Raw genomic sequence first — 57,671 nt, forward strand, 5'->3', positions numbered from 1 at the left:
AGCGAGCCCACTGCATCCATACGCGCAACAATAGCACCATGGTATACAGTTCAATTACCGTTGAGAGCAGGAAGGTCAACGTCTTCATGGCGTTCCTCAGTTTTCCTTAATTTTTTGTGTAATCACGCGCACCAAAAATAGCGGTGCCGATGCGCACCATCGTGCTACCTGCCGCAATTGCGGCGTCCATATCATCCGACATACCCAGAGAAAGGGTATCAACGCCAGGATAGCGCGTTTTCAGCCCGGCAAATGCTACAGCCATTTGGCGTGCAACTTCAAACTGCCTTACATAATCTGACTCAGGGGCGGGGATCGCCATCAGTCCGCGCAGCCTGATACCGGGAAGCTCAACCACGCTTGCCGCCAGAGCGTCCAGTTCCGTAAGCGGAATCCCGGACTTGCTGTTCTCATCGCTGATATTAATTTGAATCAGCACGTTCAGCGGCGGCAGACCTGCCGGGCGCTGTTCGCTCAGACGGGCGGCGATACGCAGACGATCGATCGTATGGCACCAGTCAAAATGCTCTGCCACCAGACGACTTTTGTTGGACTGCAAGGGGCCAATAAAGTGCCATTGCAGCCCTTCGACGCCGCTTTCTTTGAAGTGGCGAATTTTCTCTACCCCTTCCTGAACATAGTTTTCGCCAAACGCCCGTTGCCCGACCGCGATGGCTTCTGCGATGGCGCTCGCAGGCTTGGTTTTACTCACTGCAAGCAGCGTAACTTCTTCTGAAGACCGCCCGCAATGCGTCGCGGCGGCTGAGATTTTGTCCCGGACATGTGCCAGGTTATGCGCGATATCGTTCATTTTCCGAGGATGTTCGTATGGATATGGAAGAAATAGTGGCCCTTAGTGTAAAGCATAACGTCTCGGATCTACACCTGTGCAACGCATGGCCTGCACGCTGGCGTAAACGGGGAAAAGTGGAAATAGCCCCGTTTAGCAGCCCGAATGTCGAGGTTTTGTTGTCACAATGGCTTAACGACGCGCAGCGCCGGGCGTGGCAGACGGATGGTCAGCTCGACTTTGCGGTGTCGCTGCCGGGCGAACTGCGGTTACGCGCCAGCGCTTTTCATCACGAGCAGGGCGCATCGCTGGCGCTGCGGTTGCTGCCCACTACGTGCCCGCAACTGGACGCGCTCCAGACGCCTACCGCGCTACCCGCGCTCCTTGGCGGAGAGCACGGACTGATTCTGGTGACCGGAGCGACGGGAAGCGGGAAATCCACCACGCTGGCGGCAATGGTGGAATACCTTAACCAGCATCTCGATGGTCATATTCTGACGCTGGAAGATCCTATTGAGTACCGCCATACCAGCCAGCGCTGCCTGATTCAGCAGCGGGAGGTTGGCGTACACTGCCGCTCCTTTGCCGCCGGGTTACGCGCTGCGCTGCGTGAAGACCCGGATGTGATTTTATTAGGCGAACTGCGCGACAGTGAGACCATTCGCCTGGCGCTGACGGCGGCGGAAACGGGGCATCTGGTACTGGCGACGCTACATACGCGCGGCGCGGCACAGGCGGTAGAGCGGCTGGTCGACTCCTTTCCGGCGCAGGAGAAAGATCCGGTACGCAGTCAACTTGCGGGCAGCCTGCGCGCCGTGTTGTCGCAGAAGCTGGAAACCGACAGGCAGGACGGACGCGTGGCGTTATTCGAACTGCTCATCAACACGCCAGCGGTTGGCAATCTTATTCGGGAGGGGAAGATTCACCAGTTGCCCGGCGTTATTCAGACCAGCCAACAGGCGGGGATGCAGACGTTTGCCCAGAGTCAGCAACAGCGGCAGGCGCAGGGCAGGCTTTAGCGAACGGTTGTGCCGGATGGCGGCCGATGGCCTTATCCGGCCTACAAGCGTGCCCGTAGTTTGTAGGCCTGATAAGCGAAGCGCCATCAGGCGTTGATATGGAAGCTAATTTGTCAGCCTTAACGCTGCTCGCCATCAGGCAATTTGCTTCAGTAACCCTGCTCGAAATAGCTTTCGAGGATGATGACGGCCGAGGCAGAATCCACCTTGCCTTTGTTGAGTGCGCGATAACCGCCCTGTTCAAACAGGCCAGAGCGCGCTTCTACGGTGCTGAGGCGTTCGTCATGCAGCGTAACCGGCACGCCAAAACGGCCATGAATGCGGTTGGCGAACTTGCGGGCGCGAGCGGTGAGGGGCTGCTCTGTGCCATCCATATTGAGCGGTAGCCCGACAATAATTTCATCCGGCTGCCACTCTTTCAGCAAACGCTCGATAATGCTCCAGTCTGGCGTTCCGTCCTGCGCTTTTATCGCTGGTAGCGCGCGGGCGGTGCCGGTGATGCGCTGTCCTATCGCTACGCCGATACTTTTGGTGCCGAAATCAAATGCGAGTAAGGTTTCGCTCATCAGGCATGCCCCGCCACGCCAGGCATGGTCAGAATATCAATTCCGATTAATTTGGCCGCGTCGCGCCAGCGGTCGGCAATCGGCGTTTTGAACAGAATATTGAGATCGGCAGGGGCCGTGAGCCAGGCATTATCCATCAGCTCTTGCTCCAGTTGACCTTTATCCCATGATGAATAACCCAGCGCCACTAGTACCTCAGAGGGTTGCTCCGGTGTGCCTAACGTCTCCAGCACGTCGCGGGACGTGGTGATCACCGTATTGTCAGAAATACGAATACTGGACGAAAAGCGGGAGGGCGGAGTATGTAAAATAAATCCCCGATCTTCCGCCAGCGGCCCGCCGAGCATTACGGCTTTATCCAGACGAATCGCCGGATCGCGCGGTTCAGGCGTAATCTTCAGTTTTTCCAGAATCCCTTCAATCTGTAGATTTTCCAGAGGCTTATTAATGATAATCCCCATTGCGCCATCTTCATTGTGTTCGCAAATGTACACCACGGAGCGGCGGAAAATTGGGTCCTGGAGAGCAGGCATGGCAATAAGAAAGTGATGCTGTAAATTCATTGTCAGAGGTTCTGTATCCGGGTTCAAAAAAGCAACAGCGTCCAGTATGTGGGGAAAGCGCGAAGATGTCACCCTCTGAAAATAGCTTTGCCGGATGACAGTTTCGTCTTATCCGGCTTGTGGGGTGAAATTCCAGGCCGGATAAGACGCGAAGGCGTCGTCATCCGGCAACTAATTTACTTCTGCAAACGCGCCTCAATGGCATCCATCAGCATTCCGGTAATCGAAACCGGGAACTCCGCTTCAATTTCACGAATACAGGTTGGGCTGGTGACGTTAATTTCCGTCAGACGATCGCCGATGATATCCAGACCCACAAAAATCAGCCCCTTCGCTTTCAGGATTGGGCCAATGCGGCGGGCGATTTCCCAGTCGCTGTCGGTAAGCGGGCGCGGTTCGCCGCGACCACCGGCCGCCAGGTTGCCACGGGTCTCGCCGCCCTGCGGAATCCGCGCCAGGCAGTACGGAACGGGTTCGCCGTCAACAACCAGCACGCGTTTGTCGCCGTCTTTAATGGCAGGCAGGTAGTTCTGCGCCATGCAATAGCGGGTGCCATGCTCGGTCAGCGTTTCGGCGATCACGCCGAGGTTGGGGTCGCCTTCCTTCACGCGGAAGATAGACGCGCCGCCCATGCCGTCCAGCGGCTTGAGAATGATGTCGCTGTGCTTCTGCCAGAAGGCTTTCAGCTGCGCTTTGTTGCGCGTGACCAGCGTTTCCGGCGTCAGGTCGGAGAACCAGGCGGTGAACAGTTTTTCGTTGCAGTCGCGCAGGCTCTGAGGCTTATTGACGATCAGCGCGCCTTTCTCTTCCGCGCGCTCCAGAATATAAGTGGCGTAGATAAATTCGGTATCGAACGGCGGATCTTTACGCATCAGGATGACGTCCAGATCGGCCAGCGGCAGATCCTGCTCGTCGTTGAACGTATACCAGTTGTCATAGTTCTGCTCTACGCTCAGGGTACGCGTGCGGGCGCGAGCCTCACCGTTGATCAAATACAGATCGGCCATCTCCATGTAATGAAGTTCGTAGCCACGACGTTGTGCTTCCAGCAGCATAGCGAAGCTGGAATCTTTCTTGATGTTGATGCTTGCGATGGGATCCATCACGATGCCGAGCTTGATCATTGTTCTTCTCCGTTAGCCCAGATCGCCAAAACGCACCTGTAGCGCGGTAATGGCGGTGAGCGCAGTTGTCTCAGTACGCAGAACGCGAGGTCCTAACAGGATATCAGTAAACTGGTAGCGGGCGGTCATGGCGATTTCATCTGCCGACAAACCGCCTTCCGGGCCAATCAACAGGCGCACGCGCTCCACGGGGAGCGGCAGGGTGTTGATACTGGCGCTGGCGCGCGGGTGAAGGTTCAGTTTCAGCCCCTCGTCCTGTTCGGCGCACCAGGCTTCCAGATCCATTGCCGGGCGAATTTCCGGCACCCGGTTACGACCGCACTGTTCGCAGGCGGCGATAGCGATTTTTTGCCACTGCTGGCGCTTCTTGTTCAGACGTTCGCTGTCCAGTTTAACGCCGCAGCGCTCAGAAAAAAGTGGCGTAATGAGGCTTACACCCAGTTCGATCGATTTCTGGATAGTGAATTCCATTTTTTCGCCGCGCGACATCACCTGGCCGAGGTGAATATGCAGCGGGGATTCACGATCGTCGAGGGTGCCGCTGAGCACTTTTACATCGACGCTTTTTTTGCTGGCGTTGGTTATCTCGGCGTCAAACACCTGATTGCTGCCGTCAAACAGCTGGAGCGCCTGGCCAGGCCCCATACGCAGCACGCGTCCGATATGGTTGGCGGCGTCTTCACACAGGGAGAACTGGCTGCCGGATGTGATGGGTTCAGGGTGATAAATGCGGGGAATGCGCATAATAGAAAAATCCGCGTCATCTCCCCACGCCATCTGATCGCGTGGGGCAGGGTTAAAAATATTCCCGCTAGTGTAGGTTAGCTCTTTTGCGCCTGGCAAGCGCGTTGCACGTATGGATTGTGGTTCCCTTGTACCCTGGCGATGCGTTCGTCGCGCTCGCACTCCCAGTCCGTGACCGGATACAGCTTGTTCCAGGCGTTGAAAAGCTGCGTTTGCTGACGGGAGAGCGTCAGATTGTACTGGTCGCGCATATAAAAGTAGGTACGGGCGATCGCACCACGGGCGCGAGCAGGCGGTTCGGCGATTTTTTCCTTGAAATTGACCTTCATGGCGCACTGGCCGTACTGACCTTCGCCGCCATTCCACTGGCTGTACATGAAGTTGCCGCGATCGCCATTCACCTCGCCGACGGCGGGTTGCAGATTGTGCATGTCGCTCTCCATCTTGCGGTAGACAGGATCTTTCGCACAGTTTTTTCGCCCGCCGTCCTGCCAGCACTGACGCTGGTGGCCGAACTGCCAGGCGGGTACGACGTGTTCCCATTCAATGCGGCTGGCGCGGTTTTCATTTTTTCGGACTTTATAGCCGCAGGAGGCGAGATCCACGACGCCTTTTTTACCCTGCCAGTTAATTTTACACCCGCAGTAGAAATCACCGGGAACATCGGCATTGACTTTTACCCCGGCGGTTTTGGCCTGAGAAAAACTGTTGATGCCTGTAGCCAGCACCTGCCCTGAGAGCATCATCGCCAATAACGCTGTGGCAAAAGAGAAATTACGGTACATCACGAACTCCGTGTCAAAACGAGCCCGCAACGTAGCGAAAGTTGTTCTTGTATGCAATCAGGCAGATCAGAAAAGTTCCTGATTATTCTGGCGATTATTCAGCAATAAGCGGTTCGCCGCAGTGAACGCAGCGGTAGGTGGCTTCACCGCGCACGATGCGATTATGGCGGCGCACGGTGAGCTGATGCTGCTGGCATTTACAGCGGTAGGTAAAGGTATTGCGGCGAACGGATTGCAGTTCAAACTGATGCGTGCGTCTGGCAGGGACGCCCAGTACGCTTTCCATCATCCATTTCCACTCTTTGCCGTGCGGCGCAACCCGGCCAAAATGTTTCCAGACCAGCAAATGCGCCAGTTCATGGGGCACCACTTCATTAACGAACGCGTCGACGTTTTCCATCAATAGCACAGGATTGAGACGGATTTCGTAGGTTTGTAGCCATGCTGTTCCCGCGGCAGTTCCACGTTGTTGATAAACCAGCCTGGGTTCCGGGTAATGACGTTCCAGTTTGAGATTGGCTTGGGCGAGTTTTTCCCGCAGGCTGCGCATAACGGCTTGCTGGACAGCGATAGGGAGACGGGAGGTTTTCATAACGACAGAGGATAATGGGAGGTGATGGAGACTGCAAGAGGGACGCTTCACCCCGCTAAGTTTTGCCGGATGGCGGCCGACAAACCGCGCTGCGTTCAACTGAGGGCAGTAGGCCCGATAAGCTTGCGCCATCGGGCACTTACCGCTAATTATCAGCGTTAGTCGTGAGCGCCGATTTCGCGCAGCTTACGGCCTTTCATCAGGTTACGTTCAATGTGTTCCAGAGAGACGTGTTTGGTTTCAGGAACCAGCCAGATGGTCAGGATGATGAAGAACAGGTTCAGACCGGCATAGACCCAGAAGGTGTTTGCGTTGCCCAGCGTGTTGAGCATGGTCAGGAACGTTGCGCCGACGATCATATTGGCGATCCAGTTGGTGGCGGTAGAGCAGGTGATACCGAAATCGCGGCCTTTCAGCGGCTGAATTTCAGAGCACAGTACCCAAATCAGCGGGCCGGCGCTCATCGCGAACCCGATGATAAACATCAGCAGCATGGTGATGGCGAAGTATTGCGCTGACGGCGAGTGAATGCCGATATGCATCATGGTGCCGAGAGTGCCCATGCCGATAGCCATGACCAGGAAGCCCAGCGTCAGCGTTGGTTTGCGCCCCCAGCGGTCTACCAGGCCGATAGCGATAAAGGTGGCCAGCACGTTCGTCAGGCCAACGATAACGGTGCCCCACATCTGCTCGGTGGTATTGGTATAACCTGCCAGTTCAAAGATTTTCGGCGCGTAGTACATGATGACGTTCATCCCGGTGAACTGTTGCATCACCTGCAAAAGCACGCCGAGGAACACCGCGCGACGGAAGTTGCTGTTCTCTTTAAACAGCGCCCAGCCGCTCTGTTTTACTTGCAGACTTTCACGGATCTCATCCAGCTCGCGTTTGGCTTCTGCGCTGGTATCACGCAGGCGCAGCAGTACGCGTTCGGCATCAATAAAGCGACGTTTCGCCGCGAACCAGCGCGGGCTGTCCGGCAGGAAGAACACGCCGATCAGCAGCAGAATGGCCGGAATGATGATCACGCCCAGCATCCAGCGCCATGCGCCGCTGTAGCTGAACGCGGTGTCAGACAGATAGGCGCCAAGAATACCGATGGTGATCATCAACTGGTACATGGAGATCATACTGCCGCGAATTTTCTCCGGCGCGATCTCAGACAGGTACAGCGGGGCGGTGTAGGACGCGACGCCAACGGCCAGGCCTAACAGCACGCGGGAAACGATCAGCACCTCAACGTTAGGCGCGGCGGCGGAAAACAGCGAACCGGCCACAAACAGGATCGCGCCGATCATCAGGCTTTTCTTACGACCTAATTTGAAGGAGAGCCAGCCGCTGCCGACGGCACCGACGGCGGCGCCGAACATCATCGAACTGACCACCCACTCCTGAGTGTGCGCGGTAATCTGGAATTCGTCAGTGATGAAGGGTAAAGCACCGGCGATAACGCCGATATCCAGGCCAAAAAGTAATCCTGCCAGGGCTGCAAGAAAGCAGACAAAAAATGTCATGGCCTTGTTTGAACGCCCCTGTTTTTTATTGTCAGGCATGATGCCTCCGGTTGGGTTGCCAGTTTTGTTGATGCTAAGGGTAGGTGAGTAGCCCGTAAAAATATGTGATTCGAATCACGTTAGTGTAATCGTTTACACTAACATTTGATCGTTAAAGTAATTAATACTTTGAAAACATAGAGGTAAGTGAGGTGGTTTGTATCGCGAATGCGCACATTTAAGACTTAACTGAAAAAAAATGTAACGTCAGAAGAAAAACGATCATGCAAAAGGATTATTTTCAACGCGTGGCTTATAGAATGGAGGGTAAGCGGTTTCATTTATCGCCGGGTGACGGCTACGCCAAAACGACAGAACCTGTAGGCCCGTGCAAGCGAAGCGCCGCCGGGCAAAAGATGCGCGCACAAATACAAAAGGCCAGCACGAGGCTGGCCTTAAAAAAAGCAACGTCAGTAAATTACTTCAGACCTGCGGCATCACGCAGCAGCTGCGCCTTGTCGGTTTTTTCCCACGGGAAATGTTCGCGGCCAAAGTGACCGTATGCAGCGGTTTCTTTGTAGATCGGGTGCAGCAGATCCAGCATCTGAATCAGGCCGTACGGACGCAGGTCGAAGAACTCGCGTACCAGCAGGGTCAGCTGTTCAGAAGGCACTTTTTCAGTACCGAAGGTTTCAACCATGATAGAGGTCGGTTCAGCCACGCCGATAGCGTAAGAAACCTGAATTTCACAACGGTCAGCCAGACCTGCGGCAACGATGTTTTTCGCAACATAACGCGCGGCGTAGGCTGCGGAACGGTCAACCTTAGACGGATCCTTACCGGAGAATGCGCCGCCGCCGTGACGTGCCATACCGCCGTAGGTATCCACGATAATCTTACGACCGGTCAGACCGCAGTCGCCCATCGGGCCGCCGATAACAAAACGACCGGTTGGGTTGATGAAGAATTTCGTCGACGCGTTCAGCCATTCTGACGGCAGGATCGGCTTGATGATCTCTTCCATCACCGCTTCCTGAAGCGATTTCTGGTCAATTTCTTCAGCGTGCTGAGTAGACAGCACGACCGCGTCGATGCCGACAATTTTGCCGTCGTCATACTGGAAAGTGACCTGGCTTTTCGCATCCGGGCGCAGCCACGGCAGCGTGCCGTTTTTACGCACTTCAGCCTGACGCTGTACCAGACGGTGCGCGTAGGTGATCGGCGCTGGCATCAGCACGTCAGTTTCATTGGTCGCGTAACCGAACATCAGGCCCTGGTCGCCCGCGCCCTGTTCCAGCGGATCGGCACGGTCAACGCCCTGGTTGATATCCGGGGACTGTTTGCCGATAGCGCTCAGCACGGCGCAAGAGTTGGCGTCAAAGCCCATGTCGGAATGCACATAGCCAATCTCACGGACCGTGTTACGGGTGATCTCTTCGATATCAACCCATGCGCTGGTCGTGATCTCACCGCCAACTAAAACCATACCGGTTTTAACGTAGGTTTCGCATGCGACGCGCGCTTTCGGATCCTGTTCCAGGATCGCATCCAGCACGGCATCAGAGATTTGGTCAGCAATTTTGTCAGGATGCCCTTCTGATACGGACTCGGACGTAAAAAGGTGTTTTGCCATGTTTTATTTCACCTAAGGAGAATTTGGTTAGCTCAAACTGTTGTGTGGAATAGCCAAAGCAGAGGATTCTACCAAGGCTTGCAGGTTGATGACACTGGCAGTCTGAGTGTTAATCAGTATGGATGGATTAACATCTGGATGGCTATTTTAGGTCACTTCTTCACCCGATTTCCAGTTTTTTTTGAATCAACTCCCGTTGCGTTGAAAACACGACTGGAAATTTTTCAGGACACTGCTGGCAATGTGCGCATTTATGCTTTGCATTTTTCCCCTCTTGTCGGTATAAAACGCGGCGCGCGGCTCATACTAAAAAGCACACGACGGATTCCTCGTGTCGCCACTTCCAGCCGGGCTAAAACGTTGCTTTGGCTTAAAGGCTTGTCTTACGGGGCGGCCGTGGAGGTGATACGAGATAATGAACCGTTGTATTCTGCTGAATCTGTCGCACCGTTCTGGTGTGCGCATGTCCCCCGCAATCTGCATCTCTGCTTTGCATACCTGCCGATGTTATACCCATCTCGGCGCTTCTCAGGACTCCAGAGCCGGTCGGTAACGGAAGACTGAACAAGGGCGCTCTTGTTGAAACAAGAGTTTTCTCGTGGTTTCGCCGAACCGTCATACTTAAGTTCGGTTACGTGTTTTACAATGATATGAAAAAGAAACCGGTCGCGCAGGCGGAGCGTCAGCACTATCTGCTGGAAAATACGTCTGTTTATGGGTTGTTATCGCGTCTACGGATTGCGATAGTAGTCAACTGTTTTACACTTGTTAATAAAATTTGAGGTTCGCTATGTCTGACGACATGTCTATGGGTTCGCCTTCGTCAGCAGGCGAACAGGGTGTACTACGCTCCATGCAGGAGGTTGCAATGAGCTCCCAGGAAGCCAGCAAGATGCTGCGTACTTACAATATTGCCTGGTGGGGCAATAACTACTACGACGTCAACGAACTGGGACACATCAGCGTGTGCCCGGACCCTGACGTCCCTCAGGCGCGCGTCGATCTCGCCAAACTGGTGAAAGCTCGCGAAGCGCAAGGCCAGCGTCTGCCTGCGTTGTTCTGCTTCCCGCAGATCCTGCAACACCGTCTGCGCTCCATTAACGCGGCGTTTAAACGCGCGCGTGAATCCTACGGTTATAACGGCGACTACTTCCTCGTTTATCCGATCAAGGTCAACCAGCACCGTCGGGTGATTGAATCGCTGATTCACTCCGGCGAACCGCTGGGGCTGGAAGCCGGTTCGAAGGCGGAGCTGATGGCGGTTCTGGCGCATGCCGGAATGACCCGCAGCGTGATCGTCTGTAACGGCTACAAAGACCGTGAATACATCCGTCTGGCGCTGATTGGCGAAAAGATGGGCCACAAGGTCTACCTGGTCATCGAGAAGATGTCAGAAATCGCGATCGTGCTGGATGAAGCCGAGCGTCTGAACGTGATCCCGCGCCTGGGCGTGCGTGCGCGTCTGGCCTCGCAGGGTTCCGGTAAATGGCAGTCTTCCGGCGGCGAAAAATCCAAATTCGGCCTGGCGGCGACGCAGGTGCTGCAACTGGTTGAAACCCTGCGTGAAGCCGGGCGACTGGACAGCCTGCAACTGCTGCATTTCCACCTCGGTTCGCAGATGGCGAATATCCGCGACATTGCCACCGGTGTGCGCGAATCCGCCCGTTTCTACGTTGAATTGCATAAGCTGGGCGTCAACATTCAGTGTTTTGACGTCGGCGGCGGTCTGGGCGTGGATTACGAAGGAACCCGCTCGCAGTCTGATTGCTCCGTGAACTACGGGCTGAACGAATACGCTAACAACATCATCTGGGCGATTGGCGACGCGTGTGAAGAACACGGTCTGCCGCACCCAACGGTGATCACCGAGTCTGGCCGTGCGGTAACTGCGCACCATACCGTGCTGGTATCGAACATCATCGGCGTGGAGCGTAACGAATATACGGTGCCCACCGCGCCTGCCGACGACGCGCCGCGCGCGTTGCAGAGCATGTGGGAAACCTGGCAGGAGATGCACGAGCCGGGCACCCGTCGCTCGCTGCGTGAATGGCTGCACGACAGCCAGATGGACCTGCACGACATTCACATTGGCTACTCTTCCGGGACGTTCAGTTTGCAGGAACGCGCCTGGGCGGAACAGCTTTACCTGAGCATGTGCCACGAAGTACAGAAACAGCTGGACCCGCAGAACCGTGCGCATCGTCCGATCATTGATGAGTTGCAGGAGCGTATGGCGGACAAAATGTACGTCAACTTCTCGCTGTTCCAGTCAATGCCGGATGCGTGGGGTATCGATCAACTGTTCCCTGTGCTGCCACTGGAAGGGCTGGATCAGGTGCCTGAGCGCCGCGCGGTGCTGCTGGACATCACCTGTGATTCCGATGGCGCGATCGATCACTACATCGACGGTGACGGCATCGCCACCACCATGCCGATGCCTGAGTACGATCCAGAGAACCCGCCGATGCTCGGTTTCTTTATGGTCGGCGCCTATCAGGAGATCCTTGGCAACATGCACAACCTGTTCGGCGACACCGAAGCGGTTGACGTGTTTGTCTTCCCGGATGGCAGCGTGGAAGTTGAGCTGTCTGACGAAGGGGACACCGTGGCGGATATGCTGCAATACGTACAGCTCGATCCGAACACGTTGCTGACCCACTTCCGCGATCAGGTGAAACAGACCGGTCTGGACGATGCGCTGCAACAGCAGTTCCTCGAAGAGTTTGAGACGGGACTGTACGGGTACACTTACCTGGAAGACGAGTAGCCGCTGATGCCCGGTGGCGCTGCGCTTACCGGGCCTACGAATGTAGGCCGGATACGGCGAAGCCGCCATCCGGCAGAATGCTATACTCACTTGAACCCGTATGAATTAACGGCGATAATTCGCCCCAATAAGCGATTTACGAATCAATCCCTTCCTCGTCGGGTTTAACGACGCGGAGGGGATTTTTTTTCATCTGTTTTTAATGTATCGACTTTATTTAAAAGAGGTCAGGACATGAGCACTTTAGGTCATCAGTACGATAACTCCCTGGTTTCCAACGCCTTTGGCTTTCTGCGTCTGCCGCTGAATTTCCAGCCTTATGACAGTGACGCCGACTGGGTTATCACCGGCGTACCGTTTGATATGGCGACTTCCGGTCGTGCGGGCGGCCGCCACGGCCCGGCGGCAATCCGTCAGGTTTCCACTAACCTGGCCTGGGAGCACAACCGCTTCCCGTGGAACTTCGACATGCGCGAGCGCCTGAACGTTGTGGACTGCGGTGACCTGGTCTATGCGTTTGGCGACGCGCGCGAGATGAGTGAAAAATTGCAGGCGCATGCGGAGAAACTGCTGTCAGCCGGTAAACGTATGCTCTCCTTCGGCGGCGACCACTTCGTGACCCTGCCGCTGCTGCGCGCTCATGCAAAGCACTTTGGCAAAATGGCGCTGGTGCATTTTGACGCGCATACCGACACCTACGCGAACGGCTGCGAGTTTGATCACGGCACCATGTTCTACACTGCGCCGAAAGAGGGGTTGATTGACCCGAACCACTCCGTGCAGATTGGTATTCGTACTGAATTTGATAAAGACAACGGTTTCACCGTGCTGGATGCCTGCCAGGTGAACGATCGCGGCGTGGATGACATCATCGCGCAGGTTAATCAGATCGTTGGCGATATGCCGGTCTACCTGACCTTTGATATCGACTGTCTGGACCCGGCGTTCGCACCGGGCACAGGGACGCCGGTGATCGGCGGCCTGACTTCCGATCGCGCCATTAAACTGGTGCGCGGTCTGAAAGATCTGAACATCGTCGGGATGGATGTGGTGGAAGTGGCTCCGGCTTATGACCAGTCCGAAATCACCGCGCTGGCTGCGGCGACCCTGGCGCTGGAAATGCTCTACATTCAGGCGGCGAAAAAAGGCGAATAAGTGCTTCCCCCTCTCCGTCATCAGGAGAGGGGTTTTAACTTAAAAGATGTTAAACGGATATTCCACGTAAGCGCGAATCTCGTTGCCGCTAACGTTATAGTCGCTGGCGTTGCTGGACACGCGTAATACGGAATAGCGCAGCTTCAGTTTCAGGTCTTTTGCCATGCCGTCCTGAACCTGGTATTGCACCTGGTTGAACCACTCGTGCTCTTTGCCGTTGCTGGTTGCCGATGTTTTGATGTTATCGCCGCGAACATAAGCGGTTGTCCAGCTCAGCCCCGGTAAACCGAGACCGGCAAAATCCAGTCCATATGACGCCTGCCAGGAACGTTCGTCTTCACCGTTAAAATCAGACCAGTAAGAGTTCGCCAGCCAGATGGTGTTGCCGCCATCGCCGACGCCGCCCTGATCGCGATAGCTGCCGTAGTGATAACCGGTGCTGCCGCTGCTTTGCTGATACGCCACTTTAAAGGTATGAATATCCCAGATATAACTTGCCGCCAGGCTCCAGATGCTGTTGCTGCGGCCAGTATTCAGGCTATCGGCGTAACCGGAATCCAGACGTGAGTTGTAGCCGTTGAAGTCCAGCACCAGCTGCTGTCCGGTGCTGAAAGGCTGTTTGAAGTTCAGCCCCAGATACTGTTTGTTCAGCACATCTTCGACGTGCGAGGCATACAGGGCGCCGCTGAACTGATCGTTAAACTGGTAGCTCGCGCCGCCGAAAGAGAGGCTTTTCAGGCCGCTGTTGTGGCGGTCGTCGCTTTTGCGCTGCTCGTCGGTGAAATAACCGGCATTAATCTCCAGACCGTCGATCTCTCTGGAGGTCAACATGGTGCCGGTGAAGCTTTCAAACAGCAGACGGGAATCGTCGGCGTAGACGATCGGGAGTTGCGGACGCTGGTTGCCGTAGCTCAGGACGGTGTTGGAGATGCGCATTTTGGCGGTTGCGCCAAATTTTGCCAGATCGGATTTCGCGCGGCCGTCGCTGTCTTGTTTGAAGAAGTCGATACCGCCTGCGCCACTGCGGCCACGGCCGCCGTCCAGACGCACGCCATACTGCGCAATACCGTCAACGCCAAAGCCGATCAGACCTTCGGTATAGCCAGATTCAAAGGTGGCGACAATGCCCTGGCCCCATTCGGCTTTGTCCTGTACGCCGCCCTGATAGTCGCGGTTAATCCAGGCGTTGCGTAAAAAGAGATTTAAATGGCTGTCATTAACAAAACCCTGGCTGTCGGATTGTTGGCTGGCAATGGCAGGCAATGCGGCGAATAAACTTAATGCGATTAACGATATTTCTTTTTTCACTGAGGGAACTTCTCTTTATGGATAATATCAAATTGAATTGCTGCGTTACGGATAGTTACCTGAATAATTATTGATTGCAAACATTTTGTGACAAAGGCTTACAGCCGTTGGCGTGCCGGTCATATCGGGACTGGACTATTTTATATTTTGTCTGTGGCGTTAAAAGAAGTGATAAAACATGCCGGGGAATATAAATACTAAAATAATCCTCTATCAGAGAATAAAACGTCGAATATATCGCTACTGTTTATATTTTGATATTTAACGTTCTGTGCGCTTAAGTTATCAATTTATGCGTTATAAGAATGGGGTAATTACCATTTGAGCGCTATTCTGTCTGCCGGGAGAATATTTAGGCAGGAAGATTGTTTCCGTTCACCTGATGTTCAACATTCCTCTGAAAACTTAGTACCCGTGAACGTGCAAGGGAGGCTCGTCGCCGCCTCCCTTGCAACCCAGGCTCTCCGGCAAGGAAAATCGCCGCTGCGCGGTTCATTCGCCTTATTCCGTCTGCCTTTCGGGTCGGGGCCGAGCCTGCGTCCCGGCAGGCCGCCCCCTCCGCCCGCGTCCCTGCGGGCGGACCCGGTCAGCCGTCAACGTCTCATCGATTTTCAGCCGGAACAGGGGCATTGCTGCAATGCTCTGATTTTCAGTTGCACCGGTTTTGCTGTTAAAAAAACAAACCGTGGAAATGGTCAGGTGTGGGCGGGTCCGGCTGAAAATTGCCGACGTGTTTCCGTAAGGCCGGAGGAACCCGCATGGATGCGGGTTCAGGGCGCGTTTTGCAGGGACGCTACCTCGCGCCCGCCCCGGTAGCCTGGAGGAATAAGCGGAGGGTATTGCGAAGCAACAATTTTCCCGCCGGGAGCCAGGATTGTTAAGGAGGCGGCGACGAGCCTCCTTAACACGTTCGCAAATGCTATGGTTTCAGACAGGTAACGAACATAAGGCGAACGGAACAGCTAACAAGAGCTACATGTTGCTCTCGTTTTTATTTAATACCGTCTGCCGCCATTCGGTCGCGAATATGCTGGGCGCGTTCGGCGGAGGCCGGGTGATCGTCAAACATGGAGCTTTGACGTCCCGCTTCCAGCTTCGCCAGTTTCTCAAAGCTGGTTGCCAGACCGGCCGGACTGATGCCGCGTTTGCGCAACAAGTCATAGGAGTAATCATCCGCCTCGGACTCCTGGCGCTGGGAGAACTGTGAGTTCACCAGTTTCTCGCCAAGATCGCCCAACTGCGACTGCGACAGACTGCCGACAATACCGCCAGCGGAAGCGGCTGCGGCGCGAACCGCGTTAGTCCCCAGCGCAACCTGCATCCCTTTCTTCACATGGCCGAGCGCAACGTGTCCCATTTCGTGGCCGATGACCGCCTCCACTTCGTTATCGGTCATGATGTCCATCAGGCCGCTATAGACGCGGATACAGCCGTTCGCCATTGCAAACGCGTTAACGTCTTTCGCCACATAGACTTTGTAATTCACCGGCTGGCCGTTGATATTGTCGCCGAGCGCAGAGGCGATTTTGCTCAGTCGCTTCGCGTATTCGCTGCTGGCCGGGGCGATCGTCGCCTTGCTGTCCATTTCCGTACATGCCTGGTCGCTGAGCGCTTTTACTTGCTCATCACTAAGGCTGTAAGCCTGAAAAGCGCCTGCACCTGAAGCGAGCAGTCCATTGGAGTCCATATTCTGGCAACCGGTCAGAACCGTCGCCATGCTCATAGCAAGCAGTAAAGCGCGAATTTTCATGTTTTCTCTTCCGCACGAAATCAGGATTGTTCTAAAAGTGCGCCTTGTGTCGATGAACCAGCGCCACGCTAAGTATAAAGAAAAGAACGACAAGGGGGTGAGCAGATTGCGCAACATGCGAACACGATCCGGAGATTTCTGAAGCGGCGAAAGGATGCTCCATGTACATGGCTCGCGGCTTGGGTTACATTGTTGGCACTTTTTTCCGGCGTAGCCCAAAACGCGCTGTCGTCAAGTCGTTAAGGGCATGGCCTTCATCATCCGATCTGGAGTCAAAATGTCCTCACGTAAAGAGCTTGCCAATGCTATTCGTGCGCTGAGCATGGACGCAGTACAGAAAGCCAAATCCGGTCACCCGGGTGCCCCTATGGGTATGGCTGACATTGCCGAAGTCCTGTGGCGTGATTTCCTGAACCACAACCCGCAGAACCCTTCCTGGGCTGACCGTGACCGCTTCGTGCTGTCTAACGGCCACGGCTCCATGCTGATCTACAGCCTGCTGCACCTCACCGGCTATGACCTGCCGATGTCTGAGCTGCAAAACTTCCGTCAGCTGCACTCCAAAACGCCGGGCCACCCGGAAGTGGGTTACACCGCAGGTGTTGAAACCACCACCGGCCCGCTGGGCCAGGGGATTGCGAACGCGGTCGGTATGGCGATTGCGGAAAAAACACTGGCGGCGCAGTTCAACCGTCCAGGCCACGATATCGTGGATCACTTCACCTATGCCTTCATGGGCGATGGCTGCATGATGGAAGGTATTTCCCATGAAGTCTGCTCTCTGGCAGGAACGCTGAAGCTGGGCAAACTGATCGCGTTCTACGATGACAACGGTATCTCTATCGATGGCCACGTTGAAGGCTGGTTCACTGATGACACCGCTAAACGTTTCGAAGCCTACGGCTGGCACGTTGTGCGCGGTATCGACGGTCACGATGCTGAAGCGATTAAACGCGCGGTTGAAGAAGCGCGCGCCGTTACTGACAAACCGTCCCTGCTGATGTGCAAAACCATCATCGGTTTCGGTTCCCCGAACAAAGCGGGTACGCACGACTCTCACGGCGCGCCGCTGGGCGATGCTGAAATCGCACTGACCCGCGAACAGCTGGGCTGGAAATACGCGCCGTTCGAAATCCCGTCTGAAATCTACGCGCAGTGGGATGCGAAAGAAGCCGGTCAGGCAAAAGAAGCGGCCTGGAATGAGAAATTCGCCGCCTATGCAAAAGCCTTCCCGCAGGAAGCCGCTGAATTTACCCGTCGTATGAAAGGCGAAATGCCGTCTGACTTCGACGCGAAAGCGAATGAATTTATCGCTAAGTTGCAGGCTAACCCGGCGAAAATTGCCAGCCGTAAAGCGTCTCAGAATGCGATTGAAGCGTTTGGGCCGCTGCTGCCTGAGTTCCTCGGCGGTTCCGCTGACCTGGCGCCAAGCAACCTGACCCTGTGGTCGGGTTCTAAAGCCATCAACGAAGATGCTGCGGGTAACTACATCCATTACGGCGTGCGCGAGTTCGGTATGACCGCCATCGCTAACGGCATCTCCCTGCACGGTGGTTTCCTGCCGTACACCTCTACCTTCCTGATGTTCGTGGAATATGCCCGTAACGCGGTGCGTATGGCTGCGCTGATGAAACAGCGCCAGGTGATGGTCTACACCCACGACTCCATCGGTCTGGGCGAAGATGGCCCGACTCACCAGCCGGTAGAGCAGGTGGCTTCTCTGCGCGTAACGCCGAACATGAGCACCTGGCGTCCGTGTGACCAGGTTGAATCCGCAGTGGCGTGGAAATACGGCGTTGAGCGTCAGGACGGCCCGACCGCGCTGATCCTCTCCCGTCAGAATCTGGCGCAGCAGGAACGTACCGAAGAGCAGCTGGCGAACATTGCGCGCGGTGGTTATGTGTTGAAAGATTGCGCCGGTCAGCCGGAACTGATCTTCATCGCAACCGGTTCTGAAGTTGAGCTGGCCGTTGCCGCATGGGACAAACTGTCTGCCGAAGGCGTGAAAGCGCGCGTGGTCTCCATGCCGTCTACCGACGCGTTCGACAAGCAGGATGCCGCTTACCGTGAAGCCGTACTGCCGAAAGCGGTTTCCGCTCGCGTGGCAGTGGAAGCGGGTATCGCTGACTACTGGTTCAAATACGTGGGCCTGAATGGCGCTATCGTCGGCATGACCACCTTCGGTGAGTCTGCGCCTGCTGAGCTGCTGTTCGAAGAGTTCGGCTTTACCGTTGATAACGTTGTCGCGAAAGCAAAAGAACTGCTGTAATCACGATACAACACCGAACGGGTCGCTCAGGCGGCCCGTTTTTTATAAAGGGATTATAAGTAATTTTGTTCAGGCAAGTGGCTATATATGATCTAATTCACATATTTGATATTTAGTGATTTAATGTAATTGTGATGAACGGCACATAAATACAGTTGCTTTTTATTTTTATGCTTTTAACTGTCTGTTTTTATTGAGTTCTAAAAAAACACTTTCTCCTTCTTCGCATTTTTCCCCTCGATTGATTTCGCTTTGCCGCGCGAGTATTTTGTTTTTAACGATAAGCAGTACCCTATATAAATAAGGATAATTTATGCGGCTGATTGATTATTTCCCTGAATCGTCAATAGCAATAAAAAATGCAGCGACTGACTGGCGCGAAGCAATTGATTTTTCCATGTCCTCTCTGCTTTCTCATGATTATGTTAACTCACGGTATATTCAGGCCATTAAAGAGTCCACATTAACCAATGGGCCTTATTATATTCTGGCGCCAGGCGTCGCAATGCCGCATGCGCGTCCTGAATGTGGTGCTTTAAAAACGGGGATGTCGTTAACACTCCTCCGGCAAGAAGTGAAGTTTACAGAAGATGATCCGATCAAACTATTAATCGGTTTATCCGCCGCAGATGCGGACTCTCACATTGGCGCTATTCAGGCGTTAAGTGAATTATTATGTGAAGATGAAATTCTTACTGAATTGTTAACAGCAACATCTGAAAAACAGCTAGCGGATATTATTGCTCGCGCATAATTAATTTCTCCTCTACAGGATATTATTATGGAACACAAGTCTGCTCGTGCAAAGGTCCAGGCTTTTGGGGGCTTTTTGACTGCAATGGTCATTCCCAATATCGGCGCATTTATTGCCTGGGGGTTTATTACTGCCTTATTTATTCCAACCGGTTGGCTACCGAATGAACATTTCGCCAAAATAGTTGGCCCTATGATCACCTATTTGCTGCCAGTAATGATCGGTTCTACTGGCGGCCATCTGGTGGGCGGGAAACGAGGCGCGGTGATGGGGGGAATTGGTACGATTGGCGTCATTATCGGCGCGGATATTCCTATGTTCCTCGGCTCAATGATCATGGGGCCACTTGGTGGGCTGGTGATTAAACATATCGACCGACTGCTGGACAAGCGTATTCCCGCTGGCTTTGAGATGGTGATTAATAACTTCTCTCTGGGTATTGCCGGGATGCTCCTGTGCCTGCTGGGGTTTGAGGTGATTGGCCCGGCAGTGCTCATCGCGAATAATTTTGTGAAAGAGTGTATTGAATCGCTGGTGCATGCCGGTTATCTGCCGCTGCTGTCGCTTATTAACGAACCCGCGAAAATTCTCTTTCTGAATAACGCGATTGATCAGGGCGTCTATTACCCGTTGGGGATGCAACAGGCGTCGGAGACGGGGAAATCGATTTTCTTCATGGTGGCCTCTAACCCTGGCCCGGGATTAGGGCTGCTGCTGGGCTTTACCTTCTTTGGCCGTGGTATGAGCAAAAAATCCGCGCCGGGAGCGATGATCATCCACTTCCTGGGGGGGATTCACGAGCTGTACTTCCCGTATGTATTGATGAAACCGTTAACGCTGATTGCGATGATCGCTGGCGGGATGACGGGAACCTGGGTATTTAATCTGTTAGGCGGCGGACTGGTTGCAGGCCCAAGTCCGGGTTCGATTTTCGCGTACCTTGCGCTGACGCCGAAAGGATCTTTCCTGGCTACGATCGCGGGTGTAACGGCGGGAACGCTGGTGACCTTCATCGTGACTTCGATCATCCTGAAAATGGAAAAGAGCGTTGAAACGGAGAATGAAGAAGACCATTTCGCAGAGTCTGCGAAAGCCGTGAAAGCAATGAAACAGGAAGGCGCATTTTCTTATAAGAATATTAAACGTATCGCTTTTGTCTGCGATGCCGGAATGGGTTCCAGCGCGATGGGGGCAACGACATTCCGTAAGCGTCTGGAGAAAGCCGGTCTGGTGATTGCGGTGGCTCATCATGCTATCGAAAATGTTCCTGATGACGCCGATATTATCGTGACGCATGCCAGCCTTGAGGGCCGCGTTAAGCGTGTGAGTAATAAGCCCACGGTGTTAATTAAAAATTACATCGGTGACCCACTGCTGGATGAATTATTTAAAAAACTCATCGCGGATTAGCATCATCAATTTTTCGGAGTAACTATGAAGACCAAAGTCGCTGCTATTTATGGTAAGCAGGATGTTCGCATCCGCGAGTTTGAATTGCCTGAAATTACAGATAATGAACTGTTAGTGAGTGTAATATCAGACAGCGTGTGTTTATCGACATGGAAAGCCGCCACGTTAGGTAGCGAGCATAAACGTGTGCCTGATGACTTAGAGAATCACCCGGTTATTACTGGTCATGAGTGCGCAGGTATTATTGTTGAGGTGGGGAAAAACCTGACCGATAAATATAAAAAGGGACAACGTTTTGTGTTGCAACCGGCGATGGGGTTGCCCAGCGGATATTCAGCGGGATATAGCTATGAATATTTTGGCGGCAATGCGACGTATATGATTATTCCTGAGCTGGCGATTAACCTCGGCTGTGTTTTACCGTATCACGGCTCTTATTTCGCGGCGGCGTCACTGGCAGAACCCATGTGCTGTATTATCGGCGCATACAATGCGAACTACCACACGACGCCTTATGTTTATGAGCACCGTATGGGGGTGAAACCCGGCGGTAATATTGCGCTTCTGGCGTGTGCCGGGCCGATGGGGATCGGCGCCATTGATTATGCCATCAACGGTGGTATCCAGCCTTCGCGAGTGGTGGTGGTCGATATTGATGAAGCCCGTCTGTCACAAGCGAAAAAACTGCTGCCGGTCGAGCTGGCGGCGGCGAAGGGGATTGAGCTTGTTTATGTGAATACCTGCGGCATGGAAAACCCGACGGCAAAACTGCGTGCGCTAACGGAAGATGCGGGTTTCGATGACGTTTTCGTTTACGCCGCCGTCCCGGCGGTGGTGGAAATGGCCGATACACTGCTGGCTGAAGACGGTTGTCTGAACTTTTTCGCGGGCCCAACGGATAAAGATTTTAAGGTTCCGTTTAACTTCTACAACGTGCATTACAACAGTACCCATGTTGTGGGAACGTCCGGCGGTTCGACCGATGACATGAAAGAGGCCATTGCGTTGAGCGCCACAGGGCAACTACAGCCTTCATTTATGGTAACGCACATTGGCGGGCTGGATGCCGTCCCGGAAACGGTGCTTAACCTGCCCAATATTCCGGGCGGGAAAAAACTCATTTATAACGGCGTGACCATGCCGCTGACCGCTATCGCCGATTTTGCCGAAAAAGGAAAAACCGACCCGTTATTCAAAGCGCTGGCGCGTCTGGTTGAAGAGACGCACGGCATCTGGAATGAAAACGCGGAGAGATATTTGCTGGCGCAGTTTGGCGTAGATATTGGGGAGGCGGCGGCATGATGTCTCTGGCGTGGCCGCTTTTTCGGATTACGGAACAGGCAGCGCTTGCTGCCTGGCCGCAAACCGGATGCGGCGATAAAAACAAAATCGATGGACTGGCGGTGACAGCCATGCGTCAGTCACTAAATGAAGTCGCCATGCGGGGCAAAATTGTTATCGGCGAAGGCGAAATCGACCATGCGCCGATGTTGTATATCGGTGAAGAGGTCGGAACCGGGACAGGGCCGAGCGTGGATATCGCCGTCGATCCGATTGAGGGAACGCGTATGGTGGCGATGGGGCAGAATAATGCGTTGTCCGTGATGGCGCTGGCGCCGCAGGGGAGCCTGCTGCATGCGCCTGACATGTATATGCGCAAACTGGTGGTTAACCGTCAGGCGAAAGGGGCGATTAACCTCGCGTTATCACTGGAAGAGAACCTGCGTAATATTGCCGCTGCGCTGAATAAGCCGCTCACGTCGTTGCGTATGGCGACGCTGGATAAACCGCGCCATCAGGCGGTTATTCAGCAGGCCGCGCAGCTTGGCGTCAAGGTGTTTGCCTTGCCGGATGGCGATGTCGCCGCCAGCGTATTAACCTGCCAGCAACATCATCCGTTCGATGTGATGTACGCTATTGGCGGCGCGCCGGAAGGGGTGATATCAGCCTGCGCCGTGAAGGCGCTTGATGGTGATATGCAGGCTGAGTTGATTGACTTTTGTCAGGCTAAAGGTGAAACGGCGGAACACCGATTGATCGCGAACGATGAGTTACGTCGCTGTAAGCAAATGGGTGTCGCGGTGAACCGGGTTTATACGCTGGATGAACTCGTGGGAAGCCAGGATATTCTGTTTTCAGCAACGGGCGTAACGGGAGGCGATCTGTTACATGGCGTGCAGAAAACGGAAAATGGCGTCAGTACGCAAACATTACTGATCGGTGGCATCGATCGAACGTGTAATATAATAGACTCTCTGCATTGCTGGTGATTTATCGAGAAACGCATGACGACGTTGACAGAAGATGATGTACTTGAGCAACTGGACGCTCAGGATAATTTACTTTCGTTTATGGCAACCGCAAATGACATCCTGTTGCAGGCCATCAAAAATTTTCTGCCGTCATTATTCGTCAATAACGATGAAGAAATCGTCGAATATGCAGTGAAGCCGTTACTGGCTCAAAGCGGCCCGCTTGATGACATTGATGTGGCAATACGTTTGATTTATGCGTTGGGAAAAATGGATAAATGGCTGTATGCCGATGTGATTCACTTTTCTCAGTTTTATCAGTATTTACGTGAACAGCGTGAAATCCCCCGTTTTTCTGATGATATCACCTGGGATTTTATGAGTAACGTCAATAGCATAACGACGAATGCTACACTCTACAATTCGTTGAAATCAATGAAGTTTGCAGATTTCGCCATCTATTCAGAAATACGTTTTGTCACCATGATCAAAACCGGGCTGGCTTTAGCGGTAACGACGATATTAAGGGAATTAACACCGTGAAAATATCGCTCCAGATTAATGGGCTGATGACCGACGCCTGGTATGATGACGATGAAGTAGAAAATGTCCATAAACCGCTGTTACGGCATCTGGCAACATTAAACGCGAAAATACCTGAGCGCTGCACCGTTATTTTTCTGAGCGCCCCGCCAGGAACAGGAAAGTCAACGCTCACCACCTTCTGGGAATATCTGTCGCGTAACGATCCAGAATTACCGACGATCCAGACGCTGCCGATGGATGGCTTCCATCATTATAATCGCTGGCTGGATGAGCATGAACTGCGCGCCGCTAAAGGTGCGCCTGAAACCTTTAACGTTGAAAAACTGGCGAGTAATTTACGTCAGCTCCATGAGCAGAATGCAACCTGGCCTCAATATGATCGCCAGCTGCATGACCCTGTCGAAAATGCCATTCAGGTGACGGCGCCTGTCGTTATTATTGAAGGAAACTGGCTGTTGTATAACGCGCCGTCCTGGCGCGAGCTACGGCAGTATTGCGATTATTCACTGTTTATCCGCGCGCCTGCCGATGTGCTGCGCGGACGTTTAATCGCACGTAAACAGGCAGGAGGACTGAGCGAAGAGCAGGCGCAGATATTTTTTGACCGTACCGACGGGCCTAACGTTTGTCGGGTGCTGGAAAACAGCTTACCTGCGAGTCTTACGTTAGAGATGACGGCAAAGGGCGAGTATCGTCTTGCATAGACGCTGGCTCACGTACTTCCTGATATAAATCAGGATTTGTGACGCGGCAGCGAAAAGATATTGCTACGCTTATTCGCCATTCTGGAATATGGAATAAATCGGGCGCTGAAGGGGACGAAAGTGTGATGCAGGTCAGATAACTGGCTTCTTTGACTGGACAATCATTCCTTTTATTCCTCGTTTCGCTTATTCTAGCTGAAGCGTTTCAGTCGATTAAATGTTCGACAAATAATCAATCAGTCGCAGTTTGCGACAGGTAAGGTTTTCCTCGATGATTTGCTGGATTACTCTGTCAGCCTCATCTGAATCGGGATAGCCTTGCAGGAGACCTATGACCGTACGCGTAGCGATTAATGGCTTTGGTCGCATCGGGCGTAACGTGATTCGTGCTTTGTATGAATCAGGACGCCGGGCGGAAATCAGCGTGGTGGCAATCAACGAACTTGCGGATGCTGCGGGCATGGCGCATTTGTTGAAATATGACACCAGCCATGGACGTTTTGCATGGGATGTTCGCCAGGAGCGCGAGCAGCTCATCGTCGGCGACGACACGATTCGCATTTTGCACGAGCGAACGCTGGATGCGCTCCCCTGGCGCGAACTGAGTATTGATGTCGTGCTGGATTGCACGGGCGTGTACGGTAATCGTGAGCACGGCGAGGCGCATCTTGCCGCTGGCGCGAAAAAAGTGCTCTTTTCACATCCCGGCAGCCACGATCTTGACGCCACCGTCGTGTTTGGCGTGAACCAGGAGCAATTGCGTGCGGAACACCGCATCGTATCGAATGCGTCCTGTACCACGAATTGCATCATCCCCGTCATTAAATTGTTAGATGATGCATACGGCATTGAGTCGGGAACCGTCACGACGATCCACTCCGCCATGCACGATCAACAGGTGATCGACGCGTACCATTCCGATCTGCGACGCACCCGCGCCGCCAGCCAGTCGATTATTCCGGTTGATACCAAACTGGCGGCGGGCATTACGCGAATTTTCCCGCAGTTCAACGACCGTTTTGAGGCGATTGCGGTACGCGTACCGACCATAAATGTGACGGCGATCGACTTAAGCGTGACGGTGAAAAAGCCGGTAAAAGCCAATGAAGTCAACCAGTTGCTGCAAAAAGCAGCACATGGGGCATTTCATGGTATAGTTGACTATACGGAATTGCCGTTGGTCTCGATAGATTTCAACCACGACCCGCATAGCGCCATCGTTGATGGCACCCAGACACGGGTCAGTGGCGCCCACCTGATCAAGACATTGGTCTGGTGCGATAATGAATGGGGCTTTGCTAACCGAATGCTCGACACGACGTTAGCGATGGCCGCAGTTGGTTTCAAGTAGGACATTCCATGCGCAAAATCCTTCAAAAGGATGAAGCGCATGACGTCTGCAAAACTTTATGAATCAATGAGAGGATTCACCATGTCTGTAATTAAGATGACCGATCTGGATCTTGCTGGTAAACGTGTTTTTATCCGTGCGGATCTGAACGTTCCAGTTAAAGAAGGGAAAGTAACCAGCGACGCGCGTATTCGCGCTTCCCTGCCGACCATCGAATTGGCCCTGAAACAGGGTGCGAAAGTGATGGTTACTTCCCACCTGGGTCGTCCTACCGAAGGCGAGTACAACGAAGAATTCTCTCTGCTGCCGGTTGTTAACTACCTGAAAGACAAACTGTCCAATCCGGTTCGCCTGGTAAAAGATTACCTGGACGGCGTTGAAGTGGCTGCTGGTGAACTGGTGGTTCTGGAAAACGTTCGCTTTAACAAAGGCGAGAAGAAAGACGACGAAGCCCTGTCTAAGAAATACGCTGCGCTGTGCGACGTATTCGTGATGGACGCTTTCGGTACTGCGCACCGCGCTCAGGCTTCTACCCACGGTATCGGTAAATTCGCCGACGTCGCTTGCGCAGGTCCGCTGCTGGCGGCAGAACTGGATGCGCTGGGTAAAGCGCTGAAAGAACCGGCTCGCCCGATGGTGGCTATCGTTGGCGGTTCTAAAGTGTCTACCAAACTGACCGTTCTGGACTCCCTGTCCAAAATCGCTGACCAGCTGATTGTTGGCGGCGGCATCGCAAACACCTTCGTTGCCGCTCAGGGCCACAATGTGGGCAAATCCCTGTACGAAGCTGACCTGGTTGACGAAGCGAAACGCCTGCTGACCACCTGCGATATCCCGGTTCCAACTGACGTACGCGTAGCAACCGAGTTCTCCGAAACCGCTACCGCGACCCTGAAATCTGTTAACGACATCAAAGACGACGAGCAGATTCTGGACTTGGGCGATACTTCCGCTGAGAAACTGGCTGACATCCTGAAGAATGCGAAAACCATTCTGTGGAACGGCCCGGTTGGCGTGTTCGAATTCCCGAACTTCCGTAAAGGCACCGAAATTGTTGCCAACGCGATCGCAGACAGCGAAGCGTTCTCCATCGCAGGCGGCGGCGACACTCTGGCGGCAATCGACCTGTTCGGCATTGCTGACAAAATCTCCTACATCTCCACTGGCGGCGGCGCATTCCTCGAATTCGTGGAAGGCAAAGTGCTGCCAGCAGTAGCAATGCTCGAAGAGCGCGCTAAGAAGTAATCGTTACGGGCAGGGATTCCTGCCCGTTGATTTATTGCCGTGCTGACATTCAGGGCGGCCCGTGTTTTTTCTAAGGCCCGACGATACAGGACAACGAAACATGTCTAAAATTTTTGATTTCGTAAAACCAGGCGTAATTACTGGTGATGACGTACAGAAAGTGTTCCAGGTAGCAAAAGAAAACAACTTTGCTCTGCCAGCAGTTAACTGCGTGGGCACCGATTCCATCAACGCCGTTCTGGAAACCGCTGCGAAAGTTAAAGCGCCGGTCATCGTCCAGTTCTCCAACGGTGGCGCTTCCTTTATCGCGGGTAAAGGCGTGAAAACCGACGTTCCTCAGGGCTCGGCAATCCTGGGCGCTATCTCTGGCGCGCATCACGTTCACCAGATGGCTGAACACTACGGTGTTCCGGTAATTCTGCACACCGACCACTGCGCGAAGAAACTGCTGCCGTGGATCGACGGTCTGCTGGACGCGGGTGAAAAACACTTCGCTGCGACCGGTAAGCCGCTGTTCTCTTCTCACATGATCGACCTGTCTGAAGAGTCTCTGGAAGAGAACATCGAAATCTGCTCCAAATACCTGGCGCGCATGGCCAAAATGGGCATGACTCTGGAAATCGAACTGGGTTGCACCGGTGGTGAAGAAGACGGCGTGGACAACAGCCACATGGACGCTTCTGCACTGTACACCCAGCCGGAAGACGTTGATTACGCGTACACTGAGCTGAGCAAAATCAGCCCGCGTTTCACCATCGCGGCTTCCTTCGGTAACGTACACGGTGTTTACAAACCGGGTAACGTGGTTCTGACCCCGACCATCCTGCGCGACTCTCAGGAATATGTTTCTAAGAAACACAACCTGCCGCACAACAGCCTGAACTTCGTATTCCACGGTGGTTCCGGTTCTACCGCTCAGGAAATCAAAGACTCCGTAAGCTACGGCGTAATCAAAATGAACATCGATACCGATACCCAATGGGCGACCTGGGAAGGTGTTCTGAAGTATTACAAAGATAACGAAGCGTATCTTCAGGGTCAGCTGGGCAACCCGAAAGGCGAAGATCAGCCGAACAAGAAATACTACGATCCGCGCGTATGGCTGCGTGCCGGCCAGACTTCCATGATCGCGCGTCTGGAACAGGCTTTCAAAGAACTGAACGCGATTGACGTTCTGTAATTCAGCCTGCTGATTGTAAAAATGGCTTCCTTCGGGAAGCCATTTTTTTTGCTGGATGGCGACTACGATTGGCAACCGTGCTTCCCGTAGGCCGGATAAGACGCTTTCGCGTCGCCATCCGGCAAAAAAAGTTTACCGCGTCACACAGGTGCCTTTTTCCCCCGCCAGAATCTGTGGCGCATCTTTTAGCGCGCCGATAAACGCAGTGTTCCCGGTCTGTTTAACAAACTGCATCACCGCTGCGGCTTTGGGGCCCATTGCACCATCGGGGGCGGCAAACGGCGCCAGTTCTTCTACCGTTGCATGGCGCAGCGCGCGCGCCTGTGGCGTTCCCCAGTTCTCATACACAGCGTCCGCATCTGTCAGGATCAACAGATGATCGGCGTGGAGAGACTGCGCCAGCACCGAGGCCGTTAAATCTTTATCAATGACCGCTTCGACTCCCTGGTATCCCTCGTCTTGTGCGATAACCGGAATGCCGCCGCCACCGCAGCAAATTACCGTATGTCCGGCATCTATCAACGTTTGTATTGCGTCACTGTCGAGAATTTTTAATGGTGTCGGAGAGGGAACAACCCGACGAATATAGTTGCCATCGGCTTTCATCTGCCAGCCGTAGCGCGCTTCCAGCTCCGCCTGCTGCGCCGGTTGATATACCGGGCCGATATACTTGCCGGGCGTTGCAAAGGCGTCATCTCGCAGATCGACCGCCACACGGGTCATCAGCGTTGTGACAGGCGCGCCGCCGGTGCATGACGCCAGTTCCTGAGCGATAGCAAAACCGATCATTCCCTGGCTTTCGGCGACCAGAATATCCAGTGGCCAGGCGGGGGAGTCTGTACAGGCCGCATTCTGTAACGCCAGCAGACCCACCTGCGGGCCGTTGCCGTGAACAATCACCAGTTGATAATCCCGGGCCAGTACGGATGCCATTCTGGCGAATACCTGAATGCTACGCTGCTGATTTTCCGCGCTAAGAATTTCTCCGCGCTGTAATAACGCATTGCCGCCAAGGGCAATGACGATTTTCTTTTTCATGATGACCTCATTGTGCGAAATATCTCGCGGTAAAAATATCGTCTTGTTATTTTCATAATGTGATGTAACCGACAGCTCATTTACCCACAAAAATATCTCGCTAATCCTTAGCGTTTTTATCTCTTTTATTTAAATTGTTTTAAAAATGATTATTAGACTTTTTTTAATAATGCAGCGGTCAGTTCCCAGGAATTTATAACAATGGATTTTGTGTGATTTTGTTCAAATGAAATGGATTTTTCCCCCGATAAGGTAGCCTCAGTTAAAACATCAAACCTCACGTATCATGTCAGATAGCATGAGGTGTTCAGCGGTAAATATTACCGGGAGATTGCTTATGTCTGGATCATATGAAGTGACTGAGGTCACGAATAAAAGAGGAATACCGGCCTGGTGGGTCACCGTTTTCCTGTTCTGGTTAGGGTGGATTTTTATGTACGCTGACCGCACGATACTCAATCCGGTAATGGGAGAGCTGGAAAAAGAATTTGGCTTAAGTGGTACGCAATTAGGTATTCTTAATTCAGTTTTCTATTTTTCTTATGCTTTGCTTCAGGTTCCGGCAGGCATTCTGGGCGATAAGATTGGCAAAAAGAAAGTGCTGGTGCCGGGGTTTATTCTTTTTGGCGTATTCACCGCCGTCACCGGTTGGGCGAAAAGCTGGTATACGCTGCTGTTTGCCCGCGTGGTAACGGGAGCGGGAGAAGGGACTTACTATGGCCCGCAGTATGGCTTGTCTTCCGAGCAGATCCCCAAAAAATACCGTTCGCTGGGCAGCGCAATCATCAATAGCGGGATGGCCTTCGGTATTGCGCTGGGCCTGATGACCTCCAGTTGGCTGGTGTACGACCAGGGGTATTCATGGCGTATGCCATTTTACGCGATGGCGATCCCCTCCGTGCTGGTTGGGATTGCGATCTGGTTGTTTGTGAAAGAGAAGAAGCGCACGGCTGAAGCTGATGGCAAACCGGTAAAAAAAGGGAATTTCAGCGACCTTCTGAAAAACCGTAATTTAATTATCACCTATATTATGGTGTTCTGTAGTCTGTTTGGTTTCTTCGTTATTCTGACCTGGCTTCCCTATTATCTGCAAAGTGAACGTGGCATCGCGGGCAGTGAAACCGGATTTATTTCTTCGCTGGTGGCATGGATTTCAATTCCTGGCGCGCTGTTATTCTCCAGCTTGTCTGACAAACTGGGTAAGCGTAAACCATTAATTATGTTCCTGGTGCCCGTTGCCATTCTCAGCATGCTGTCAATTATCTGGATGCCAAATATGACCGGCGTCATTATCGCTCTGTGCGTCTATGGCCTTGTCGGGAAACTGGCGCTGGACCCGGTGCTGGTCGCTCTGGTGGCGGATAGCGTTGATGAAAATAATTACAGCACGGCATTTGGCTTATTTAATTTTATCGGCATGAGTTCATCCATTCTGGCACCCATTATTGCAGGCGCGGCGCGTGATATCACCGGAAGTCTGGCTTCCAGTTTCTATGTTTCAGCCGCGCTGCTGGCTGTCGGTTTATTCGCCATGTTGTTTTTAAAAGAAAAACGCACATAAAGAGGTAGCGGTAATGATTTACGCCTTTATTAAAAAGGGAAGTTTTCAGGACTCCGTCAGCCTGATGATTATTTCCCGAAAACTCAGTGAACGCCCGGAAGTTGATCAAGTCTCGGTGATGATGGGCACGCCAGCGAATAAGTCGATGCTGGATTCAACCGGGTTCTGGCATGACGATTTTGCCGATGCCACGCCAAACGATATTTGCGTGGCGGTGCGAACCGAAGGCGAACAGCCCGGCATTCTGGATTTGATTCGTGAGCAACTGGAGAAAGAACTGAATGCGATGACGAATGCCTCGGGCAGCTCGCACCAGTTGATTAAAGCGCGACGCTGGGAGAGCGCATGTCAAAAATTACCCCAGGCCAATCTGCTGTTAGTTTCCGTTGCCGGGGAATATGCCGCATCGGTTGCCAGAGAGGGGCTGCTGGCGAATAAAAACGTGATGCTGTTTTCCGATAACGTGCCGCTGGAACAGGAAGTCGAGCTGAAAACAATGGCGCGCGAGCGGGGGCTGATTGTGATGGGGCCTGACTGTGGCACGGCGATGATTGCCGGAAGTCCGCTGGCTTTTGCCAACGTACTGCCTGAAGGCGGGATTGGCGTAATTGGCGCATCGGGGACGGGGATTCAGGAAGTGACGTCGCAGATTGCGCTGCATCAGCAGGGAATCAGCCATGCGATAGGTCTGGGCGGGCGCGACCTGAGCGCGGAAGTGGGCGGCATCAGCGCGCTGACCGCGCTCGACATGCTGGCCGCGGATGACGCCACGCGGGTGATTGCTTTTGTCTCCAAACCGCCGTCGCCGCAGGTGCGAACCCGCATCATTGCGGCAATGCAAAACGTGGGGAAACCGGTGGTCGCGTTGTTCCTCGGGCGTCAACCGGAACAGCGCCGTGAAGGTAACGTCTGGCTGGCGAACTCCTTGTCGGATGCCGCCCAGCTGGCGGTGCTGCTGATGCGCGTGGCGCAACAGCGACGGATTCAGCCGGAAGTGGCAGGGAAAGGTATTTATGGCCTGTACGCCGGGGGCACGCTGGCAGCCGAAGCCGCCATGCTGCTCTCCGCCGGGCTGGGCGTCCCCGTCAGCGAAAGCCACGACCAGGGCGTGATGCTGGAGGCTGGCGGCCATCGCATTGTCGACCTTGGTGATGACAGTTACACCCTGGGCAGACCTCATCCGATGATTGATCCAACTACCCGCAGTATTGAAATTGAAAAACTGACCGCAATGCCGACGATGGGCGTGCTGCTGCTGGATGTGGTGCTGGGCTATGGCGCCTGTGCCGACCCGGCGGGAGCGGTCGTCGAGGCGATAGAGCAAGTGCGCGCCAAACGCGCCGCGCCGCTGGTGGTGATTGCCACCCTGACCGGTACTGATGCCGACCCGCAGGGGCGCAGCGGGCAGGCGGAAAAACTTCGCGAGGCCGGGATTGCGGTGGTGGAAACGCTGGAAGAAGCCGTCCTGCTCGCCATCAGTCTTACACGCCATCAGGAGCGCGGCATACCGCAAGCACATAGCGCGCTTCTTGATGGCGTGCAGGTCATCAACGCCGGGTTGCGCAGCTTCGCGCTGGATCTGCAAAGCAGCGGTACGCCGGTTGTGCATTATCAGTGGGCGCCCGTTGCCGGTGGCAACGCCCGTCTCGCCAGTCTACTCAAACAGTTACATTAAGTTCAGAGGTACGGATATGTATTCATCTATTGCACAGGCCAACGAAGCCATTATTGAACGAATCAAAGCCGCGCGCCCACATTGGGTTGCGGTACGCCCGGCGAAAGACGCGGTGGACGAATTAGCGTCTGGACGTAAATTACTGCACGCTGGCCCGCCGATCGCCTGGGAAGAGATGACTGGCCCGATGCGCGGCGCCTGTATCGGCGCGTCGCTGTTTGAAGGCTGGGCGGCCAGCGAGGAAGAGGCCGTACGCATGCTGGAACAAGGTGAGGTGGCGTTTATTCCTTGTCATCATGTAGGCGCGGTGGGGCCGATGGGCGGTATCACCTCCGCCAGTATGCCGGTGCTGGTGGTGCGTGACGTGGTGCATGGCAACTCGTCCTGCTGCAACCTTAATGAAGGGATCGGCAAAGTGATGCGTTTCGGCGCTTACGGCGATGACGTCCAGAAACGCCTGCGCTGGATGCGAGATGTGCTGGCGCCGGTGTTGCAGGAAGCGCTCTCGCGGATGGAAAACGGCGTCGATCTGACGGCGCTGATGGCGCAGGCGATCACTATGGGGGATGAGTTCCACCAGCGTAATATTGCCGCCTCTTCTTTGCTGCTGCGCACGTTGTCGCCGGTGATCGCCGGACTGGATCGTCCGAAGGCTGAAATCATTGACGTGCTGCAATTCCTCAGTGTCACCGACCAGTTCTTCCTCAACCTGGCGATGGCCTACAGTAAAGCGGTGATGGATGCGGCGGCGGAAATTAAAGCCGGATCGGTCGTTACGGCCATGACGCGTAACGGTCGCGACTTTGGTATTCGCGTAAGCGGCACCGGCGACCGTTGGTTTACCGCGCCGGTGAATACGCCGCAGGGGCTGTTTTTTACCGGTTACAGCCAGGCCGATGCGAACCCGGATATTGGCGACAGCGCCATCACGGAAACACTGGGGATCGGCGGCGCGGCAATGATTGCCGCGCCTGGCGTAACGCGTTTTGTCGGCGCAGGCGGTATGGGGGCGGCGCTGGAAACGTCGGAAGAGATGGCTGAAATCTATCTGTCCAGCAATCCGCTGTTTCAGATTCCGTCCTGGGATTTCAGGGGGGCCTGCCTGGGGCTGGATATTCGCCGCGTTGTTGAAACGGGGATCACGCCGCTGATTAATACCGGTATTGCCCATCGTGAAGCGGGAATTGGGCAGGTGGGGGCGGGAACCGTACGCGCTCCGCTGCTTTGTTTTGAAAAAGCGCTGGAAGCGCTGGCGGAGTTGCATCACATCACGGCGTAATCGCTTTGCCCGGTGGCGCTACGCTTACCGGGCCTACGGTCTGGCAATGCTGTAAAGGCGTTTACGCCGCCATCCGGCATACTGGAGTGTACCGATGAGCATTATCAATCCCCTGGCCTGTGCCGGACTTTATCGACTTCCCGATGGTGAGTGGTCGTTACACAGCCGCTTCTCGCAGGCGATTAACTTTTGCCATTCCGGTGGCGAGCTGTTGACGCTGTTTCGCTATGGGAAAGGAATGGGGCCGACGGGCGTGTTACTGAGCACCGCGCAGTTTTCCCGCGTGGCCCATGTTGAACGACTCATCAAACAGGGGAACACCCTGTGGGGGCAGGGCATAATGCTTGACCCTCGTCGCATACTTCGTGTGTCGCTGAGTTCTGCTGCTGTCGCTCCTGTCGATCTCTCATTCTGTACGCAACGCAGCGGCTTCTCCGGGGCGTTAAATCAACCGCTGACGGCTATGCCGTATTATCCTGAAATAATTAAGCAGCTTGCATGCTGGCATCATGGCATGATGCCGGACTGGCGCTGGCTTATTGGGTGCGGGCCAGGACTGACGCCCAGCGGCGATGATATGCTGACGGGTATGCTTGCCGTGCTGTATGCCGCCGGGTTTTCTGCGCGGCTGGGGCATTTCTTACCTCCGGCGGATCAGCTTGCGCAACTTACAACATCGGTAAGTTGCAGTTATCTGAACAGCGCCAGAATGGGGGAATTTTCAATACCGGTGCTGAAGGTGATGCGCCGTTTACAGTCAGGGCGCGACCCGCAGCCCGCGATTCAGCGTTTGCTCGCGGTTGGACACACTTCAGGCGCCGATACATTACTGGGGATAGCAATAGCGCAACGGTGGTTACAGATGGTCGACTCAAGGGGAAGGCATGCTCGATCAGGAAACAATACGCACATTTATTCGGGTTGCGGAGACGGAGAGCTTTTCCCGCGCGGCCAGTTCGCTACATAAAACGCCAGCGGCGATCAGCTATCGCATAAAAACGCTGGAGGAGCAGGTGGGAACGCAGCTCTTTTTACGCACGACCCGATCGGTCAGCCTGACTCTTGCCGGGCAGCACCTGCTTGAGCATTGCCGCCAGTGGCTTAACTGGCTGGATGCAATGCCGGACGAGCTTCAGCAGATCAACGCAGGCGTTGAGCGGCAGGTGAATATCGTTATCAATAACCTGCTGTATCAGCCGCAGACCACGGCGGACTTACTGACGTGGTTACATCAACAGTTTCCGTTTACCCGTTTTCAAATTTCCCGTCAGGTCTACATGGGCGTGTGGGATTCGCTTTTGTATGACGACTTCCAGTTAGCGATTGGCGTAACGGGCTCGGAGTCGCTCTCCAATAACATCTCTCTGCTGCCGCTGGGGGATATCAGCTGGCAGTTTGTGGTGGCGCAGAGTCATCCTTTGGCGAGCCATCCTGCACCGGTATTGTCTGACGATATGCTGCGCCGTTACCCCGCCATTAATATTGAAGATACCTCGCGAACGCTGACGCGCCGTGTTGCCTGGTTGCTGAGCGGACAAAAGGAGATCAAGGTTCCAGATCTCAGCACCAAGCTGGCCTGCCATTTAAGCGGCCTCGGCGTCGGTTTTTTACCGGAGCGATTGTGCCGTCCGTATGTCGAGTCCGGGGCGCTGGTTGCCCGCTCAGTGGTCAATCCACGCCAGCCTTCGCCGCTTTCTATCGCCTGGAAGAATGCGGGCAGCGGAAAAGTGGTGAGTGAAATCGCCGACGTCTTTAAGCAGAAGAGTGCATTAGTGAGCGGATTTCTCAGAATGGTCGATCGACCTGCGGAGTATTAACGCTGCGCGTTTCCTTGATGGGATCATGTTGAAAAATGGCATATTCGACTGTTTTTGTTTACCTTTAAAAGGTCGTTTTCGTGAGAATGATCTCATTTGCGTTTTTTTGATATGACCAAGGAATATTGAATGGAAGATTTGAATGTTGTCGACAGCATAAATGGTGCAGGCACCTGGCTGGTGCGCAACCAGGAGCTGCTGCTGAGTTATGCGGTTAACATCGTTGCGGCTATCGCTATCATCATCATCGGGATGATCGTGGCGCGTATTGTTTCCAATACCGTTAATCGCCTGATGCTGGCGCGCCATATTGATGCGACCGTGGCTGACTTTCTGTCTGCGCTGGTGCGTTACGGCATTATTGCCTTCACGCTGATTGCCGCGCTGGGGCGCGTTGGCGTACAAACGGCTTCCGTTATCGCTGTGTTGGGTGCCGCCGGTTTAGCGGTCGGTCTGGCCTTACAAGGTTCTTTGTCTAACCTCGCGGCAGGCGTACTGCTGGTGATGTTCCGTCCTTTCCGCGCGGGAGAATATGTCGATCTCGGCGGCGTCGCGGGTACTGTACTGAACGTACAAATTTTTTCGACCACCATGCGTACCGTGGACGGCAAAATTGTGGTGATCCCGAATGGCAAGATTATTGCCGGAAATATCATTAACTTTTCCCGCGAACCGGTGCGTCGTAACGAATTTATCATTGGCGTGGCGTATGACTCTGATATCGACCAGGTGAAAAAAATCCTGACCGATATTATCCAGTCTGACGAGCGTATTCTGAAAGACCGTGAAATGACGGTGCGCCTGAATGAGCTGGGCGCCTCCTCCATTAATTTCGTGGTGCGCGCATGGAGTAAAAGCGGCGATCTGCAAAATGTTTACTGGGATGTGCTGGAACGCATTAAACGTGAGTTCGATGCCGCAGGCATCAGCTTCCCGTATCCGCAGATGGACGTGAATTTCAAACGAGTGAAAGAGAACGCGGAATAAGCCGTTTCGCCCGGTGGCGCTGTCGCTTACCGGGCCTACAGGTTGTTTTGTAGGCCGGATAAGGCGTTAGCCGCCATCCGGCATTTCCTTCCCCCTTTATTAATTCCCCTAATCTGCGATTAAAATTATCAATTTCCGCTAATGATTCTCTCGCGCTATAGTCTGCGCTTAAGAGAAACAGTTCGGAATAATTATCGTGATATCTTATTATTTTCAAGGTCTTGCGCTTGGCGCGGCTATGATCCTGCCGCTCGGCCCGCAGAATGCGTTTGTGATGAATCAGGGGATTCGTCGGCAGTATCACATCATGATTGCGCTGCTTTGCGCGATCAGCGATTTAGTGCTTATTTGCGCAGGCATCTTTGGCGGCAGCGCATTGCTCATGCAGTCCCCCTGGCTGATGGCGTTAGTGACCTGGGGCGGTGTGGCGTTTTTATTGTGGTACGGTTTTGGCGCGTTAAAAACGGCAATGAGCAGTAACCTGGAACTGGCCAGCGCAGAGGTGATGAAGCAGGGGCGCTGGAAAATCATCGCCACGATGCTGGCGGTGACGTGGCTGAATCCGCACGTTTATCTGGACACTTTCGTGGTGCTGGGTAGCCTGGGCGGGCAACTGGATATGGAGCCGAAGCGTTGGTTCGCTTTGGGAACCGTCAGCGCTTCTTTCCTGTGGTTCTTCGGTCTGGCGCTGCTGGCCGCCTGGCTGGCGCCGCGACTGCGTACCGCCAAAGCCCAGCGTATCATCAATACTCTGGTAGGGCTGGTGATGTGGTTTATCGCTTTTCAACTGGCAAAAGAAGGGGTTGCACACGTTCACGCATTATTCAACTAAGCGTTGTCTGATGGACAACGCGCAGATACCCGCTAAGCTTGCCTGCATGCGCCCTGAGTTTCAGGGCGATTAACGTAACATGGAGGAGCGACAGTGAAGTTCAAAGTGATGGCCCTTGCGGCATTAGTCGGATTTAGCGCAATCCCGGTACAGGCAAATGAGTTGCCGAATGGACCGCACATCGTGACTTCCGGGACGGCAAGCGTGGATGCGACGCCTGACATCGCCACCCTGGCGATTGAAGTCAACGTGTCGGCAAAGGATGCCGCTTCCGCCAAGAAACAGGCCGATGAGCGTGTTGCGCAATACCTTTCTTTCCTTGAACAAAATCAGATTGCCAAGAAAGACATCAGCTCTGCAAACCTGCGCACTCAGCCGGACTATGACTACCAGAATGGTAAAAGTGTGCTGAAAGGCTACCGCGCGGTGCGAACCGTTGAAGTTACGCTGCGCCAGCTGGACAAACTCAACTCTCTGCTGGATGGCGCGCTGAAAGCGGGTCTGAATGAGATCCGGTCGGTGTCATTAGGCGTTGCGCAACCGGATGCCTATAAAGATAAAGCGCGTAAAGCGGCGATTGACGACGCGGTTCACCAGGCTGAGCAACTGGCTGCGGGCTTTAACAGCAAGCTGGGGCCGGTTTATAGCGTGCGTTACCACGTTTCTAATTATCAGCCGAGCCCGGTGGTGCGAATGATGAAAGCGGACGCGGCGCCTGCGGTGTCGGCCCAGGAAACCTATGAGCAGCCGACAATTCAGTTTGCTGATCAGGTCGATGTGGTGTTCCAGTTAGAACCAGCAGCAGAGACAAAAGCACAGTAAGCGTTGTTGAAACGTCTTATCCGGCCTACAAACCATCGTAGGCCCGGCAAGCGCAGCGCCCCGGGCAAATTGCCGGATGGCGGCGTAAACGCCTTATTCGGCCTACAAAATAACCTGTAGGCCTGATAAGCGTAGCGCCATCAGGCACGGCGCGTTAATCCTGCCTTAAAACCTTATGCCCATACTCCAGCAGCGCGTCAGTCACGTTGCGCATCATACGGCTTTCCGGCGCAAAACGGTGCCAGTAGAGCATCCGACGCTGGAACAGGCCAGGCGTTAAATCGATCAGCTCACCGCTCTCCAGCTCTTTCTCGATCTGCAAATGCGGGATCATACAGCAGGTGGTGCCCTGACGCGCGAGCTGTACGAAGGCTTCGGAAGAGTTAACGATATGGCACGGCACGCTGCCCGGCGGTAAATCGAAGTTCTGCTGTAAAAAGGCCTGGTGCATGTCGTCCAGATGGTCAAACGCCACTGCGGGCGCTTTCAGCAGCGCGGAACGGGTGACGCCGTTGGGGAAGTAGCGCTCGGCGAAGGGTTTTGATCCCACGAACAGATAGTCGAGCGCGCCAAGTTTGTCTACCAGGCAGCTTGGCAGCGCCTGGTGCTGAATACTCACCGCGCCAACCACTTCGCCGCGACGCAGACGTTCCTGGGTGCGGGTTTCATCTTCCACCTGCAAATTGAGGCGAATAGGCGAGTCGGCCAGAACCGGCGCCAGCGCCGGAAGCAGCCAGGTCGCCAGACTGTCGGCGTTGACCGCCAGCGACAGCAGCAGCGGCGTGGAGCCGGTTTGCTCATCGCCAAGCCACTCATCTTCCAGTAGCTCTACCTGACGCAGCAGCGCCAGCAATTTTTGTCCTTGTTCGGTAGGACGCGGCGGAACGGTACGTACCAGCAGCGGTTGCCCAAACATATTCTCAAGCTGTTTTATGCGTTGTGAGACAGCGGATTGTGTGATGCACAACTTCTGTGCGGCGCGTTCAAATCCCCGTTCACGAATCACCGCATCCAGCGCTTGTAGTGTTCTGTAGTCTGGACGTTTCATTGCTCTGAGGTACTCCTGAAATTTTTCTTATCCCGCACTATGACATAAATTTCACTCAGGTACAGACGAAATCCGCTGCTTGCGAGCGGGGCCGGAGGGATTTTTTCGTACAATGATCTATAATGCGCCTGAATTTTCACACCACAGGCGAAACGATCATGACGCAGGATGAACTGAAAAAAGCAGTAGGATGGGCGGCACTTCAGTATGTACAGCCCGGCACCATTGTGGGCGTAGGTACCGGTTCAACAGCCGCGCACTTTATTGATGCGCTGGGCACAATGAAAGGTCAGATTGAAGGGGCGGTGTCCAGCTCGGATGCATCTACTGAAAAACTCAAGAGCCTCGGCATTACCGTTTTCGATCTGAACGAAGTGGACAGCCTGGGCGTCTATGTTGATGGCGCGGATGAGATCAACGGCCACATGCAGATGATTAAAGGCGGTGGCGCGGCGCTGACGCGTGAGAAAATCATTGCTTCGGTGGCGAAGAAATTCATCTGCATCGCGGATGCCTCCAAAGAGGTCGATATTCTGGGTAAATTCCCGCTGCCGGTGGAAGTGATCCCGATGGCGCGCAGCGCTGTCGCACGCCAGTTAGTGAAGCTGGGCGGTCGTCCTGAGTACCGTCAGGGCGTAGTCACTGATAACGGCAATGTGATCCTCGACGTATACGGCATGGAAATTCTTGATCCGATCGCGATGGAAAACGCGATTAACGCCATTCCGGGCGTCGTGACCGTCGGCCTGTTCGCCAACCGTGGCGCGGATGTGGCGCTGATTGGTACGGCAGACGGCGTAAAAACTATCGTAAAATGATCTGGCGAGGGTGATTCATCCCGCGTTAAAAAAATTTGGCAGGGCAAATTTGGTGACTTGTGTCACGTTTTTGATGTTGCCCTGCCGATCTCTCCAAAGAAAATCTTATCCCCAGCATTTTCCTCTGCCATTTCACGCTGAATGATATTTCTTCAGAGTGGTGACGCAAACGTTCATATTGCCGCAATAGTTTTTTTTGATATGTTGAAAGGCGGATACAAATCCACATACAACACATCAGTTTCGATAAAAAGACAGGGTCGGGGAAATGGCAAAGGTATCACTGGAGAAAGACAAGATTAAATTTCTGCTGGTTGAAGGTGTGCACCAAAAGGCACTCGAAAACCTTCGCGCGGCAGGTTATACCAACATCGAATTTCACAAAGGCGCTCTGGATACTGAGCAGTTGAAAGAGTCCATCCGTGATGCCCATTTCATTGGCCTGCGATCCCGAACCCATCTGACCGAAGATGTGATTGACGCCGCAGAGAAACTGGTGGCGATTGGATGTTTCTGCATCGGCACCAACCAGGTTGATCTGAGCGCAGCGGCAAAACGCGGAATCCCCGTGTTTAACGCGCCGTTCTCCAACACGCGTTCTGTTGCGGAGCTGGTGATTGGCGAGCTGCTGCTACTGCTTCGCGGCGTGCCGGAAGCGAACGCGAAAGCGCACCGTGGCGTGTGGAACAAACTGGCGGCCGGTTCGTTTGAAGCGCGCGGCAAAAAGCTGGGGATCATCGGTTACGGCCACATTGGCACGCAGTTGGGCATTCTGGCGGAATCGCTGGGCATGCACGTCTTCTTCTACGATATTGAAAATAAACTGCCGCTGGGCAACGCGACCCAGGTACAGCATCTTTCCGATCTGCTGAACATGAGCGACGTTGTGAGCCTGCATGTGCCGGAAAACGCCTCCACCAAAAATATGATGGGCGCGACGGAAATCGCACTGATGAAACCGGGCGCGCTGCTGATCAACGCGTCTCGCGGTACGGTGGTGGACATCCCGGCGCTGTGCGATGCGCTGGCGAGCAAACACCTGGCGGGCGCAGCTATCGACGTGTTCCCGACGGAACCTGCGACCAACAGCGATCCGTTTACTTCTCCGCTATGTGAATTCGACAATGTGCTTCTGACGCCGCATATCGGCGGTTCTACCCAGGAAGCGCAGGAGAACATCGGCCTTGAAGTGGCAGGCAAACTGACGAAGTATTCTGATAACGGCTCTACGCTGTCTGCGGTGAACTTCCCGGAAGTCTCCCTGCCGCTGCACGGCGGTCGTCGTCTGATGCACATCCATGAAAATCGTCCAGGCGTGCTGACCGCGCTTAACCAGATTTTTGCCGAGCAGGGCGTTAACATCGCCGCGCAGTATCTGCAAACGTCTGCCCAGGTCGGTTACGTGGTGATTGATATCGAAGCGGATGAAGATGTGGCGGAGAAAGCCCTGCTGGCGATGAAAGCGCTACCGGGTACGATTCGCGCTCGTCTGCTGTACTAATTTGTATACTGTGCCGGGTGGCGGCTATGCCTCACCCGGCCTGTGAGATCGGCTCGTAGGTCGGGTAAGCGTAGCGCCATCAGGCAATTCACTGTGGCCACTCCCACACTTTTGACGGCGTCACCACCGCAGGCAGCGGGATATCCCACTCTTCGACAGGCAACTTTTCCACTAACTGACAATCGTGCGCATAACCCACCGGTTGGATCTTATGCTGTCGCCAGTTCTGCAACGTTCTGTCGTAGAACCCGCCGCCCATTCCCAGACGCTGGCCGTCTTCGTCGAAAGCGACTAACGGTGTAACCAGCACATCTAACTGAGAGAGCGGCAGCACGTCACGCACGTCCAGCTTCGGCTCCTGAATTTTCAGACGATTCATCACCAGCGAGCTTTGCGGATGATAATGCAGAAACAGTAAATTGCCGGGGCTGAACGGATGGAGAACCGGTAAATACACGCGTTTTCCCGCGCGCCAGAGCTGCTCAATCAAGGGTTGCGTGTCCAGCTCGCCATCAAATGAAAGAAACACCGCGACGGTGTGGGCAAGAACCACGGGAGGATAAGCAAGCATTCTGGTGGCGGCCTGTTGACCGAACGCAGTTTGCTGTTGAGACGTCAGCGTACGGCGACGTTGCCGAATCATCTGGCGGATTTCTTGTCGGGATAAAAGAAGTTCAGGAAGTTGCGTCATGGCTGTCGCCAGGTAGAAGGGGAATCTCCGAGATGCCGCCGCAGGCTGTAACCCTTGAACCCTTGGTTCAAGGTGAATGCGTCGTCACGGTTTTAAGGCTTCTCGGACTAGCCGAGCATGCTCACCAACCATGGAGCGCCACATTCTTGTGGTATGAAATATCGGCTCAGGGGACTAGCCCGCTTGCAAACATCTCAGAGAAATTTTGTCTTCACGGTCACTCTACCATAGTAAACCGAAAAGTGTTATTCAAAGTTTTGGCCCGTTTTTTCGGTTATGCGACCCTGATCAAGCAACGCCTGTTCAATGGTCTGTTGAAGCATCCGAATTCGTTGTTCCATGCTCGCCGCGTAGTCGCGGGTCTTCGCTTTTTCCTGAGTTAATTCATAGCTGATGTTCAATGCGGCAATGAAAACCAGCTGCTCAGTATTTGTGACTCTAGTGCGAACTTTTAGATCTTGCAACCGCTGATTCAGATCGTCCGCAGCCTGATTCAACGCATCCCTTTGTTCAGGCGGGCAATTCACGCGGAGTGAACGGCCAAAAATTTGGATATCGACGGGTTGTGCAGACATGCCACCTTCCTGCTGATTGACTGCGCTGCCTTCGCCTCCAGACCCTGGGTCGGCGAAGGGGCGACACTATAGCTACCCCGGTGTGAAGATACAAGCCCTTTTCTGGTTCACCAGGGTCCAAAGTGGTAGCATATCATGAATATCCTCCCTTTGATGACGAATGCTTATGTCTATACAGAACGAAATGCCTGGTTACAACGAAATGAACCAGTTTTTGAACCAACAGGGGACGGGGTTAACCCCGGCCGAAATGCACGGTTTGATCAGTGGGATGATTTGCGGCGGCAACAACGACAGCTCATGGCAGCCGCTGTTGCACGACCTGACGAACGAGGGGCTGGCCTTTGGTCACGAACTGGCGCAGGCGCTGCGTAAAATGCACGCGGCAACCAGCGACGCGCTGGAAGACGACGGCTTCCTTTTTCAGCTTTTTCTGCCTGAAGGCGACGACGTGAGCGTGTTCGATCGCGCTGATGCGCTGGCCGGCTGGGTTAACCACTTTTTACTGGGGCTTGGCGTCACGCAGCCTAAGCTGGATAAAGTGACCGGCGAAACCGGTGAAGCCATTGACGATCTGCGCAACATCGCCCAGCTCGGTTATGACGAAGACGAAGATCAGGAAGAGCTGGAGATGTCGCTCGAAGAGATCATCGAATATGTGCGGGTTGCGGCGCTGCTGTGCCACGACACCTTTACGCGTCAGCAGCCGACGGCGCCGGAAGTCCAGAAACCGACTCTGCACTAAGAACGTAAACGCAATGGAGAGTGTTATGAGCGATATATCTCAGCAGGAGTATCAGCGTCGCCGCCAGGCATTACTGGCGCAAATGCAGCCGGGCAGCGCCGCGTTGATTTTTGCAGCTCAGGAAGCCACGCGCAGCGCGGACAGTGAATATCCGTATCGCCAGAGCAGTGATTTCTGGTATTTCACCGGTTTTAACGAGCCGGAAGCGGTGCTGGTGCTGATTAAAAGCGATGACACTCATAACCACAGCGTTTTGTTTAACCGCGTTCGCGATCTGACGGCGGAGATCTGGTTTGGCCGCCGCCTGGGGCAGGACGCCGCGCCGGAAAAACTGGGCGTGGATCGCGCGCTGGCGTTCAGCGAAATCAACCAGCAGCTTTATCAGTTACTCAATGGCCTTGACGTGGTTTACCACGCGCAGGGCGAATATGCGTATGCCGACGAGATTGTTTTCGCCGCGCTGGATAAACTGCGTAAAGGTTCCCGACAGAACCTGACTGCACCGGCGACGATGACCGACTGGCGGCCAATGGTGCACGAGATGCGCCTGTTTAAATCGCCGGAAGAGATTGCCGTTATGCGTCGCGCGGGCGAGATCAGCGCGCTGGCGCATACCCGCGCAATGAAAAAATGCCGTCCGGGGATGTTCGAATATCAACTGGAAGGTGAAATTCACCACGAATTTAACCGTCACGGCGCGCGCTATCCGTCCTATAACACCATTGTCGGCAGCGGTGAGAACGGCTGCATCCTCCACTACACCGAAAATGAAAGCGAAATGCGCGACGGCGATCTGGTGTTGATCGACGCCGGATGCGAATACAAAGGTTATGCTGGCGACATTACGCGTACTTTCCCGGTGAACGGCAAATTTACGCCCGCCCAGCGCGAAATCTACGATATCGTGCTGGCGTCGCTGGAAACCAGCTTACGGCTGTTTCGTCCGGGAACGTCTATCCAGGAGGTCACGGGAGAAGTGGTGCGCATCATGATCGCGGGGCTGGTGAATCTGGGCATTTTGCAGGGTGACGTGGAGCAGTTGATCGCGGAAAACGCCCATCGTCCATTCTTTATGCATGGTCTTAGCCACTGGCTGGGGCTGGACGTACACGATGTCGGCGTTTACGGGCAGGATCGCTCCCGCGTGCTGGAGCCGGGTATGGTGCTCACCGTTGAACCGGGTCTGTACATCGCGCCGGACGCCGACGTGCCGGAAGCGTATCGCGGCATCGGCATCCGTATTGAAGATGACATTGTCATTACGGAAACGGGCAACGAAAACCTGACCGCCAGCGTAGTGAAAAAAGCGGACGATATTGAAGCCTTAATGGCGGCGGCGCGTCAGCTATGAGCGTGATTATTGTTGGCGGCGGTATGGTGGGCGCGACGCTGGCGCTGGCCCTTTCTCAGCTTAGCCACGGCAAACTGGCCGTGCACCTGATTGAAGCGAGCGCGCCTGAAGCCGCCGCGCATCCCGGGTTCGACGCCCGGGCGATCGCGCTGGCGGCAGGCACCTGTCAGCAACTGGCGCGGATTGGCGTCTGGCAGGCGATTGCTGATTGCGCAACGGCGATCAACACGGTACATGTCAGCGATCGCGGCCATGCCGGTTTTGTCACTCTGGACGCGCAGGATTACAGCATCGCTGCGTTGGGGCAGGTTGTGGAGCTGCATGATGTCGGTCAGCGACTGTTTGCGCTGTTGCGCAAAGCGCCGGGCGTGACGCTGCATTGCCCGGATCGCGTTGCCAGCGTGGCGCGAACGCAAGAAAAGGTGAATGTCACTCTGGAAAATGGCGACGTGATTTCTGGTCATGTCGTGGTGGCGGCCGACGGTACGCACTCCGCTCTGGCGACCGCCTGCGGCGTGGACTGGCAGCAGCAGCCTTATGAACAACTGGCGGTGATCGCCAACGTTGCGACCGCTATCGCGCATGACGGACGTGCGTTTGAACGCTTTACCCAACACGGCCCGCTGGCGATGTTGCCGATGTCTGAAGGTCGCTGTTCGCTGGTGTGGTGCCATCCGCTTGAACAGCGCGATGAGATCATGCGCTGGTCGGATGAACGTTTTTGCCATGAGCTACAGTCGGCGTTTGGCTGGCGGCTGGGACGAATCACCCATGCGGGTAAGCGCAGCGCTTATCCGTTAGCGCTCACCACGGCGGCCAAAGCGATAACCCATCGCACCGTGCTGGTCGGCAATGCGGCGCAGACGCTGCATCCTATCGCCGGGCAAGGGTTTAACCTGGGGCTGCGCGATGTGATGAGCCTTGCCGAAACGCTGGTGCAGGCGCATGAGTCTGGGGCAGACGTCGGCGAGTACGGCGTGCTTTCTGAGTACCAGTCGCGCCGTCAGGCTGACAGAGAGGCGACGGTTGGCATAACGGATAGCCTGGTGCATCTGTTTGCTAACCGCTGGGCGCCGCTGGTTGCCGGGCGCAACGTCGGCTTAATGGCGATGGAGTTATTGCCTCCCCTTCGCGACACGTTGGCAAAACGGACGTTGGGCTGGGTCGCACGATAATTCACCGGTAGGTCGGAATAAAGAAGTAGGCCTGATTAGCGCAGCGCCATCAGGCAATGCCGTGGAAGTAATGTAATGCCGGATAGTGGCTTTGCCTTATCCGGCCTACGGTTTTTGATTGTCCTATTTTCAGGAGTACACAGTGCAAAGTGTTGATGTAGCCATTGTTGGCGGAGGCATGGTAGGCCTGGCTGTCGCCTGCGGTTTGCAGGGCAGCGGTTTACGCGTGGCCGTTCTGGAACAGCGCGTTCCACAGCCGCTGGCGAGCGACGCTCCCCCGGCATTACGCGTGTCGGCTATCAATGCCGCCAGTGAAAAACTGCTTACGCGTCTTGGGGTCTGGTCAGACATTCTTGCTCGCCGCGCAAGCTGCTACCACGGTATGGAAGTCTGGGATAAAGACAGCTTTGGCCGCATCGAGTTTGATGACAAAAGCATGGGATACAGCCACCTGGGGCACATCATTGAAAATTCGGTGATCCACTACGCGCTATGGCAAAAGGCGCAGCAGTCAGCGGATATTACCCTGATGGCGCCGGCTGAATTGCAGCAGGTCGCCTGGGGAGAAAATGAAACCTTCCTGACCCTGAAAGATGGCGCGATGCTGACGGCAAGGCTGGTGATTGGCGCAGACGGCGCGAACTCCTGGCTGCGCAACAAAGCGGATATTCCGCTGACCTTCTGGGATTACCGTCATCATGCGCTGGTGGCGACCATCCGCACCGAAGAGGCGCACGGCGCCGTTGCGCGTCAGGCGTTTCATGGCGAAGGCATCCTGGCGTTCCTGCCATTAAGCGATCCGCATCTGTGTTCCATTGTCTGGTCGCTGTCTCCGCAGGACGCTGAGCATATGCAGCAGGCGAGTGAGGATGCGTTCAATCGGGCGCTGAACGTCGCATTTGATAACCGCCTCGGCTTATGCCGCGTTGAGAGCGAACGCCAGGTGTTCCCGCTGACGGGACGCTATGCGCGTCAGTTTGCCGCACACCGGCTGGCGCTGGTGGGCGACGCCGCACATACCATCCATCCGCTGGCGGGGCAGGGGGTGAACCTCGGCTTTATGGACGCCGCAGAGTTGATCGATGAACTCAAACGTCTGCAACGCCAGGGCAAAGACATTGGTCAATACCTCTATTTGCGTCGCTACGAGCGCAGCCGTAAGCACAGCGCCGCGATGATGCTGGCAGGTATGCAAGGTTTTCGCGAACTGTTTGCCGGAGAGAACCCGGCGAAGAAATTGCTGCGCGATATTGGTCTGAAACTGGCCGATACTCTCCCGGGCGTAAAACCGCAACTGATTCGTCAGGCGATGGGATTGAACGATCTGCCTGAGTGGCTCCGCTAAGCATTTCCCTCCTGCTTCTGAGAGTTTGAAACCCGTCACATTTTCCTCTCCCGGCCTTCGCGCCGGGACGCTTTCCTCATTTGAAATAATCTAATTTCACCTCTCTTTTCGCATTAGTTTTTTTAATATTACGATTTTCAACTATCGTCATTTTTGACATTTTTTCCACATTTAATATTGATATGTGCGGGATAGTTGCGTATTTGATTATCGTTTATGGAGGTTTTTTGTTTATTTCATGGTTTTTTATGCTGAGGCGGGTTTGGCGTTTTTTGGTCATAAGCTAATGTGATGGTTAATTTTGCCTTATGGTTTAGCGTCTGCTTCGGTGGTAAGTTCAGGTAAAAGAGAACGTTTGCGTCGAAGCCCTGGAGTGGCTGCGACGCCGGGTTTCGTGGCGAAGATTTCACCATGAAATGGTTGTAAGCCCCGCTTATTCAATGAGGACAAGATGGCTCAACAGACTCCTTTATACGAACAACACACGCTTTGTGGCGCGCGCATGGTGGATTTCCATGGCTGGATGATGCCGCTGCACTATGGTTCTCAACTTGATGAGCACCATGCAGTTCGCACTGATGCCGGTATGTTTGATGTGTCGCATATGACCATCGTCGATCTACGCGGCAGCCGCACCCGGGAGTTTTTGCGTTATCTGCTGGCGAATGACGTGGCGAAACTCACAAAGACCGGTAAAGCCCTCTACTCTGGTATGCTCAATGCCTCGGGCGGCGTGATAGATGACCTGATTGTCTATTACTTCACTGAAGATTTCTTCCGCCTCGTTGTAAACTCCGCCACCCGCGAAAAAGACCTCTCCTGGATTACCCAACACGCCGAACCTTACGCCATCGACATCACCGTTCGTGACGACCTGTCGCTGATTGCGGTACAGGGGCCGAATGCGCAGGCGAAAGCGGCCACGCTGTTTACTGAAGAACAGCGCAAGGCGGTGGCAGGCATGAAACCGTTCTTTGGCGTGCAGGCGGGCGATCTGTTTATTGCAACAACCGGTTATACCGGCGAAGCAGGCTATGAAATTGCAATGCCAAACGAAAAGGCGGCGGATTTCTGGCGTGCGCTGGTGGAATCCGGCGTGAAGCCGTGTGGCCTGGGCGCGCGCGATACGCTGCGTCTGGAAGCGGGTATGAACCTGTATGGTCAGGAGATGGATGAAGGCGTCTCTCCGCTGGCGGCGAATATGGGCTGGACCATCGCCTGGGAACCGGCCGATCGCGATTTTATTGGTCGCGAGGCGCTGGAAGTCCAGCGTGAAAAAGGCACCGAACAACTGGTGGGTCTGGTTATGACCGAGAAAGGCGTACTGCGTAATGAACTGCCGGTACGCTTTACCGATGCCCAGGGGAATCAGCTGGAAGGCATTATTACCAGCGGCACTTTCTCTCCGACGCTGGGTTACAGCATTGCGCTGGCGCGCGTTCCGGCGGGTATTGGCGAGACGGCGATCGTGCAGATCCGCAACCGCGAAATGCCAGTAAAAGTCACTAAACCTGTTTTTGTGCGTAACGGCAAAGCCGTCGCGTGATTCATCCTTTTTTGGAGATTTATTGATGAGCAACGTACCTGTAGAACTGAAATACAGCAAAGAACACGAATGGCTGCGCAAAGAAGCAGACGGTACTTACACGGTTGGCATCACGGAACACGCTCAGGAATTGCTGGGTGATATGGTTTTTGTCGATCTGCCAGACGTCGGCGCCACCGTTGCGGCGGGCGATGACTGCGCGGTAGCAGAATCGGTAAAAGCCGCTTCTGACATTTATGCGCCGGTGAGCGGTGAGATTGTGGCGGTAAACGACGCGCTCAGCGACTCCCCTGAACTGGTCAACAGCGAGCCGTATGCGGGTGGCTGGATCTTCAAAATCAAAGCCAGCGACGAAAGCGAAATCGACTCGCTGCTGGATGCAACCGCATACGAAGCATTGTTAGAAGACGAATAAATACGCTTCATCCTTCACGCAGCAGGTGTGTTGGCTTCCTCGCTCACCCCAGTCACTTACTTAGGTAAGCTCCTGGGGGTTCTCTGCGTCGCCGCCGTCCTGCAACGTGAATGATTTTGCGTATTCGTTTTCGCACGCGTAGGCCCGGTAAGCGTTAGCGCCACCGGGCAATTGAGCCAGAGACAATCACGATTCACTGCACGTTTCAGGAACCATCGCCCATGACACAGACGCTAAGCCAGCTTGAAAACAGCGGCGCTTTCATTGAACGCCACATTGGACCGGACGCCGCACAGCAGCAAGAGATGCTGAATACCGTTGGCGCCGAGTCGTTAAACGCGCTGATCGGCCAGATTGTGCCGAAAGACATTCAGCTTGCCACGCCGCCGCAGGTAGGTGAAGCGGCGACGGAATACGCCGCGCTGGCCGAATTAAAAGCGATTGCCGGTCGCAACAAGCGCTTCACGTCTTACATTGGCATGGGTTATACCGCGGTGCAGCTGCCGCCGGTTATCCTGCGCAATATGCTGGAAAATCCGGGCTGGTACACTGCGTATACGCCTTATCAGCCGGAAGTTTCGCAGGGGCGTCTGGAAGCGCTGCTGAATTTCCAGCAGGTGACGCTGGATCTGACCGGGCTGGATATGGCCTCCGCTTCGTTGCTGGATGAAGCAACCGCTGCCGCAGAAGCGATGGCGATGGCAAAACGCATCAGCAAACTGAAAAACGCCAACCGTTTCTTTGTCGCCTCTGACGTTCACCCGCAAACGCTGGACGTCGTGCGCACCCGCGCGGAGACCTTCGGTTTTGATGTGATCGTCGATGACGCGGAAAAAGTGCTGGATCACCAGGATGTGTTCGGCGTGCTGTTGCAGCAGGTTGGCACCACCGGTGAAGTCCACGACTACAGCGCGCTGATTAGCGAACTGAAATCACGTAAAGTTATCGTCAGCGTGGCCGCCGATTTTATGGCGCTGGTGCTGCTGACGGCGCCGGGTAAACAGGGCGCGGACATTGTGTTCGGCTCTGCGCAACGCTTCGGCGTACCGATGGGCTACGGCGGCCCACACGCGGCGTTCTTTGCCGCCAAAGATGAATTCAAACGTTCCATGCCGGGCCGTATTATCGGCGTATCGAAAGATGCGGCGGGCAATACCGCACTGCGCATGGCGATGCAGACTCGCGAACAGCATATCCGTCGCGAGAAAGCGAACTCCAATATTTGTACTTCGCAGGTGCTGCTGGCCAACATTGCCAGCCTGTATGCCGTTTATCACGGCCCGGTTGGGCTGAAGCGCATTGCTAATCGCATTCACCGCCTGACCGACATTCTGGCGGCGGGCCTGCAACAAAAAGGGCTGAAACTGCGCCATGCGCATTACTTCGACACCCTGTGCGTAGAGGTGGCCGATAAAGCCGCCGTCCTGGCGCGCGCGGAAGCCGCAGAGATCAACCTGCGCAGCGACATCCACAATGCTGTCGGCATCACGCTGGATGAAACGACAACCCGCGAAAACGTGCTGCAACTGTTCTCTGTACTGCTGGGCGACGACCACGGTCTGAACATTGATACGCTGGATAAAGACGTGGCGCACGATAGCCGCTCTATCCAGGAGAGTATGCTGCGTGATGACGCGATCCTGACGCACCCGGTGTTCAACCGTTACCACAGCGAAACGGAGATGATGCGCTACATGCACTCGCTGGAGCGTAAAGATCTGGCGCTGAACCAGGCAATGATCCCGCTGGGTTCCTGTACCATGAAGCTGAACGCTGCGGCGGAGATGATCCCCATCACCTGGCCGGAATTTGCGGAACTGCATCCGTTCTGCCCGGCAGATCAGGCGGAAGGGTATCATCAGATGATCAACCAGCTTTCTGACTGGCTGGTGAAACTGACGGGCTATGACGCCGTGTGTATGCAGCCGAACTCCGGCGCGCAGGGCGAATACGCGGGTCTGCTGGCGATTCGTCATTATCATGAAAGCCGCAACGACGGGCATCGCGATATCTGTCTGATCCCGGCCTCCGCTCACGGCACCAACCCGGCTTCCGCACAGATGGCGGGTATGCAGGTGGTGGTGGTCGCATGCGATAAGAACGGCAACATCGATCTGGCGGATCTGCGCGCTAAAGCCGAGCAGGCGGGTGACAATCTCTCCTGCATCATGGTGACTTACCCATCCACCCACGGCGTGTACGAAGAAACCATTCGTGAAGTGTGCGAGATTGTGCATCAGTTCGGCGGCCAGGTATACCTCGATGGCGCAAACATGAACGCGCAGGTTGGCATTACCTCTCCAGGCTTCATCGGCGCGGATGTTTCACACCTCAACCTGCATAAAACCTTCTGCATTCCGCACGGCGGCGGCGGCCCTGGTATGGGGCCGATCGGCGTGAAATCACATCTGGCGCCGTTTGTTCCGGGTCACAGCGTGGTGCAGATCGAAGGGATGCTGACCCGTCAGGGCGCGGTGTCCGCCGCACCGTTCGGCAGCGCATCCATTCTGCCGATCAGCTGGATGTACATCCGCATGATGGGCGCGGAAGGGCTGAAGCAGGCGAGCCAGGTGGCGATTCTGAACGCCAACTATATCGCCAGCCGCCTGAAAGATGCGTATCCGGTGCTGTATACCGGTCGCGATGGCCGCGTGGCGCACGAGTGTATTCTCGACATCCGTCCGCTGAAAGAAGAGACCGGCATCAGCGAGCTGGATATTGCCAAGCGTTTGATCGACTACGGTTTCCACGCGCCGACCATGTCGTTCCCGGTGGCGGGAACGTTGATGGTTGAACCGACGGAATCTGAAAGCAAAATGGAGCTGGATCGCTTTATCAATGCGATGCTGGCGATTCGTGCGGAAATCGATCGCGTGAAAGCTGGTGAGTGGCCGCTGGAGGATAACCCGCTGGTTAACGCGCCGCACACGCAGAATGAGCTGGTCGCGGAGTGGAACCACGGATACAGCCGTGAAGTCGCGGTGTTCCCGGCGGGGGTAGCGAACAAGTACTGGCCGACCGTGAAACGCCTTGATGACGTTTACGGCGACCGTAACCTGTTCTGCTCCTGCGTACCGATGAGCGAATATCAGTAATCTCTCTGCCATGCTGTAGGCCGGGTAAGCGCAAGCGCTACCCGGCTTTTTTTTATTCGGAGACAGAACTTGTAGGCCGGATAAGGTATTAGCCGCCACCCGGCAAAAAATTACAGCTTCTCGCCGTTGCTGGCGATAACCTCTTTATACCAGGTAAAACTTTTCTTCCGCGAGCGTGACATATCGCCGCTACCGTCGTCATGCTTGTTCACGTAAATAAAACCGTAACGCTTGCTGTATTGTCCGGTCGTGAATGACACGCAGTCGATGCAGCCCCACGGCGTATAGCCCATCAGATCCACGCCATCATACGTCACCGCTTTCATCATCTCTTCTACGTGAGCACGCAGATAGTCGATGCGGTAATCGTCGTTGATGCTGCCGTCTTCTTCCACTTTGTCGTAGGCGCCAAACCCATTTTCCACAATAAACAGCGGCTTCTGATAGCGTTCATACAGCTCGCACAGGGAATAACGCAGGCCGACCGGGTCAATCTGCCAGCCCCAGTCGGAAGCTTTGACGTGCGGATTCGGCACGCTGCCCTCGAAGCCGGAAATGGCATCGCCGCTACCGCCTTCCGCTTTTACTGCGTTAGTCATGTAATAGCTGAAGCCAAGGTAATCGCAGGTGCCTTCGCGCAGAATCTCCGCGTCGCCAGCGTCCATGTTGATGTTAAAGCCGCGACGTTCCCATTCGTTCAGTACATAAGACGGGTAGTAGCCGCGTAGCTGAACGTCGGTAAACACATAGCGCTCACGCATGGATTCCTGCGCGAACATGACATCTTCTGGCTTACAGGAAAACGGATAGAGCGCGACCATCGCCAGCATACAGCCGACCTTCATCTCCGGGTTGATGCGGCGTGCCGCCTTCACCGCCAGCGCGCTGGCGACGAACTGGTGGTGCAGCACCTGATACATGGTTTCTTCCGGGTTTTCATGTTCGGTATACACCACGCCGGAACAGCAGTAGCCAAACAGCGGCGCGCGCCAGTTGCGCTGGTTGTTGATCTCGTTGAAGGTCATCCAGTATTTGACTTTGTGCTTGTAGCGCTCAAATACCACCTCCGCGAAGCGGACGAAGAAATCCACCACTTTACGGTTGGTCCAGCCGCCGTATTGCTGTACCAGATGCAGCGGCATTTCAAAGTGGGAGAGGGTGATGACCGGTTCGATGTTGTATCTGAGCAACTCATCGAACATATCATCGTAGAATTTCAGCCCTTCTTCGTTCGGTTGCGTCTCGTCACCCTGCGGGAAAATGCGGGTCCAGGCGATGGAGGTGCGAAAGCATTTAAACCCCATCTCGGCGAACAGCTTAATGTCTTCTTTATAGTGACCGTAAAAATCGACCGCTTCATGGTTCGGATAATATTTACCCGCTACGACTTGTCGGGTGATTTCACGCGGTACGCCATGTGCTCCGCCGGTCAGCACATCACAGATGCTCGGCCCTTTGCCGCCTTTGTTCCAGCCGCCTTCAACCTGATGAGCGGCAACTGCGCCGCCCCATAAGAAATCTTTTGGTAAGGTGAGTTTTTTCATTGTTGCTCAATCTCAAATTAATACAATCTGATTTTGAGTCTAACAAAGGAAGGCAAAAAGTCACGATATAACAAAATAGCGTTGGTGTAATTTGTTACGCCCAAAAAACAAATTGTTTTTTTACGCTAATTTTTTCGCCAGCTTACGGCCTAATGATTCAAGAATATAGATAACGGGGATCTGCGTTGTAATATCATAAACGCCGGCAATACGGGTTTGTGGTACATGCCAGGAGAGATTAAAATCGGCCAGCTTTGCCAGCGCCGAGTGTTCATGGCTGGTAATCGACAGCACTTTGCAGTTGTGCAGGCTGAACTGGCTGGCAAAACGCAGGATCTCCGCAGTCTCTCCCGATACTGAAAGCACAATCGCCAGCGCGTTTTTTGCCATGTCGTTGGTGACCGGAAAATAAGGATCGTCAATATGATTACTGAATTTCCCGACGTTAGAGAAAAAACGTGCGCCATATTTTGCCAGCGCGCCGGAAGTTCCTGCGCCGACAAATATAATACGTTCGGAAGATAAAATGATATCGACAGCCTGATCGAGTAATTTATCAAACTCATCGTTATTGACGCTTTTAAAGAAACTGATAATTTCGCTGGCGCCAAAATTAGCCTGTTGCGGTTCATCCTGCTCTAAATATAATTTAAAGCGCACGCGGAATTCAGAGTAGCCGTCACAGTGTAGTTTGCGACAAAAGCGCAGCACGGTGGTGGTGGAAACGCCCACGGCATCAGCCAGTTCGCGAATGGTCATGTACATGACTTTGTCACGGTTTTTGATGACATAGTTGTAGACCAGCATCTCAAGATTGTTGAGACTGGCGATGGCAGCGTGGGAGAACATACTCACAATGGCAAAACTCACTCATCAGACTTCATCTACAGGGAATAATAACATGCAGCCAAATGACATCACTTTTTTTCAGCGTTTCCAGGATGACATTCTGGCCGGACGCAAAACTATCACCATTCGTGACGAGTCCGAATCACACTTCAAAGCCGGGGATATTCTACGGGTTGGACGCTTCGAAGATGAGGGTTACTTCTGCACAATTGAGGTTGTTGGCACTTCAACCGTCACGCTGGAGACGCTGACGGAAAAACATGCCCGGCAGGAAAACATGACGCTTGAAGAACTTAAACATGTGATTGCCGGGATTTACCCGGATCAGACGCAATTTTATGTGATTGATTTTAAATGCCTTTGATTTTAATGAACAACTGTTAGTTGAAAAGTAAGTTTCAACATCATGATTTAAAAAGATTAATCTTAAGTTGATATTTATTTTAGCTAACAGGTGTTCACTGGAACCATTCTCAGTTACGCTAGGAACGCTATCACGATTGTGAACGTTCTTTGGAGTAAGCTATGGTGCAGAAACCATTAATCGCACAGGGATATTCGCTGGCAGAGGAAATTGCCAATAGCATCAGCCACGGTATTGGGTTGGTGTTTGGTATTGTCGGTCTGGTGCTGTTACTGGTTCAGGCGGTAGACGCGAATGCCAGTGCAACGGCTATTACCAGCTACAGCCTGTACGGCGGCAGCATGATCCTGCTGTTTCTTGCTTCAACCCTCTACCACGCGATTCCGCATCAGCGGGCGAAGATCTGGCTGAAAAAATTCGACCACTGCGCTATCTATCTGCTGATTGCCGGAACCTATACGCCGTTTTTGCTGGTGGGGCTGGATTCGCCGCTGGCGCGTGGGCTGATGATTGTCATCTGGAGCCTGGCGCTGCTCGGTATTTTATTCAAGCTGACTATTGCCCACCGGTTTAAGGTTCTCTCGCTGGTAACGTATTTAACGATGGGGTGGCTGTCGCTGATTGTAGTTTATCAACTGGCGATCAAACTGGCGGCGGGAGGCGTGACGCTGCTGGCGGTCGGCGGCGTGGTCTATTCGCTAGGCGTGATTTTCTACGTCTGCAAACGCATTCCCTATAACCATGCAATCTGGCACGGGTTCGTGCTGGGCGGCAGCGTGTGCCACTTTCTGGCGATCTATCTGTACGTAGGGCAGGTCTGACACACTGTTGCCGGATAGCGGCTACGCCTTATCCGGCCTACGAGGGATGGGGCCTGAAACCCAACTGCCGGATGGCGGCTAATACCTTATCCGGCCTACATGGCGCACTGAACCGTAGGCCTTAAAGCTGCGCGCCATCAGGCGTATTTTTTTACTCTTCCAGCGAATAGGGCAGCGGTACGATGTGCAGGGTATTCGCATCATCGCGTACGCGAAATACGCTGTCAGCTTCCATATCGTTGTTCATGACCACCTGCACCAGAACCTGGCCGTCATCCAGTTGCACTGCCGCAAGAACGGTGCCGGTACGACGCCAGTTCTCACCCATCTGCAACTCCAGATCTTCTCCGGCTTCCGGTACGCGGCTGGCTTTACCTGCCAGAGACCAGAGCGCGCGTTTGTTCGCACCGCGGAATTTTGCCCGGGCGACCATCTCCTGCCCGCTGTAGCAGCCTTTCTTAAAGCTGATGCCGCCCAGCGCCTGTAGGTTGGTTGCCTGCGGTATAAATTGCCCGCTGTTCGCGGAGTCAATGACCGGAATGCCCGCTTCAATATCCAGCGCCAGCCACTGCTGGCTGTTGTTCAGCGCCGCTTCGCCACGCAGTTTTTCAGTCAGGGATTCAGCCGTGGCGACATCCGTAATCAGCAGAAAACGTTCCGCCGGATGTTCAAACCAAAGCAGGGTGGACGCCCCTTCGCTCACGACCTGTTTTTCGCTGTTCGGTAACTCGCTAAAGATATTCGCCAGCGCTGCGCGAGCCTGAAAACCAGCGATACCGAGCAGAACACGCTCATCGTCAGGCACGATCGCGACTTTAGAGAACACGGCGTATTTTTTCAGCTCGGTCAGTTGGGCCTCGCGCAGACTGCGGCGTTCAATCCAGGCAAAACCGTCGCCGTCGCGGAACAGACGCAGGTTGCTCCACATCTTCCCTTTTGCATCGCAATGGGCGACCAGTAAGTGTTGCTGTTCGGTAAGCTGGTTGACGTCCGCAGTAACCTGACCTTGCATATACTTCTCGCTGTCGGCGCCGGTGATCGAGGCCAGCGCCCAGTCATCGAGAGTGATCAGCGTCAGAGGCAAACGGGCTGACGCGGACGGTTGACGAGGAGGAAAAGGTGTAAAAGCCATAATAATGTCCTGATTTGCTTAACGCAGTAATAGTGACTAATGGTAAAAGAGCTATAGCCCATTGCAAGCGGTTTAAACATCCCATTTGTGCCTTATCGCCCGCTTTGCGAGGCGCGATGCAAAATCGATGAACCCTTTGACTTAATGTGGTTTTATTTGCCGATCATGCTTCCGTTTATGGAGATTCCCGTAAAAGAACATGAAAAACACGTTACAATAGCCGGGTACTTCATTTTCGCGAGACAGGAAGAAGAACATGGATATTAATAACAAAGCACGTATTCATTGGGCATGCCGTCGCGGTATGCGTGAGCTCGACATTTCCATCATGCCGTTTTTCGAACATGAGTACGATAACTTAAGCGATGAAGAAAAATGCATCTTTGTTCGTTTGCTGGAATGCGACGATCCTGATTTATTTAACTGGTTGATGAACCACGGTAAACCGGGGGATGCAGAACTGGAACAAATGGTGAAACTCATCCAGACACGGAATCGGGAACGTGGTCCTGTGGCAATCTGATTTACGCGTCTCCTGGCGCGCACAATGGCTCTCTTTGCTCATTCATGGGCTTGTCGCCGCATTGGTTTTATTGATGCCCTGGCCATTGAGCTACACGCCGCTCTGGCTGATATTGCTTTCGC

At 54.2% G+C, this 57,671-nt stretch carries 55 protein-coding genes and 1 other RNA gene (2 of these 56 only partly in view); 36 read left to right on the forward strand and 20 right to left on the reverse strand.

The window, feature by feature from the left end; translation table 11 throughout:
• Both OGX80_RS14420 and OGX80_RS14425 read right to left on the reverse strand, forming a co-directional pair.
• A protein-coding gene (locus OGX80_RS14420; RefSeq protein ID WP_012135068.1) for a YggT family protein crosses the window boundary here: on the reverse strand, positions 1-88 show its 5' portion. 479 nt of this gene lie to the left of the window's left edge; only the first 88 of its 567 coding nucleotides appear in the window; it begins with the start codon at positions 86-88; its stop codon lies off the left edge, out of view.
• Positions 89-106: 18 nt separating this feature from the next.
• Positions 107-811 (reverse strand): YggS family pyridoxal phosphate-dependent enzyme, encoded by a 705-nt coding sequence (locus OGX80_RS14425; protein ID WP_233644155.1) that lies wholly within the window; start codon positions 809-811, stop codon positions 107-109.
• A 17-nt stretch (positions 812-828) separates the two neighbouring features.
• Between OGX80_RS14425 and OGX80_RS14430 the strand changes: the two genes are divergently transcribed.
• On the forward strand, positions 829-1,809 hold the full coding sequence (locus tag OGX80_RS14430) for a type IV pilus twitching motility protein PilT (RefSeq protein ID WP_115181170.1): 981 nt from the start codon (positions 829-831) through the stop codon (positions 1,807-1,809).
• A 149-nt stretch (positions 1,810-1,958) separates the two neighbouring features.
• On the opposite strand, the gene ruvX is transcribed toward OGX80_RS14430, so the two are convergent.
• From ruvX to metK, 8 genes are all read right to left on the reverse strand, one after another.
• On the reverse strand, positions 1,959-2,375 hold the full coding sequence (ruvX, locus tag OGX80_RS14435) for a Holliday junction resolvase RuvX (RefSeq protein ID WP_115181171.1): 417 nt from the start codon (positions 2,373-2,375) through the stop codon (positions 1,959-1,961).
• Positions 2,375-2,938, reverse strand: a complete 564-nt coding sequence (locus tag OGX80_RS14440; RefSeq protein WP_012135063.1) for a YqgE/AlgH family protein — start codon at positions 2,936-2,938, stop codon at positions 2,375-2,377. The genes ruvX and OGX80_RS14440 overlap by 1 nt, the downstream gene beginning before the upstream one ends.
• A gap of 176 nt (positions 2,939-3,114) precedes the next feature.
• The gene (gene gshB, locus OGX80_RS14445) at positions 3,115-4,062 is read right to left on the reverse strand and encodes a glutathione synthase (RefSeq protein WP_115181172.1); all 948 of its coding nucleotides are present in this window, start codon (positions 4,060-4,062) and stop codon (positions 3,115-3,117) included.
• Positions 4,063-4,074: 12 nt separating this feature from the next.
• Complete coding sequence (rsmE, locus tag OGX80_RS14450; protein WP_049010798.1) at positions 4,075-4,806, reverse strand: 16S rRNA (uracil(1498)-N(3))-methyltransferase; 732 nt, start codon at positions 4,804-4,806, stop codon at positions 4,075-4,077.
• 77 nt (positions 4,807-4,883) lie between these two features.
• The gene (endA, locus tag OGX80_RS14455) at positions 4,884-5,591 is read right to left on the reverse strand and encodes a deoxyribonuclease I (protein ID WP_047461355.1); all 708 of its coding nucleotides are present in this window, start codon (positions 5,589-5,591) and stop codon (positions 4,884-4,886) included.
• 94 nt (positions 5,592-5,685) lie between these two features.
• Positions 5,686-6,183: a SprT family zinc-dependent metalloprotease gene (locus OGX80_RS14460; protein WP_024130936.1), complete on the reverse strand. Its 498-nt coding sequence runs from the start codon at positions 6,181-6,183 to the stop codon at positions 5,686-5,688.
• 158 nt (positions 6,184-6,341) lie between these two features.
• Positions 6,342-7,736: a galactose/proton symporter gene (gene galP / locus OGX80_RS14465; RefSeq protein WP_286471303.1), complete on the reverse strand. Its 1,395-nt coding sequence runs from the start codon at positions 7,734-7,736 to the stop codon at positions 6,342-6,344.
• Positions 7,737-8,154: 418 nt separating this feature from the next.
• On the reverse strand, positions 8,155-9,309 hold the full coding sequence (metK, locus tag OGX80_RS14470; RefSeq protein ID WP_012135057.1) for a methionine adenosyltransferase: 1,155 nt from the start codon (positions 9,307-9,309) through the stop codon (positions 8,155-8,157).
• 415 nt (positions 9,310-9,724) lie between these two features.
• Between metK and yqgG the strand changes: the two genes are divergently transcribed.
• The 4 genes from yqgG (at position 9,725) to speB (ending at position 13,231) form a co-directional block, all read left to right on the forward strand.
• Positions 9,725-9,862 (forward strand): small protein YqgG, encoded by a 138-nt coding sequence (gene yqgG, locus OGX80_RS14475; RefSeq protein WP_269475138.1) that lies wholly within the window; start codon positions 9,725-9,727, stop codon positions 9,860-9,862.
• A gap of 97 nt (positions 9,863-9,959) precedes the next feature.
• Positions 9,960-10,091, forward strand: coding sequence for an acid stress response protein YqgB (gene yqgB, locus OGX80_RS14480; protein ID WP_047463939.1), 132 nt, complete (start codon positions 9,960-9,962; stop codon positions 10,089-10,091).
• An 8-nt stretch (positions 10,092-10,099) separates the two neighbouring features.
• A complete protein-coding gene (gene speA / locus OGX80_RS14485) occupies positions 10,100-12,076 on the forward strand; it encodes a biosynthetic arginine decarboxylase (protein WP_024130934.1) in 1,977 nt (658 codons plus the stop codon).
• 234 nt (positions 12,077-12,310) lie between these two features.
• Positions 12,311-13,231, forward strand: coding sequence for an agmatinase (gene speB / locus OGX80_RS14490; RefSeq protein WP_012135054.1), 921 nt, complete (start codon positions 12,311-12,313; stop codon positions 13,229-13,231).
• A gap of 39 nt (positions 13,232-13,270) precedes the next feature.
• Here the strand turns inward: speB and OGX80_RS14495 are convergent, their stop codons facing one another.
• The gene (locus OGX80_RS14495) at positions 13,271-14,539 is read right to left on the reverse strand and encodes an OprD family outer membrane porin (RefSeq protein WP_012135053.1); all 1,269 of its coding nucleotides are present in this window, start codon (positions 14,537-14,539) and stop codon (positions 13,271-13,273) included.
• Positions 14,540-15,530: 991 nt separating this feature from the next.
• On the reverse strand, positions 15,531-16,289 hold the full coding sequence (gene loiP / locus OGX80_RS14500; RefSeq protein WP_049010274.1) for a metalloprotease LoiP: 759 nt from the start codon (positions 16,287-16,289) through the stop codon (positions 15,531-15,533).
• 277 nt (positions 16,290-16,566) lie between these two features.
• Here loiP and tkt point away from each other — a divergent pair, with 277 nt between their 5' ends.
• The 10 genes from tkt to fbaA all read left to right on the forward strand — a co-directional run bounded on the left by tkt (position 16,567) and on the right by fbaA (position 28,000).
• Positions 16,567-18,558, forward strand: coding sequence for a transketolase (tkt, locus tag OGX80_RS14505; RefSeq protein ID WP_024130933.1), 1,992 nt, complete (start codon positions 16,567-16,569; stop codon positions 18,556-18,558).
• Positions 18,559-18,871: 313 nt separating this feature from the next.
• Positions 18,872-19,312, forward strand: coding sequence for a PTS mannitol transporter subunit IIA (cmtB, locus tag OGX80_RS14510; protein WP_104868206.1), 441 nt, complete (start codon positions 18,872-18,874; stop codon positions 19,310-19,312).
• A gap of 27 nt (positions 19,313-19,339) precedes the next feature.
• The gene (locus tag OGX80_RS14515; protein WP_012135047.1) at positions 19,340-20,722 is read left to right on the forward strand and encodes a PTS mannitol transporter subunit IIBC; all 1,383 of its coding nucleotides are present in this window, start codon (positions 19,340-19,342) and stop codon (positions 20,720-20,722) included.
• Between the two features lie 24 nt (positions 20,723-20,746).
• On the forward strand, positions 20,747-22,024 hold the full coding sequence (locus tag OGX80_RS14520; RefSeq protein ID WP_012135046.1) for a zinc-binding dehydrogenase: 1,278 nt from the start codon (positions 20,747-20,749) through the stop codon (positions 22,022-22,024).
• Positions 22,021-22,992: a class II fructose-bisphosphatase gene (gene glpX / locus OGX80_RS14525; protein ID WP_012135045.1), complete on the forward strand. Its 972-nt coding sequence runs from the start codon at positions 22,021-22,023 to the stop codon at positions 22,990-22,992. The genes OGX80_RS14520 and glpX overlap by 4 nt, the downstream gene beginning before the upstream one ends.
• 15 nt (positions 22,993-23,007) lie before the next feature.
• Positions 23,008-23,517, forward strand: a complete 510-nt coding sequence (locus OGX80_RS14530; protein WP_047461374.1) for an MltR family transcriptional regulator — start codon at positions 23,008-23,010, stop codon at positions 23,515-23,517.
• A complete protein-coding gene (locus tag OGX80_RS14535; protein WP_115181174.1) occupies positions 23,514-24,224 on the forward strand; it encodes a nucleoside/nucleotide kinase family protein in 711 nt (236 codons plus the stop codon). The genes OGX80_RS14530 and OGX80_RS14535 overlap by 4 nt, the downstream gene beginning before the upstream one ends.
• Positions 24,225-24,555: 331 nt before the next feature.
• The gene (gene epd, locus OGX80_RS14540; RefSeq protein ID WP_115181175.1) at positions 24,556-25,575 is read left to right on the forward strand and encodes an erythrose-4-phosphate dehydrogenase; all 1,020 of its coding nucleotides are present in this window, start codon (positions 24,556-24,558) and stop codon (positions 25,573-25,575) included.
• Between the two features lie 81 nt (positions 25,576-25,656).
• Complete coding sequence (gene pgk, locus OGX80_RS14545) at positions 25,657-26,820, forward strand: phosphoglycerate kinase (RefSeq protein ID WP_024130932.1); 1,164 nt, start codon at positions 25,657-25,659, stop codon at positions 26,818-26,820.
• A gap of 100 nt (positions 26,821-26,920) precedes the next feature.
• A complete protein-coding gene (gene fbaA, locus OGX80_RS14550) occupies positions 26,921-28,000 on the forward strand; it encodes a class II fructose-bisphosphate aldolase (protein ID WP_012135034.1) in 1,080 nt (359 codons plus the stop codon).
• Between the two features lie 132 nt (positions 28,001-28,132).
• Here fbaA and OGX80_RS14555 read toward each other — a convergent pair whose 3' ends face one another.
• Entirely contained in the window at positions 28,133-29,038 is a 906-nt protein-coding gene (locus OGX80_RS14555; protein ID WP_115181176.1) for a carbamate kinase, read from the reverse strand.
• Between the two features lie 337 nt (positions 29,039-29,375).
• Between OGX80_RS14555 and OGX80_RS14560 the strand changes: the two genes are divergently transcribed.
• The 8 genes from OGX80_RS14560 (at position 29,376) to OGX80_RS14595 (ending at position 38,011) form a co-directional block, all read left to right on the forward strand.
• On the forward strand, positions 29,376-30,599 hold the full coding sequence (locus OGX80_RS14560; RefSeq protein ID WP_012135031.1) for an MFS transporter: 1,224 nt from the start codon (positions 29,376-29,378) through the stop codon (positions 30,597-30,599).
• A gap of 13 nt (positions 30,600-30,612) precedes the next feature.
• Complete coding sequence (locus tag OGX80_RS14565; protein WP_115181177.1) at positions 30,613-32,274, forward strand: acyl-CoA synthetase FdrA; 1,662 nt, start codon at positions 30,613-30,615, stop codon at positions 32,272-32,274.
• 16 nt (positions 32,275-32,290) lie between these two features.
• Positions 32,291-33,553, forward strand: a complete 1,263-nt coding sequence (locus OGX80_RS14570) for a YlbE family protein (protein WP_110493841.1) — start codon at positions 32,291-32,293, stop codon at positions 33,551-33,553.
• 94 nt (positions 33,554-33,647) lie between these two features.
• Positions 33,648-34,520, forward strand: coding sequence for an oxamate carbamoyltransferase subunit AllH family protein (locus tag OGX80_RS14575; RefSeq protein ID WP_115181178.1), 873 nt, complete (start codon positions 33,648-33,650; stop codon positions 34,518-34,520).
• Positions 34,438-35,370: an HTH-type transcriptional activator AllS gene (allS, locus tag OGX80_RS14580; RefSeq protein ID WP_058668063.1), complete on the forward strand. Its 933-nt coding sequence runs from the start codon at positions 34,438-34,440 to the stop codon at positions 35,368-35,370. Before OGX80_RS14575 ends, allS begins: the two co-directional genes overlap by 83 nt.
• Before the next feature lie 129 nt (positions 35,371-35,499).
• Complete coding sequence (locus OGX80_RS14585) at positions 35,500-36,357, forward strand: small-conductance mechanosensitive channel MscS (RefSeq protein ID WP_012135025.1); 858 nt, start codon at positions 35,500-35,502, stop codon at positions 36,355-36,357.
• Positions 36,358-36,553: 196 nt separating this feature from the next.
• Positions 36,554-37,189 (forward strand): arginine exporter ArgO, encoded by a 636-nt coding sequence (gene argO, locus OGX80_RS14590; protein WP_058668062.1) that lies wholly within the window; start codon positions 36,554-36,556, stop codon positions 37,187-37,189.
• 93 nt (positions 37,190-37,282) lie between these two features.
• On the forward strand, positions 37,283-38,011 hold the full coding sequence (locus tag OGX80_RS14595; protein ID WP_012135022.1) for an oxidative stress defense protein: 729 nt from the start codon (positions 37,283-37,285) through the stop codon (positions 38,009-38,011).
• A 154-nt stretch (positions 38,012-38,165) separates the two neighbouring features.
• Here the strand turns inward: OGX80_RS14595 and argP are convergent, their stop codons facing one another.
• Positions 38,166-39,059: a DNA-binding transcriptional regulator ArgP gene (gene argP, locus OGX80_RS14600; protein WP_012135021.1), complete on the reverse strand. Its 894-nt coding sequence runs from the start codon at positions 39,057-39,059 to the stop codon at positions 38,166-38,168.
• Positions 39,060-39,217: 158 nt separating this feature from the next.
• Here argP and rpiA point away from each other — a divergent pair, with 158 nt between their 5' ends.
• Together rpiA and serA are read left to right on the forward strand one after the other, a co-directional pair.
• Positions 39,218-39,877 carry a ribose-5-phosphate isomerase RpiA gene (gene rpiA / locus OGX80_RS14605; protein ID WP_024130929.1) on the forward strand — a complete coding sequence of 220 codons (660 nt, stop codon included), beginning with the start codon at positions 39,218-39,220 and terminating at the stop codon, positions 39,875-39,877.
• Between the two features lie 268 nt (positions 39,878-40,145).
• The gene (gene serA, locus OGX80_RS14610; RefSeq protein ID WP_047461397.1) at positions 40,146-41,378 is read left to right on the forward strand and encodes a phosphoglycerate dehydrogenase; all 1,233 of its coding nucleotides are present in this window, start codon (positions 40,146-40,148) and stop codon (positions 41,376-41,378) included.
• A gap of 88 nt (positions 41,379-41,466) precedes the next feature.
• Here the strand turns inward: serA and OGX80_RS14615 are convergent, their stop codons facing one another.
• From OGX80_RS14615 to zapA, 3 genes are all read right to left on the reverse strand, one after another.
• Complete coding sequence (locus OGX80_RS14615) at positions 41,467-42,069, reverse strand: 5-formyltetrahydrofolate cyclo-ligase (RefSeq protein ID WP_047461402.1); 603 nt, start codon at positions 42,067-42,069, stop codon at positions 41,467-41,469.
• A 20-nt stretch (positions 42,070-42,089) separates the two neighbouring features.
• Positions 42,090-42,273, reverse strand: a non-coding RNA gene (ssrS, locus tag OGX80_RS14620) — 6S RNA.
• Positions 42,274-42,314: 41 nt separating this feature from the next.
• The gene (zapA, locus tag OGX80_RS14625; RefSeq protein WP_006686880.1) at positions 42,315-42,644 is read right to left on the reverse strand and encodes a cell division protein ZapA; all 330 of its coding nucleotides are present in this window, start codon (positions 42,642-42,644) and stop codon (positions 42,315-42,317) included.
• A gap of 166 nt (positions 42,645-42,810) precedes the next feature.
• Here zapA and ygfB point away from each other — a divergent pair, with 166 nt between their 5' ends.
• The 7 genes from ygfB to gcvP all read left to right on the forward strand — a co-directional run bounded on the left by ygfB (position 42,811) and on the right by gcvP (position 52,316).
• Entirely contained in the window at positions 42,811-43,389 is a 579-nt protein-coding gene (ygfB, locus tag OGX80_RS14630) for a UPF0149 family protein YgfB (RefSeq protein ID WP_123907426.1), read from the forward strand.
• A 25-nt stretch (positions 43,390-43,414) separates the two neighbouring features.
• On the forward strand, positions 43,415-44,740 hold the full coding sequence (gene pepP / locus OGX80_RS14635; RefSeq protein WP_049008277.1) for a Xaa-Pro aminopeptidase: 1,326 nt from the start codon (positions 43,415-43,417) through the stop codon (positions 44,738-44,740).
• Positions 44,737-45,915 carry a 2-octaprenyl-6-methoxyphenyl hydroxylase gene (gene ubiH, locus OGX80_RS14640; protein ID WP_049008276.1) on the forward strand — a complete coding sequence of 393 codons (1,179 nt, stop codon included), beginning with the start codon at positions 44,737-44,739 and terminating at the stop codon, positions 45,913-45,915. The genes pepP and ubiH overlap by 4 nt, the downstream gene beginning before the upstream one ends.
• Before the next feature lie 142 nt (positions 45,916-46,057).
• Positions 46,058-47,260 carry an FAD-dependent 2-octaprenylphenol hydroxylase gene (ubiI, locus tag OGX80_RS14645; RefSeq protein ID WP_047461414.1) on the forward strand — a complete coding sequence of 401 codons (1,203 nt, stop codon included), beginning with the start codon at positions 46,058-46,060 and terminating at the stop codon, positions 47,258-47,260.
• Positions 47,261-47,711: 451 nt separating this feature from the next.
• Entirely contained in the window at positions 47,712-48,806 is a 1,095-nt protein-coding gene (gene gcvT / locus OGX80_RS14650; RefSeq protein WP_047461417.1) for a glycine cleavage system aminomethyltransferase GcvT, read from the forward strand.
• Between the two features lie 25 nt (positions 48,807-48,831).
• Positions 48,832-49,221 (forward strand): glycine cleavage system protein GcvH, encoded by a 390-nt coding sequence (gene gcvH, locus OGX80_RS14655; RefSeq protein WP_012135010.1) that lies wholly within the window; start codon positions 48,832-48,834, stop codon positions 49,219-49,221.
• A 221-nt stretch (positions 49,222-49,442) separates the two neighbouring features.
• A complete protein-coding gene (gene gcvP, locus OGX80_RS14660) occupies positions 49,443-52,316 on the forward strand; it encodes an aminomethyl-transferring glycine dehydrogenase (RefSeq protein WP_047461420.1) in 2,874 nt (957 codons plus the stop codon).
• Positions 52,317-52,426: 110 nt separating this feature from the next.
• Here gcvP and bglA read toward each other — a convergent pair whose 3' ends face one another.
• Positions 52,427-53,860 carry a 6-phospho-beta-glucosidase BglA gene (gene bglA / locus OGX80_RS14665; protein WP_012135007.1) on the reverse strand — a complete coding sequence of 478 codons (1,434 nt, stop codon included), beginning with the start codon at positions 53,858-53,860 and terminating at the stop codon, positions 52,427-52,429.
• 120 nt (positions 53,861-53,980) lie between these two features.
• Positions 53,981-54,709, reverse strand: a complete 729-nt coding sequence (locus OGX80_RS14670) for a MurR/RpiR family transcriptional regulator (RefSeq protein WP_012135006.1) — start codon at positions 54,707-54,709, stop codon at positions 53,981-53,983.
• Between the two features lie 52 nt (positions 54,710-54,761).
• Between OGX80_RS14670 and yqfB the strand changes: the two genes are divergently transcribed.
• Together yqfB and trhA are read left to right on the forward strand one after the other, a co-directional pair.
• The gene (yqfB, locus tag OGX80_RS14675; RefSeq protein ID WP_114848307.1) at positions 54,762-55,073 is read left to right on the forward strand and encodes a N(4)-acetylcytidine aminohydrolase; all 312 of its coding nucleotides are present in this window, start codon (positions 54,762-54,764) and stop codon (positions 55,071-55,073) included.
• Positions 55,074-55,234: 161 nt separating this feature from the next.
• Complete coding sequence (gene trhA / locus OGX80_RS14680; protein ID WP_012135004.1) at positions 55,235-55,894, forward strand: PAQR family membrane homeostasis protein TrhA; 660 nt, start codon at positions 55,235-55,237, stop codon at positions 55,892-55,894.
• Between the two features lie 151 nt (positions 55,895-56,045).
• Here the strand turns inward: trhA and ygfZ are convergent, their stop codons facing one another.
• Entirely contained in the window at positions 56,046-57,026 is a 981-nt protein-coding gene (gene ygfZ / locus OGX80_RS14685) for a tRNA-modifying protein YgfZ (RefSeq protein ID WP_058668058.1), read from the reverse strand.
• Between the two features lie 256 nt (positions 57,027-57,282).
• Here ygfZ and sdhE point away from each other — a divergent pair, with 256 nt between their 5' ends.
• Both sdhE and OGX80_RS14695 read left to right on the forward strand, forming a co-directional pair.
• Positions 57,283-57,549 carry an FAD assembly factor SdhE gene (sdhE, locus tag OGX80_RS14690; protein WP_024130922.1) on the forward strand — a complete coding sequence of 89 codons (267 nt, stop codon included), beginning with the start codon at positions 57,283-57,285 and terminating at the stop codon, positions 57,547-57,549.
• A protein-coding gene (locus tag OGX80_RS14695) for a protein YgfX (RefSeq protein WP_024130921.1) crosses the window boundary here: on the forward strand, positions 57,530-57,671 show its beginning. It continues 266 nt past the right edge of the window; the window shows 142 of its 408 coding nt (coding positions 1-142); the start codon lies at positions 57,530-57,532; its stop codon lies beyond the right edge, outside the window. The genes sdhE and OGX80_RS14695 overlap by 20 nt, the downstream gene beginning before the upstream one ends.

The sequence above is a fragment of the Citrobacter sp. CK194 genome, assembly GCF_030333395.1.
GTDB lineage: Bacteria > Pseudomonadota > Gammaproteobacteria > Enterobacterales > Enterobacteriaceae > Citrobacter_B > Citrobacter_B koseri.

Excerpts from the sequence above, each read along its gene's own strand:
- allS (WP_058668063.1), top strand. The coding sequence starts at position 34,438 with ATGCTCGATCAGGAAACAATACGCACATTTATTCGGGTTGCGGAGACG.
- OGX80_RS14585 (WP_012135025.1), top strand. The coding sequence starts at position 35,500 with ATGGAAGATTTGAATGTTGTCGACAGCATAAATGGTGCAGGCACCTGG.
- OGX80_RS14530 (WP_047461374.1), top strand. The coding sequence starts at position 23,008 with ATGACGACGTTGACAGAAGATGATGTACTTGAGCAACTGGACGCTCAG.
- yqgG (WP_269475138.1), top strand. The coding sequence starts at position 9,725 with ATGAACCGTTGTATTCTGCTGAATCTGTCGCACCGTTCTGGTGTGCGC.
- OGX80_RS14565 (WP_115181177.1), top strand. The coding sequence starts at position 30,613 with ATGATTTACGCCTTTATTAAAAAGGGAAGTTTTCAGGACTCCGTCAGC.
- loiP (WP_049010274.1), bottom strand. The coding sequence starts at position 16,289 with ATGAAAATTCGCGCTTTACTGCTTGCTATGAGCATGGCGACGGTTCTG.
- OGX80_RS14560 (WP_012135031.1), top strand. The coding sequence starts at position 29,376 with ATGTCTGGATCATATGAAGTGACTGAGGTCACGAATAAAAGAGGAATA.
- argP (WP_012135021.1), bottom strand. The coding sequence starts at position 39,059 with ATGAAACGTCCAGACTACAGAACACTACAAGCGCTGGATGCGGTGATT.
- yqgB (WP_047463939.1), top strand. The coding sequence starts at position 9,960 with ATGAAAAAGAAACCGGTCGCGCAGGCGGAGCGTCAGCACTATCTGCTG.
- endA (WP_047461355.1), bottom strand. The coding sequence starts at position 5,591 with ATGTACCGTAATTTCTCTTTTGCCACAGCGTTATTGGCGATGATGCTC.
- OGX80_RS14615 (WP_047461402.1), bottom strand. The coding sequence starts at position 42,069 with ATGACGCAACTTCCTGAACTTCTTTTATCCCGACAAGAAATCCGCCAG.
- OGX80_RS14515 (WP_012135047.1), top strand. The coding sequence starts at position 19,340 with ATGGAACACAAGTCTGCTCGTGCAAAGGTCCAGGCTTTTGGGGGCTTT.
- OGX80_RS14670 (WP_012135006.1), bottom strand. The coding sequence starts at position 54,709 with ATGTTCTCCCACGCTGCCATCGCCAGTCTCAACAATCTTGAGATGCTG.
- bglA (WP_012135007.1), bottom strand. The coding sequence starts at position 53,860 with ATGAAAAAACTCACCTTACCAAAAGATTTCTTATGGGGCGGCGCAGTT.
- OGX80_RS14425 (WP_233644155.1), bottom strand. The coding sequence starts at position 811 with ATGAACGATATCGCGCATAACCTGGCACATGTCCGGGACAAAATCTCA.
- tkt (WP_024130933.1), top strand. The coding sequence starts at position 16,567 with ATGTCCTCACGTAAAGAGCTTGCCAATGCTATTCGTGCGCTGAGCATG.
- ygfZ (WP_058668058.1), bottom strand. The coding sequence starts at position 57,026 with ATGGCTTTTACACCTTTTCCTCCTCGTCAACCGTCCGCGTCAGCCCGT.
- yqfB (WP_114848307.1), top strand. The coding sequence starts at position 54,762 with ATGCAGCCAAATGACATCACTTTTTTTCAGCGTTTCCAGGATGACATT.
- OGX80_RS14440 (WP_012135063.1), bottom strand. The coding sequence starts at position 2,938 with ATGAATTTACAGCATCACTTTCTTATTGCCATGCCTGCTCTCCAGGAC.
- glpX (WP_012135045.1), top strand. The coding sequence starts at position 22,021 with ATGATGTCTCTGGCGTGGCCGCTTTTTCGGATTACGGAACAGGCAGCG.
- metK (WP_012135057.1), bottom strand. The coding sequence starts at position 9,309 with ATGGCAAAACACCTTTTTACGTCCGAGTCCGTATCAGAAGGGCATCCT.
- gcvT (WP_047461417.1), top strand. The coding sequence starts at position 47,712 with ATGGCTCAACAGACTCCTTTATACGAACAACACACGCTTTGTGGCGCG.
- speB (WP_012135054.1), top strand. The coding sequence starts at position 12,311 with ATGAGCACTTTAGGTCATCAGTACGATAACTCCCTGGTTTCCAACGCC.
- zapA (WP_006686880.1), bottom strand. The coding sequence starts at position 42,644 with ATGTCTGCACAACCCGTCGATATCCAAATTTTTGGCCGTTCACTCCGC.
- OGX80_RS14555 (WP_115181176.1), bottom strand. The coding sequence starts at position 29,038 with ATGAAAAAGAAAATCGTCATTGCCCTTGGCGGCAATGCGTTATTACAG.
- galP (WP_286471303.1), bottom strand. The coding sequence starts at position 7,736 with ATGCCTGACAATAAAAAACAGGGGCGTTCAAACAAGGCCATGACATTT.
- gcvH (WP_012135010.1), top strand. The coding sequence starts at position 48,832 with ATGAGCAACGTACCTGTAGAACTGAAATACAGCAAAGAACACGAATGG.
- ygfB (WP_123907426.1), top strand. The coding sequence starts at position 42,811 with ATGTCTATACAGAACGAAATGCCTGGTTACAACGAAATGAACCAGTTT.
- OGX80_RS14520 (WP_012135046.1), top strand. The coding sequence starts at position 20,747 with ATGAAGACCAAAGTCGCTGCTATTTATGGTAAGCAGGATGTTCGCATC.
- sdhE (WP_024130922.1), top strand. The coding sequence starts at position 57,283 with ATGGATATTAATAACAAAGCACGTATTCATTGGGCATGCCGTCGCGGT.
- pepP (WP_049008277.1), top strand. The coding sequence starts at position 43,415 with ATGAGCGATATATCTCAGCAGGAGTATCAGCGTCGCCGCCAGGCATTA.
- ubiH (WP_049008276.1), top strand. The coding sequence starts at position 44,737 with ATGAGCGTGATTATTGTTGGCGGCGGTATGGTGGGCGCGACGCTGGCG.
- OGX80_RS14430 (WP_115181170.1), top strand. The coding sequence starts at position 829 with ATGGATATGGAAGAAATAGTGGCCCTTAGTGTAAAGCATAACGTCTCG.
- gshB (WP_115181172.1), bottom strand. The coding sequence starts at position 4,062 with ATGATCAAGCTCGGCATCGTGATGGATCCCATCGCAAGCATCAACATC.
- rsmE (WP_049010798.1), bottom strand. The coding sequence starts at position 4,806 with ATGCGCATTCCCCGCATTTATCACCCTGAACCCATCACATCCGGCAGC.
- rpiA (WP_024130929.1), top strand. The coding sequence starts at position 39,218 with ATGACGCAGGATGAACTGAAAAAAGCAGTAGGATGGGCGGCACTTCAG.
- trhA (WP_012135004.1), top strand. The coding sequence starts at position 55,235 with ATGGTGCAGAAACCATTAATCGCACAGGGATATTCGCTGGCAGAGGAA.
- OGX80_RS14570 (WP_110493841.1), top strand. The coding sequence starts at position 32,291 with ATGTATTCATCTATTGCACAGGCCAACGAAGCCATTATTGAACGAATC.
- OGX80_RS14575 (WP_115181178.1), top strand. The coding sequence starts at position 33,648 with ATGAGCATTATCAATCCCCTGGCCTGTGCCGGACTTTATCGACTTCCC.
- gcvP (WP_047461420.1), top strand. The coding sequence starts at position 49,443 with ATGACACAGACGCTAAGCCAGCTTGAAAACAGCGGCGCTTTCATTGAA.
- epd (WP_115181175.1), top strand. The coding sequence starts at position 24,556 with ATGACCGTACGCGTAGCGATTAATGGCTTTGGTCGCATCGGGCGTAAC.
- OGX80_RS14460 (WP_024130936.1), bottom strand. The coding sequence starts at position 6,183 with ATGAAAACCTCCCGTCTCCCTATCGCTGTCCAGCAAGCCGTTATGCGC.
- serA (WP_047461397.1), top strand. The coding sequence starts at position 40,146 with ATGGCAAAGGTATCACTGGAGAAAGACAAGATTAAATTTCTGCTGGTT.
- pgk (WP_024130932.1), top strand. The coding sequence starts at position 25,657 with ATGTCTGTAATTAAGATGACCGATCTGGATCTTGCTGGTAAACGTGTT.
- ruvX (WP_115181171.1), bottom strand. The coding sequence starts at position 2,375 with ATGAGCGAAACCTTACTCGCATTTGATTTCGGCACCAAAAGTATCGGC.
- fbaA (WP_012135034.1), top strand. The coding sequence starts at position 26,921 with ATGTCTAAAATTTTTGATTTCGTAAAACCAGGCGTAATTACTGGTGAT.
- speA (WP_024130934.1), top strand. The coding sequence starts at position 10,100 with ATGTCTGACGACATGTCTATGGGTTCGCCTTCGTCAGCAGGCGAACAG.
- cmtB (WP_104868206.1), top strand. The coding sequence starts at position 18,872 with ATGCGGCTGATTGATTATTTCCCTGAATCGTCAATAGCAATAAAAAAT.